Annotated in this window: 48 protein-coding genes and 2 pseudogenes (2 of these 50 cut by a window edge); 35 read left to right on the forward strand and 15 right to left on the reverse strand. The window is 44.4% G+C overall.

What is annotated here, in order from left to right; genetic code table 11:
* Positions 1-341: the beginning of a 4-hydroxyphenylpyruvate dioxygenase gene (hppD, locus tag XZ46_RS01255; protein ID WP_006622014.1), read on the reverse strand. It extends 715 nt beyond the left edge of the window; only the first 341 of its 1,056 coding nucleotides appear in the window; the start codon lies at positions 339-341; its stop codon lies beyond the left edge, outside the window.
* An 86-nt stretch (positions 342-427) separates the two neighbouring features.
* Positions 428-1,828: an NYN domain-containing protein gene (locus XZ46_RS01260; protein ID WP_006622013.1), complete on the reverse strand. Its 1,401-nt coding sequence runs from the start codon at positions 1,826-1,828 to the stop codon at positions 428-430.
* A 415-nt stretch (positions 1,829-2,243) separates the two neighbouring features.
* Here XZ46_RS01260 and XZ46_RS01265 point away from each other — a divergent pair, with 415 nt between their 5' ends.
* A complete protein-coding gene (locus XZ46_RS01265) occupies positions 2,244-3,761 on the forward strand; it encodes a UbiD family decarboxylase (RefSeq protein WP_006670706.1) in 1,518 nt (505 codons plus the stop codon).
* A gap of 94 nt (positions 3,762-3,855) precedes the next feature.
* Here XZ46_RS01265 and XZ46_RS37705 read toward each other — a convergent pair whose 3' ends face one another.
* Both XZ46_RS37705 and XZ46_RS01275 read right to left on the reverse strand, forming a co-directional pair.
* Complete coding sequence (locus XZ46_RS37705; RefSeq protein WP_008051941.1) at positions 3,856-4,653, reverse strand: pentapeptide repeat-containing protein; 798 nt, start codon at positions 4,651-4,653, stop codon at positions 3,856-3,858.
* 131 nt (positions 4,654-4,784) lie between these two features.
* Positions 4,785-7,157: a DNA phosphorothioation-associated putative methyltransferase gene (locus XZ46_RS01275; protein WP_006670708.1), complete on the reverse strand. Its 2,373-nt coding sequence runs from the start codon at positions 7,155-7,157 to the stop codon at positions 4,785-4,787.
* Between the two features lie 140 nt (positions 7,158-7,297).
* Between XZ46_RS01275 and XZ46_RS01280 the strand changes: the two genes are divergently transcribed.
* Entirely contained in the window at positions 7,298-8,527 is a 1,230-nt protein-coding gene (locus XZ46_RS01280; RefSeq protein ID WP_008051942.1) for a potassium/proton antiporter, read from the forward strand.
* Positions 8,528-8,555: 28 nt separating this feature from the next.
* Complete coding sequence (locus tag XZ46_RS01285; RefSeq protein WP_006622007.1) at positions 8,556-9,110, forward strand: DUF3124 domain-containing protein; 555 nt, start codon at positions 8,556-8,558, stop codon at positions 9,108-9,110.
* 60 nt (positions 9,111-9,170) lie between these two features.
* On the opposite strand, the gene XZ46_RS01290 is transcribed toward XZ46_RS01285, so the two are convergent.
* A complete protein-coding gene (locus XZ46_RS01290; protein ID WP_008051944.1) occupies positions 9,171-10,193 on the reverse strand; it encodes a serine hydrolase domain-containing protein in 1,023 nt (340 codons plus the stop codon).
* Between the two features lie 15 nt (positions 10,194-10,208).
* Entirely contained in the window at positions 10,209-13,418 is a 3,210-nt protein-coding gene (locus XZ46_RS01295; RefSeq protein WP_048894883.1) for an SGNH/GDSL hydrolase family protein, read from the reverse strand.
* Positions 13,419-13,780: 362 nt separating this feature from the next.
* Here XZ46_RS01295 and XZ46_RS01300 point away from each other — a divergent pair, with 362 nt between their 5' ends.
* From XZ46_RS01300 to XZ46_RS01315, 4 genes are all read left to right on the forward strand, one after another.
* On the forward strand, positions 13,781-14,005 hold the full coding sequence (locus XZ46_RS01300; RefSeq protein ID WP_006622004.1) for a hypothetical protein: 225 nt from the start codon (positions 13,781-13,783) through the stop codon (positions 14,003-14,005).
* Positions 14,006-14,353: 348 nt separating this feature from the next.
* Positions 14,354-17,461 carry a phosphoenolpyruvate carboxylase gene (gene ppc / locus XZ46_RS01305; RefSeq protein ID WP_006670891.1) on the forward strand — a complete coding sequence of 1,036 codons (3,108 nt, stop codon included), beginning with the start codon at positions 14,354-14,356 and terminating at the stop codon, positions 17,459-17,461.
* A 213-nt stretch (positions 17,462-17,674) separates the two neighbouring features.
* The gene (locus tag XZ46_RS01310; RefSeq protein WP_008051947.1) at positions 17,675-18,277 is read left to right on the forward strand and encodes a hypothetical protein; all 603 of its coding nucleotides are present in this window, start codon (positions 17,675-17,677) and stop codon (positions 18,275-18,277) included.
* Between the two features lie 45 nt (positions 18,278-18,322).
* Positions 18,323-18,826, forward strand: coding sequence for a type III secretion system chaperone family protein (locus XZ46_RS01315; protein WP_008051948.1), 504 nt, complete (start codon positions 18,323-18,325; stop codon positions 18,824-18,826).
* Between the two features lie 104 nt (positions 18,827-18,930).
* Here the strand turns inward: XZ46_RS01315 and XZ46_RS01320 are convergent, their stop codons facing one another.
* A complete protein-coding gene (locus XZ46_RS01320) occupies positions 18,931-20,232 on the reverse strand; it encodes an LCP family protein (protein ID WP_006622000.1) in 1,302 nt (433 codons plus the stop codon).
* 63 nt (positions 20,233-20,295) lie between these two features.
* Here XZ46_RS01320 and XZ46_RS01325 point away from each other — a divergent pair, with 63 nt between their 5' ends.
* Positions 20,296-21,345, forward strand: a complete 1,050-nt coding sequence (locus tag XZ46_RS01325) for a mannose-1-phosphate guanylyltransferase (RefSeq protein WP_006621999.1) — start codon at positions 20,296-20,298, stop codon at positions 21,343-21,345.
* 151 nt (positions 21,346-21,496) lie between these two features.
* Positions 21,497-22,462, forward strand: coding sequence for an aldo/keto reductase (locus tag XZ46_RS01330; protein WP_048894884.1), 966 nt, complete (start codon positions 21,497-21,499; stop codon positions 22,460-22,462).
* 258 nt (positions 22,463-22,720) lie between these two features.
* On the opposite strand, the gene XZ46_RS01335 is transcribed toward XZ46_RS01330, so the two are convergent.
* Complete coding sequence (locus XZ46_RS01335; protein WP_006621997.1) at positions 22,721-22,939, reverse strand: hypothetical protein; 219 nt, start codon at positions 22,937-22,939, stop codon at positions 22,721-22,723.
* A 207-nt stretch (positions 22,940-23,146) separates the two neighbouring features.
* Here XZ46_RS01335 and XZ46_RS01340 point away from each other — a divergent pair, with 207 nt between their 5' ends.
* On the forward strand, positions 23,147-24,463 hold the full coding sequence (locus XZ46_RS01340; protein WP_228116450.1) for a hydrogenase: 1,317 nt from the start codon (positions 23,147-23,149) through the stop codon (positions 24,461-24,463).
* A 10-nt stretch (positions 24,464-24,473) separates the two neighbouring features.
* On the opposite strand, the gene cobS is transcribed toward XZ46_RS01340, so the two are convergent.
* Positions 24,474-25,274, reverse strand: coding sequence for an adenosylcobinamide-GDP ribazoletransferase (gene cobS / locus XZ46_RS01345; protein ID WP_008051957.1), 801 nt, complete (start codon positions 25,272-25,274; stop codon positions 24,474-24,476).
* Positions 25,275-25,785: 511 nt separating this feature from the next.
* Here cobS and XZ46_RS01350 point away from each other — a divergent pair.
* The 6 genes from XZ46_RS01350 to XZ46_RS01370 all read left to right on the forward strand — a co-directional run bounded on the left by XZ46_RS01350 (position 25,786) and on the right by XZ46_RS01370 (position 31,776).
* A complete protein-coding gene (locus XZ46_RS01350) occupies positions 25,786-26,235 on the forward strand; it encodes a hypothetical protein (protein ID WP_006621994.1) in 450 nt (149 codons plus the stop codon).
* A gap of 45 nt (positions 26,236-26,280) precedes the next feature.
* On the forward strand, positions 26,281-27,393 hold the full coding sequence (tgt, locus tag XZ46_RS01355; RefSeq protein WP_008051961.1) for a tRNA guanosine(34) transglycosylase Tgt: 1,113 nt from the start codon (positions 26,281-26,283) through the stop codon (positions 27,391-27,393).
* 101 nt (positions 27,394-27,494) lie between these two features.
* Positions 27,495-27,632, forward strand: a complete 138-nt coding sequence (locus tag XZ46_RS27870; RefSeq protein WP_006617292.1) for a photosystem II reaction center protein K — start codon at positions 27,495-27,497, stop codon at positions 27,630-27,632.
* A 166-nt stretch (positions 27,633-27,798) separates the two neighbouring features.
* On the forward strand, positions 27,799-28,596 hold the full coding sequence (locus tag XZ46_RS01360) for a tetratricopeptide repeat protein (protein ID WP_008051963.1): 798 nt from the start codon (positions 27,799-27,801) through the stop codon (positions 28,594-28,596).
* 576 nt (positions 28,597-29,172) lie between these two features.
* Positions 29,173-30,444, forward strand: a complete 1,272-nt coding sequence (gene iscB / locus XZ46_RS01365; RefSeq protein ID WP_008051965.1) for an RNA-guided endonuclease IscB — start codon at positions 29,173-29,175, stop codon at positions 30,442-30,444.
* Positions 30,445-30,531: 87 nt separating this feature from the next.
* Complete coding sequence (locus XZ46_RS01370) at positions 30,532-31,776, forward strand: Sll1247 family protein (RefSeq protein ID WP_006621990.1); 1,245 nt, start codon at positions 30,532-30,534, stop codon at positions 31,774-31,776.
* Positions 31,777-31,842: 66 nt separating this feature from the next.
* On the opposite strand, the gene cysK is transcribed toward XZ46_RS01370, so the two are convergent.
* The gene (gene cysK, locus XZ46_RS01375) at positions 31,843-32,811 is read right to left on the reverse strand and encodes a cysteine synthase A (protein WP_006621989.1); all 969 of its coding nucleotides are present in this window, start codon (positions 32,809-32,811) and stop codon (positions 31,843-31,845) included.
* Positions 32,812-33,092: 281 nt separating this feature from the next.
* Between cysK and rnc the strand changes: the two genes are divergently transcribed.
* Together rnc and XZ46_RS01385 are read left to right on the forward strand one after the other, a co-directional pair.
* On the forward strand, positions 33,093-33,833 hold the full coding sequence (rnc, locus tag XZ46_RS01380) for a ribonuclease III (protein WP_006621988.1): 741 nt from the start codon (positions 33,093-33,095) through the stop codon (positions 33,831-33,833).
* A complete protein-coding gene (locus tag XZ46_RS01385; RefSeq protein WP_006621987.1) occupies positions 33,826-34,905 on the forward strand; it encodes a Gfo/Idh/MocA family protein in 1,080 nt (359 codons plus the stop codon). Before rnc ends, XZ46_RS01385 begins: the two co-directional genes overlap by 8 nt.
* 55 nt (positions 34,906-34,960) lie before the next feature.
* On the opposite strand, the gene psbA (XZ46_RS01390) is transcribed toward XZ46_RS01385, so the two are convergent.
* Positions 34,961-36,040, reverse strand: coding sequence for a photosystem II q(b) protein (psbA, locus tag XZ46_RS01390; protein ID WP_048894885.1), 1,080 nt, complete (start codon positions 36,038-36,040; stop codon positions 34,961-34,963).
* Between the two features lie 263 nt (positions 36,041-36,303).
* Here psbA (XZ46_RS01390) and XZ46_RS01395 point away from each other — a divergent pair, with 263 nt between their 5' ends.
* The 5 genes and pseudogenes from XZ46_RS01395 (at position 36,304) to XZ46_RS01415 (ending at position 41,174) form a co-directional block, all read left to right on the forward strand.
* Positions 36,304-37,128, forward strand: coding sequence for a Uma2 family endonuclease (locus XZ46_RS01395; protein ID WP_048894886.1), 825 nt, complete (start codon positions 36,304-36,306; stop codon positions 37,126-37,128).
* A gap of 131 nt (positions 37,129-37,259) precedes the next feature.
* Positions 37,260-37,673, forward strand: a complete 414-nt coding sequence (locus XZ46_RS01400) for a HEPN domain-containing protein (protein WP_008056518.1) — start codon at positions 37,260-37,262, stop codon at positions 37,671-37,673.
* Complete coding sequence (locus XZ46_RS01405) at positions 37,670-40,294, forward strand: P-loop ATPase, Sll1717 family (protein WP_008056516.1); 2,625 nt, start codon at positions 37,670-37,672, stop codon at positions 40,292-40,294. The genes XZ46_RS01400 and XZ46_RS01405 overlap by 4 nt, the downstream gene beginning before the upstream one ends.
* Before the next feature lie 81 nt (positions 40,295-40,375).
* Positions 40,376-40,576 carry a hypothetical protein gene (locus tag XZ46_RS38185; RefSeq protein WP_008056515.1) on the forward strand — a complete coding sequence of 67 codons (201 nt, stop codon included), beginning with the start codon at positions 40,376-40,378 and terminating at the stop codon, positions 40,574-40,576.
* A 36-nt stretch (positions 40,577-40,612) separates the two neighbouring features.
* Positions 40,613-41,174, forward strand: a pseudogene (locus XZ46_RS01415) (Uma2 family endonuclease).
* 60 nt (positions 41,175-41,234) lie between these two features.
* Here the strand turns inward: XZ46_RS01415 and psbA (XZ46_RS01420) are convergent.
* A complete protein-coding gene (psbA, locus tag XZ46_RS01420) occupies positions 41,235-42,314 on the reverse strand; it encodes a photosystem II q(b) protein (protein WP_006621986.1) in 1,080 nt (359 codons plus the stop codon).
* Between the two features lie 574 nt (positions 42,315-42,888).
* Between psbA (XZ46_RS01420) and XZ46_RS01425 the strand changes: the two genes are divergently transcribed.
* Entirely contained in the window at positions 42,889-45,063 is a 2,175-nt protein-coding gene (locus tag XZ46_RS01425; RefSeq protein WP_008056644.1) for a transporter substrate-binding domain-containing diguanylate cyclase, read from the forward strand.
* Between the two features lie 142 nt (positions 45,064-45,205).
* Here the strand turns inward: XZ46_RS01425 and XZ46_RS01430 are convergent, their stop codons facing one another.
* Entirely contained in the window at positions 45,206-45,922 is a 717-nt protein-coding gene (locus XZ46_RS01430; protein ID WP_008056642.1) for a Crp/Fnr family transcriptional regulator, read from the reverse strand.
* Positions 45,923-46,358: 436 nt separating this feature from the next.
* On the opposite strand from XZ46_RS01430, the gene XZ46_RS01435 reads away from it, so the two are divergent.
* The 7 genes from XZ46_RS01435 (at position 46,359) to XZ46_RS01455 (ending at position 51,757) form a co-directional block, all read left to right on the forward strand.
* The gene (locus tag XZ46_RS01435) at positions 46,359-48,665 is read left to right on the forward strand and encodes a nitric-oxide reductase large subunit (RefSeq protein WP_048894887.1); all 2,307 of its coding nucleotides are present in this window, start codon (positions 46,359-46,361) and stop codon (positions 48,663-48,665) included.
* 95 nt (positions 48,666-48,760) lie between these two features.
* Positions 48,761-49,135: a group I truncated hemoglobin gene (locus XZ46_RS01440; protein ID WP_008056639.1), complete on the forward strand. Its 375-nt coding sequence runs from the start codon at positions 48,761-48,763 to the stop codon at positions 49,133-49,135.
* Between the two features lie 76 nt (positions 49,136-49,211).
* Positions 49,212-49,778 carry a nitrate reductase subunit beta gene (locus XZ46_RS35970; protein WP_008056638.1) on the forward strand — a complete coding sequence of 189 codons (567 nt, stop codon included), beginning with the start codon at positions 49,212-49,214 and terminating at the stop codon, positions 49,776-49,778.
* Between the two features lie 124 nt (positions 49,779-49,902).
* Positions 49,903-50,160, forward strand: coding sequence for a 4Fe-4S dicluster domain-containing protein (locus XZ46_RS35975; protein WP_081593336.1), 258 nt, complete (start codon positions 49,903-49,905; stop codon positions 50,158-50,160).
* Between the two features lie 171 nt (positions 50,161-50,331).
* Positions 50,332-50,517 (forward strand): nitrate reductase, encoded by a 186-nt coding sequence (locus XZ46_RS35980; protein WP_228116637.1) that lies wholly within the window; start codon positions 50,332-50,334, stop codon positions 50,515-50,517.
* A gap of 295 nt (positions 50,518-50,812) precedes the next feature.
* Positions 50,813-50,986, forward strand: a complete 174-nt coding sequence (locus XZ46_RS31345) for a Nitrate reductase, delta subunit (fragment) (protein WP_008056631.1) — start codon at positions 50,813-50,815, stop codon at positions 50,984-50,986.
* 351 nt (positions 50,987-51,337) lie between these two features.
* Complete coding sequence (locus XZ46_RS01455; RefSeq protein ID WP_006621976.1) at positions 51,338-51,757, forward strand: respiratory nitrate reductase subunit gamma; 420 nt, start codon at positions 51,338-51,340, stop codon at positions 51,755-51,757.
* A 60-nt stretch (positions 51,758-51,817) separates the two neighbouring features.
* Here the strand turns inward: XZ46_RS01455 and XZ46_RS34950 are convergent, their stop codons facing one another.
* On the reverse strand, positions 51,818-52,084 hold the full coding sequence (locus tag XZ46_RS34950) for a hypothetical protein (RefSeq protein WP_008056628.1): 267 nt from the start codon (positions 52,082-52,084) through the stop codon (positions 51,818-51,820).
* A 37-nt stretch (positions 52,085-52,121) separates the two neighbouring features.
* Here XZ46_RS34950 and XZ46_RS37430 point away from each other — a divergent pair.
* Positions 52,122-52,601: pseudogene (locus XZ46_RS37430) on the forward strand (c-type cytochrome); the annotation flags it as partial.
* 470 nt (positions 52,602-53,071) lie between these two features.
* Positions 53,072-53,596, forward strand: a complete 525-nt coding sequence (locus XZ46_RS01475) for a molybdopterin-dependent oxidoreductase (RefSeq protein ID WP_006621971.1) — start codon at positions 53,072-53,074, stop codon at positions 53,594-53,596.
* Here XZ46_RS01475 and gcvT read toward each other — a convergent pair whose 3' ends face one another.
* Complete coding sequence (gene gcvT / locus XZ46_RS01480; RefSeq protein WP_006621970.1) at positions 53,597-54,709, reverse strand: glycine cleavage system aminomethyltransferase GcvT; 1,113 nt, start codon at positions 54,707-54,709, stop codon at positions 53,597-53,599. It lies immediately after the preceding gene.
* Positions 54,710-54,999: 290 nt separating this feature from the next.
* Here gcvT and XZ46_RS01485 point away from each other — a divergent pair, with 290 nt between their 5' ends.
* Together XZ46_RS01485 and XZ46_RS01490 are read left to right on the forward strand one after the other, a co-directional pair.
* Positions 55,000-55,851 carry a PEP-CTERM sorting domain-containing protein gene (locus XZ46_RS01485; protein ID WP_008056622.1) on the forward strand — a complete coding sequence of 284 codons (852 nt, stop codon included), beginning with the start codon at positions 55,000-55,002 and terminating at the stop codon, positions 55,849-55,851.
* A 212-nt stretch (positions 55,852-56,063) separates the two neighbouring features.
* On the forward strand, positions 56,064-57,671 hold the 5' portion of the coding sequence (locus XZ46_RS01490; RefSeq protein ID WP_008056610.1) for a sodium:solute symporter family protein. Its footprint extends 195 nt past the window's final position; only the first 1,608 of its 1,803 coding nucleotides appear in the window; the start codon lies at positions 56,064-56,066; its stop codon lies beyond the right edge, outside the window.

Here is a 57,671-nt window from a genome sequence, read left to right on the forward strand (position 1 = left end):
ATTCCCCATTGACTAGCAGCGATCGCACTATCATGGCTTTGTACGGGTTGCAGAAGTTTTGCGCCGCCAGAAATAGCGCGATCTATTGTTTCGGATAAATTGTCTACCCGAAAGGCTATATCAGCAATTCCGGGGGGGTGTTGGCGGAGAAAGTTCGCCACCGGACTCTGTGGGTGGCGGGGTGAGGACAGGAGGATATAAATCGGACCATTGGCCATGGTGATTGTATGATCGTGATCATTGATGTTTTGTCCCACCTCCTCAAATCCGAATTTGTCGATAAACCAGTTGCGAGATACTATGGCATCCTCAACATAGATATGAATGTGGTCGAACTCCATAAATTAGTGATGACAATTTGGCCATAATTGAGACAATCCACCTTTTAGTATAAGAGATACAGACAGGCGATCGTGGGTAAATTAACTCAGTTCGGATTTAATAAACCAACCTGCCAACCTCTGGAGGTTTGTTTGAGGTGAAAGGAACCGCAAGACTCCAAAAAATTGGGTAATTTTTTGCTATGATTCAATTGGCGAAGTAACTTATTGATAGGTACATGATATTTGGTCATAAAATTACTCGCTAAAATTGAGACATCCACTAAAGAATTAGGGGATTTTTTAGTTATTTCTTTGATAATACTAACTAACGCATTTTCTAAATCATCGGTGGATTTGATTGGTGTCGGTGTAGTGTTTGATTTATTTTTATGGGCAGTCTTGGGTGGTAAGCTATCCGTAGAAATCGTGAAATTTTCATTAAATAAAGTTACATAAATTTGAGATTGATCTGAGATTTTATGTACCGCAAAAATCAGAGGGTTTTTGAGAAAAATATCCTGGACTTTAAAATCAATAAAGTGTTCAGCAATTACCTGGCTCAAAGTCAATTTATGTTGATGATGATAAAGGCTAGATATTTTGGTTAGCTTAATCCAATAGCAATTAGTGCGCTTTTGTTCAGCCACAATTAACTCTTGCAATTGTTGCAGCAATTCTTCCACTTTGGGAATAACTTTTTTGGACGATGATAAGGAATATTTTTGAGTCGTGCCATTTTGACTATTAAATACCACAATTTGGTCTTGATCTTTGCGGACATGATAAACAGTCAAACCGTGAGATTGTAAAGTATTACAGAGATGAATTAAGGCTTGATCTGATGAGCAAACCAGCACTTCTCGCGCCGTAGGATAGTGTACAAAAATTGATGACCCCACCGTTGCCATTTTGAAATCCGCGCTATCCTTTCCTGCGGGTACATGAATCAACTGATAGCCTCGTTGATGAAACTCGGCATCTTTTTTGCCTAAACTGCGCCAGTTCGCAAAAGCCACCCTAATTTGTAAAGGATAATGACAGATTTTTTCTAAAAACTTTTCGGCGTCAGCGTTTAGCTGAATATTTTCCGCATCAAGTAGTAGAATACTCGCTCCTTTATCAATCATTCCATTACCATTTAAGTTAGGAATCGAAGCATTTAGATGTTGGTTTTTATCGTAATTGAGGAGTTGCTGAAGTTTAGGCTTGAGTTGATTAAAGGTATTAGTAGCGATCGCTTCTGAATTTAGCAGAGATCTCAGATAAGATCTCACCCAAGATAGCAATACTTCGGGGTTAGGCGCTTGACCCAACCCGTGATTCAATTTAGCTAACAGTTTAGTTTTATACTCAGGTTGTTCCCAGGAAACACTCTGATAGCGGATATGTAAGCACTCCGGGTGCTGTTGTTGAAACGACACAACGGTCTGATAGATCAGGTTACTGATCTGATTAACCGCCGTAGTTCCATTATTCGTCTGTGGCACGAGCGACTTATGGGGCATACCCCTACACAAACCGTCAAAATTTGTTCTCTATTCTTTAGATTAGCATGGAGGATGGCGATCGGGTGGATCATCGTCAATAACTATGATCCCCCATCCGACTAATGGCTTAACTACTCCTCTTTTGGGGTCTAATCACGCACCCCAACAAGATTATACCCCTGACGTTGATAATGATATCATACTTGGGTATAATCAGGGGATAGGATCATCAGCAAACCTACGGACATCTAAGGGTTATAATCATCTGAGCCAGGGACTCTGGCTGTCCGGGACTCCGTGGATAGTGATTTCCCGTTGAGGGAACAGTGAGGCAATAATGGTTCGATCGCACCATAATTGAGGTTTGATAAGTACCATGATTAACAGGATTATGTCACAATAGAAAACAGTTAATTGAAAAACTGTAAAAATCATGGCACGAGATCTGCGGGGATTTTTGAAAATATTAGAAGAACGGGGACAGTTACGAAGAATTAGCGCCCTGGTAGACCCGGATTTAGAAATTGCCGAAATTTCCAACCGAATGCTACAGTGTGGCGGTCCTGGGCTGTTATTTGAAAATGTCAAAGGTGCCGCTTACCCGGTAGCCGTGAACCTGTTGGGGACCGAACAAAGGGTCTGTTGGGCGATGAATATGGAACAGCCCCAGGAGTTAGAAGAATTAGGTAAAAAACTGGGGATGTTACAGCAACCTAAACCACCTAAAAAAATCTCCCAGGCGATAGATTTTGGTAAGGTTTTATTTGATGTGGTGAAAGCCAAACCTGGGCGGAATTGGTTTCCTCCCTGTCAGGAGGTGGTGATTGAGGGAGAAGAGGTAGATTTAACTAAAATTCCCATGATTCGCCCTTATTCTGGTGATGCGGGAAAAATTATTACTTTAGGATTGGTAATCACTAAAGATTGTGAAACCGGAACTCCTAATGTAGGTGTATATCGCTTACAATTACAGTCTCATAATACCATGACTGTTCACTGGTTATCCGTGCGTGGTGGCGCGAGACATCTGCGGAAGGCGGCGGAAAATGGTAAAAAGTTAGAAATTGCGATCGCCCTAGGTGTTGATCCGCTGATTATCATGGCGGCGGCTACTCCCATTCCCGTAGATTTATCTGAATGGTTATTTGCGGGATTATATGGGGGTTCTGGGGTACAATTGGCTAAGTGTAAAACGGTGGATTTAGAAGTTCCCGCAGATTCAGAATTTGTCCTAGAAGGAACTATCACCCCAGGGGAAGTGCTACCCGATGGACCCTTTGGTGATCACATGGGTTATTATGGGGGTGTCGAAGATTCGCCACTGATTAGGTTTCACTGTGTCACCCACCGCCATGATCCTATTTATTTAACTACTTTTAGCGGACGACCACCCAAAGAAGAGGCGATGATGGCGATCGCCCTTAATCGGATTTATACTCCTATTCTGCGCCAGCAGGTATCAGAAATTTGTGATTTCTTTTTACCAATGGAAGCCCTCAGCTACAAAGCCGCAATTATTTCCATTGATAAGGCTTATCCCGGACAAGCGCGGCGCGCGGCTTTAGCCTTTTGGAGTGCTTTACCGCAGTTTACCTATACCAAATTTGTGATCGTGGTGGATCGAAATATTAATATCCGCGATCCGCGCCAAGTAGTATGGGCGATCGCCTCAAAAGTTGACCCATCAAGGGATGTATTTATTCTCCCCCATACCCCCTTTGATAGTTTAGATTTTGCGAGTGAAAAAATTGGTTTAGGGGGAAGGATGGGTATTGATGCGACCACCAAAATCCCCCCAGAAACCGAACACGAATGGGGGGAAGCCTTAGAATCTGATCCAGATGTCGCTAAAATGGTGGAACGTCGCTGGGCTGAATATGGGTTAGGAGATTTGAATTTAAACGAAGTTGACCCTAACAAATTTGGCTACGAAATGAACTACATTCAGTGACCAAAACCAGACTTTAGGGGCGGGTTTATTGGTGCTATTTACCGCTATTTACAGCCAATAAATAAACCCAAAAACCCGCTTTTTATGAGTTGATTTAATCAACAATTGCCCCCCGAATTTTCAGGTCAAACTTGGCATTTTCCGAAAGTCCGATCGCCCCTTTAAATTGAGCGCCTTCTACTTGAGCATTAGTCAAAAAAGCGCCACTCAAATTAGCCCCTCGCAAATCTGCGCCCTTGAGATTAGCCTCTTTCAAATTCACCCCAATTAAATTAGCTTCCGTCAAATCAGCATTAGTTAAATCATGTTTTTGACCCCCATGATTAGAAATTTTCCAAATCACACGCCACTTAGGGTCTAACTGAGTGTCATCATTAATTAAAGTACTACTCAAATTAGCCCCCCTAAAATCAACATTGAGTAACATAGAACCACGCATATCTGCACCAATCAGATTAGTATTATTTAGTTGTGCATCTTGCAGGGTAGCATTACTCAGATTAGCCCCAATCAGTTTGCTTTGAGTTAAGTTAGCCTGTCTGAGATCCGCGCCAATTAGCTGGGCATAAATTAAATTGACACCACCCATACTGGTACTAAATAGTTTAGCCTTATTCAAAGAAGCCCCCATCAAATTAGCCCCATTCAAATAGGCTTTGGTCAAATCTGCACCCCGGAGATTAGCATGACCCATATCCGCATTAATTAAATTAGCTTTTATCATTTCTGCTAGACTTAAATTCGCTTGAGTAAGAGTAGCATTCATCAAATTAGTTTTATTCAGATTAATGCTATTAAGATCAGCCCCTTGAAGTTGAGCGCCAATTAAAATAGCCTTGTGAAAATCTCGCTCCCCTTGAGCATAAGATGCTAGTAATGTTTCAGCATTCATCTGGCTTTTATCTCCTAGTTAAAATTAAAGGGCAATTGTCCGGGTCGTTAATATCAATATCATCAATGAGTCGTGGCAGGTTAAAAAACACAAAAATATGCTACTATGGAGAGGTTTAAGATGATAATGAATTACTCCTCACTGGGTGTGGTTTCCTGGTTTTCTGTTCCGGTATGGTCGTCCACAGATTGGGATTTTGGGCGACGATTTCGGCGGGCTGATTTCATCAGTTTAACCTGATAAGGATCAGCATCCGATCGCCAATAAACTCTATGTCCTCGAATTTCCGCGCAGTGTTCCTCCAGACATTTTAACCAACCTCCGAGGGTTTGAATAGCTGATTTGTCATCCAGAAGCCCCCAGTCTTGTTCCTGACAGGTAAGTTTAGCAAACTTTTCATACGAGGGATAGTCTGGGGTAACGAAGGCTTCCTTAGCATAAAGAATCGGAGCATTAGCACCCTGATAACTTCGATAACTGACCTGGAGATCTCGCAGGTCGATCGCCATTTTGGTTTGTAGGACCGGATGAGGATTAGTATCAAAATCAGGATAAAATAAATAGGTTATTTTCGGCGTTTTAATATGAAATTTAATCAACGTTGTTCCTTCTAAGCGTCCAATCGTCTGATGGGCGCAACCCTCATACACCCTTAACAGGGGGTCGAGTTTCTCTAGGGCGCTAATATGAACCCAAAGGGAGTTTGGGCGCTTCTGACCTATTTCGCTATGATAACAGCATTCAGCAATTATATCAGGGTTCCCCATACTATAAAGCATGACATCAGCCAAAGCACAAGCCTTCTTATAGCTACCAAATAACCCTTTAATGTCATTTTTGACCTGTGCAGATAAATCCGACAATTTCGGACGTTTTCCAAACTGACTGAGGGCTAGATAAACCAGCAAATCTTGGCGACGACGATCTGCTACTTTTTCCCATTCTTGTGAGTTAGTGGCTTGCATAATTACCTTAAAAGCGCGTTTAATAGTTCCAAATTCTGCCTCAATTTCGGAAGTTTGTGGCAGTTCTGACCCCACCGGAAGCCGACCGCGATCGCACAAAAACTCTATCAAAGGTTGCAGGAGTTCTTGATATTCTTCAAAACGCTTAACCTGGACACAAATGCGGGGAGAAGAAACTCGCGATCGAAATCGGGAGGCGCGAAAATTCTCAGCTTCTGATTCATCTCTAAATACCAAATAAACACCCAAATCAATCGGGATTGAATCCACATTCAAAACCTGATCAATATAGATTTTCAACTCCTCTTGCTGGTAATACTTTTGAAAAGTATTGCGATTAGTAATCACCCCATCTCCATAAGCAATAATACCACGATCGCAATCATCAATCAAAATTTGCGCCGCCACAATTAACACCCTTTCCGTTAACTCCCAGGACCGAATTAATGCTTCCCGTCTTTCCACCTGACATTCAATCACATTAATCACATAACCCAGATTCACAATTTCCGATACAATTTGGGCAGTTTCTGGGGAATAGTAAGGGTCCCAACCTGCTGATAAATAACCGCGATCGCTTATTTGTTTTAAATCACCTCCATAACCACAACCATAATCAAAGAAACTGCTATTTTCCCGAAATAATCCCGCTTCCAGCGCCAGGCGTACAGGGCGAGATAAACTTTTCCGAATTATCGCAGCTTTGTGGCGTTCAATGCGAGGAGTAATCGTAGCTGTTTCCCATTCCTGATCAGACAGATACACCACCTGATGATCCTGAATCGCCACACCACATCTAACCAGATGATTTAACCAACCTTGGCGGGTTCCAATACTGCTATAAAGTCGAGTTTTTTTACTCAACAATCCTAGCTTTTCCTCCATCTGGGTTAATTGGTAAAAACTGTCATAAAGGGGATAGTCCGCCGCCACAAAAGTTTCTTTACGGTGTAGGATAGGCGGGTTATTGCTGTTAGTATAGTTAGAAAAATTTACTCTACCCCTAGGGACTATCACTTGATAACTCGTGGCTAAATCCGGGTGAGCATCTGTATCAAAATCTGGGTAAAATAAATAAGAAATAATCGGTTTATCCGTATGAAATTTAATCAGAGTTGTGGGGGGAACTGGGTTAAGCGCTTGGCGGGCTAGATGTTCATACAGGCGCAGCAGCGGGTCAAGGCGGTTAAGGGCAGAAATATGCACATACAGCGCGGCGGGGAGTTTTTTACCAATGGGGCTTTGGTGACAACAATGGGCGATCGCCCTAAGTTGATGAAGGGCTAGTAAAAGCTGGTTAACCCTCACACAGGCTTGCTGGTAGCTACCAAAAGTGCGATCGATTTCCTCATGCCACTGTGTCGAAAGGTCACTAAATCGGTTAATCTGGGGGGGAAGCTGAAATTCAATCGCTTTCTGGGCTAAGTATAAAATCAAATCATCGGCGGTGGGGTGAACATTTAAACCCGTTGTTGGGCGGTGATTGATGGCAAAATCCCAACTGTCACTGCTACACTGAATGACATCATGGTTGTTCATTGCAACTGATCTCCACAGTCGGACTATCTTAGCAGCTATTATATGACATAAAGACCTCCAGGAAAATTCCTCCCTTGTCTTTTTTCAAAAAGATTGCTATATATTTAGCAGTTTCCGCCAAACCTTAACCGAAATTTTAGATGATTGCGATCGAATATTTATCTATTGCCATTGCTATCCTGCTGTTAGCTAGTGTCATTGCTAGTAAAGCTGCCATTCACTTAGGTGTTCCTAGTTTGCTACTGTTCCTAATGATTGGAATTGTCACGGGTTCCGAAGGTATAGGCGCTATTGAATATAACAATCCCGAATTAACCAGGACTATCGGAGATATGGCGCTGACTATTATTTTATTTTCCGGCGGACTAGATACTAAGTGGGCGAAAATTCGTCCCGTGTTAATTCCCGGACTCACTCTCGCTACAGTAGGAGTCGGGTTAACCACTCTTTTATTAGGGATTTTTGCTTGGTTTATGCTGGGTTCCTTTTCCACCTTTAATATTGGCGTAAGAGGAATTAATTTAACTGAAGGATTATTGTTAGGGGCGATTATTTCTTCTACTGATGCAGCCGCCGTATTTTCAATTTTGCGATCGGGTAATTTAGGTCTGCGGGGAAATCTGCAACCTTTGCTAGAATTTGAATCTGGCAGTAATGACCCCATGGCCGCTTTACTAACTATTGAAATCGTGCAAATCTTGGAACAAGGGCAGTTCTCATTGTGGTCTTTAATCCTATCGGTGATTATGCAAATGTTGATGGGCCTGGCGATGGGATATGGCTTGGGCAAGGGGACAGTTTGGGCCATTCGTAGCATGAATTTAACTGCTGAAGGGCTATATTCTGTAATGACACTCGCTCTAACTTTGCTGACCTATGGTTTAAGTACCGTTGTCGGTGGTAATGGTTTTCTGGCTGCTTATATAGCAGGTTTAGTGGTTGGCAATTCCCACCTTCCTAGTGCAGGAAAAAATATTTTTAGTTTCTATGAAGCCCTAGCTTGGCTGATGCAAATTATCATGTTCTTAAACCTAGGATTGCTAGTGATTCCGTCCCAACTTATTCCTATCGCTGCGGTGGGAATAGCAATGGGTTTATTTTTAATTTTCGTGGCGCGTCCCATTGCTACCCTTTCTTGTCTATCATTAGTAAAGATGCCAATAAAAGAGAAACTATTTGTTTCTTGGGTAGGTTTACGGGGGGCTGTTCCCATTGTTTTAGCAACTTTTCCTTTAACCGCTGGTATTCAAGGTGCTAATCAGATTTTTCATGTCATCTTTTTTATGGTGATTGTATCTTTACTGGTTCAGGGTCTATCCCTATCACCTCTAGCTAATAAACTTGATTTAATGGCGGAGTCAGAAAATTAAAAATCTCAATTTGCGGGGTAAAATTATCATGAAAATCAACATATTTATAGGGGCGATATTGGCGGTGATTTTAGTCGCCTGTACACCCCAACCAAGTACCATAACAGGTCAACAACAATCGGGGTTAGAATCAACTACAACCGAAAAATTTACCGATGCGGCTCAAACCATTGATATTAGTGAAATTCAAGCTATAGCAGGACAAACTGTTTATATTCCGGTTTACTCTCATATCTATTTCCGAAACACCCAACAGGCTTATAATTTAGCCAGTACACTTAGTATTCGCAATACAGACCCAAATTCTCCCATCATTATCACTTCTGTGAGTTACTACAATACTGATGGTAATTTGGTTAAAAATTACCTTGATAGTGCCCTGAAAATGCCACCTCTCGCCAGCATGGAGTTTTTTATTGAACAAAGCAATACTAGCGGGGGTTCTGGTGCTAATTTTCTGGTTGAATGGGTATCAGAAAGCGCCGTTTCTGAACCGATAATGGAATCAGTAATGATTGGTGTATCAGGAACCCAGGGGTTAGCTTTTACCAGTCGAGGACAAGTAATTAATAATCAACCATAGATAATTAGATGGTTTTCAGAACCCCCTCGCTGGGGGAGAGGGTTACTTAACTACAGTCGATTAAAATTCATCCTCAAGAATAACTGCCAGAACCCGCTCAATGATATAATCGGGAGTGGTATTAGTATCTTCATCCAGCAAAACTACAATAGTCATTTCCTCATCAGGAAGATGCCATAAGGCTGATGAATAACCATCTATTCCCCCAGTGTATCCCCAAACATCTCCCCATTCTTTAGCATCCCAACTATTAACTCCTAAGCCATAAAAACCCCCCTCATTATCTGGAAACCAATTAATCATTTGATCAAAGGTATCCTCATTTAAGAGTTCATCAGTCATAAATAGGGTTTCGGCAAATTTTCCCACATCATAAGCACTGGAAATTAAGCCACGATCGCCTAAACCAGTGCCTAATTTTTCCGGACTGATGCAATTTTGACAACTCTTGTGTTTCGGGGGGGGAGTTTCGCGGTATTCGGTAAAGGTATCCTTTAAACCGAGGGGGTCAAAAATCCGCGATCGCATTTCTTGATAGAGAGGATTTCCGGTTACTGCTTCCACAATCAACTCTAGCAAAATATAGTTAGTATTCGAGTAACAATGACCCGCGCCAGGAACCCCCAGAGATTCTAAATTATCTGCCAAACAGATAGCCTCTTTAGCCGTCAAAAACTGATTTTTTTCCCGTTGACTAGCGGCTTGTTGAAACTCATCAGTTTCCAGGTAATCATCTAAACCGCTGCTATGATTAAGCAATTGTCGAATGGTAATTTTATCGCTATTTTCCAGGCGATCGCAGATTTCCTGATCCAGCCATTTCGTCAAATTATCTTCTAAATCAAGGCTACGATTTTGGTATAATTGTAAAACCACCGTAGCCACAAAAACCTGACTAATACCACCAATCCGAAAGCGATCGCGACGCTGGACTTTATGGCGTTTGGTAACATAAGAAAAACCCGATGCTATCTCATATTTGCCTTCAGGGGTTGCCACATAAAGAACTCCCCCCGGCACATTTTGTTCCGCCGTCGCTTCATCTAAAAGAAATTGTAAACTTTCAGTTAAGGCTATCATCATTACAACTAGAGTGTATTATAGTTTAGGATTAGTTATAATATCATTATCCGGCCAAGGAATCACCTTTTGAGTCGCCAAATATTCAGCCACAGCGATCGCGCCATAGCGGTTGAGATGACTAGGGTCAGAGAAATAGTCATAACTATCTGACCAGCGCCACCCCAAATCGAGAAAAACCAAACCCGTTTCAGCAGCCACCCTCTCCATGTGTTCACGGAATTTCTCCTCATAGGCACTGCGAACCGGGTCAAAATAATGATCAGTTAGTGGCATATTGACAAATACCACAGGAATCCGAAATGATTGAGTATAAGCGATTATATTCTTCAAAGATTGGGTCTGAATGCCGTCTAATTGAAAATTTTGATAATCGCTATCATAATAACCCGAAACCTTAGCATGATTTTGATAGTAAATTTCCGGGTCAAAGCGCACCGATAAAGGCAAAAATCCATTGGGCAAAAATCTAGCTTCCTCCTCGGTTTCTGCCTCGGCTAATTCCTGTTGTTCCGAGGGGGTTGGCGGGGTAGCAAAGGCGCGACCATTAGCAATAGATTGTAAAACTGCCTTGAAGCGATCGCGCTGTCTATAGGCTTGGGATACCTGGGAAATTTGTTCTTGAATAGCCTGTTGAAACTGCTGTTGGTCCCACCTTCCGTCTAGGGCATTTTCCGTCAATGCTATCAAAGTTTCCTGAAGATTTGGGGGTGGTTCAAAGGAATCTGGGGGGACAATTTGAAAAGTTCCTTGGCTAATTTGTTGATAGGCTTCTGATGCAGAAATCGCCTGATAAGTCCGGTCTTCTCGACCACTATTTAGCGCCCGCACCCCATCAGCTAAAATAATCAACTGAGGCAATTGTTCAGGGGGCAAAATCCGCCGAATAATTAAATCAACAATTTGCACTGTTGCCCCATTTATGCCAAAATTAAACACCCGTAAAGGCGGATGACCTTCTGCTACCAATCCCCTACTCAAAACCTCTGGATCAATGCCTCGCAAGGCGCGAGAACTGCCGATAATTAGTATATCTGGGGGTCTTTTATGGGTGGCGATATATTGTTGATAGCGGACAATCTGTTCATCTAGTTGTTGGCTGCGGAAAGTCGGGTAAACAAATTGCGACAAACGGCATTGAGTATCATCAACATCACAAGCAGCAGCGATCGCCGATTTTCCTGGTCGGGAAGTAAAACCAGAGTCATTAAAAACCCCATCACCTTCACTCACAGCCAACACCTGTAAACTCGATAGCCAACCCGTGGGGGGGTCTTGTGTCAAGGTAGGGACTTGTTCCCCTTCAGTTTCCGCCTCCGAAATATCAGCAGAGATAGCAGTCATAGCAATAGAATCAAGCAGACTCCCCACCAGGCGATCGCTCTGCCAAACCATCAGCAATCCCAGTAGCCCACAAGCCACAGCCAGAGCGCGTTTCTGATACCTCTGAGAGGTTTTTTCAACGACAATATCTGGGCAGTTTTTACTGGTAAATAACTGAGAAGCCATCAAAACTTGGCTAATGGTTTCGCTCAGGTGATGCAGTGCTGATAAAACCTGAGATGATGGCAAATCACTATCTGCACCATCAACATTAATAGCCGGAGAAAATACCAACTGTCCGACCTGTTCTCCCACCGCCGTGGCGGTTAATTCTGAGTCGATAAAATCTTCCGAAGCAGTTAATGGTTGATCTATCTCCGTCGGTTTTAAGGAAATACCATAGCGCCAGAGGGGGTGTTTTTGACCCGCCCGCCGTCCATAGATGCGGACTCCTTCCACCCCTTCAATTCCTTGGGCTTGTAAAAATCTAGCGATCACGAGGGCGACGCGAGACTGAGAAGGACAAGTAGGCGCTTCTGTCATCACATGGATAAATTTCCCCTTGCGTAACGCCAGAACTTTAATTCCCCCGGTGGCGAGTTTAGTTTCTAGGTCAGGGTTAATCAGACGTTCAATTTGGAATTTAATCGCATCGATATCCCCTTGGGCGGCGAGGGTCTGGGTGGGGGTTTGCAGGTCGGGATGTTCAAAAGCAGGTAAATTTAGCCAATCAATCCAAGTCGGCTTTTGGGCTTCTTTACCTGTGGGGCTGATTTCTACGCCGTAAATAGTGGCGGCGCGAATACCTTGGGGGCCGATCGCATTTAAAATTTCCCGACAAGCGGTGACAACGGTTTCCTTCTGGGGGGAGAGGCGACGACGATGATTTTTCGTATCTCCTAATTGGTGACAAAACAGGTGTAGGGTAGATTCTTTCAGAGTCGCCCTAAGTCCAATATCTAGTGCCGCTAGTTTTTGATTAAGCAGAATGGCGATCGCCTCAGAGTCTCCCCAGCGCGCCCAATCTTTCAGAATGCGATCGGGGGGAGTTAGGTCAATCCGTAGCATCCAATCCGCTTTAGTTTCCCCTTCCACCCTTAGTAAAATGCAGGCATCGCGGAAGTCTTGCAGTTGCAATTCCCGCAGTCTACTAGCTATAGGTTCCGCTAATAGGGAAGGGTCCGGGCTGTAGGCTGACTCACACAGTACCCATAACCGCCGCCGTTTAGATCTCCATAGGGTTGATTTGTCGCTTTTCTGGTTGCGAATGCTGACTTTGACGCTGACCCCCAACCCGCCCATAATTTCGCTCAGAATACTGGCGATCGCATCAGGATTACCCCGGCGGGCTAAATTTTCCGGGGTTGCCACTAGGGCTGGTTCCACCGGACTATCGGGAGGGGTAGCTAGGTCAGTTGGTGGCTGCTGATTTTCCGCCTCCGTGTCATTAACCGGGGTAATGATGACCCGGGGCTGGTCAGAAACAGTAGTCGTTGAGGAAGATGGGCGATCGCCAATGAATGTGCGATCGGCTATATCCCCCAACCATTTACGCAGTCCCACACCCTGACCCTGATCTCCTGTTGACCGAGGGTGCAGTGCGTGTACTGTAGCCGAAGTCGGATAATCCAGTTTAACCGTCCACTCCGGGCGTTTAGCACCTGTCTCGCGACCCGAAACAAATATCTTATAAATTTTCGGCGCATCGCGGGGCAGTAAAGATTCTAGCGGCCTGCGGTCTAAAGCCATCTTGAATTGAGACACCACCACTGTCTCTCGAGGAGAGGGCTGTCCCTCGCACAAAATATGTAAATGATTCCCTCGCAACCTGGTCTGTACCTCAACCCCGGCTGTGGCGATCGCATCAATTGACCATTGCGTTAATCCTGAATAATCCCTAACCACGCGCTACATTACGCCAAAATAAGTTACAATCTACACAATTCCGAATTCCGGGTTCATGGGTACTCTCAGGCTTAAACTCCTGAAAGAACCAACTGACCTCGCTTCCCAACTCTTGGCAGCACCAGACAGGCCACTGCTTGCCACGATCTTACTGTTTTTATGTTCGTTTCGAGAGTCTAACCGGCTAATTAAGCCCCGACAATACCATTATACATATTCCCATAGTCAATTTTCCCAGGGGACGCGGTAGCGACCCGCCCGCACATATTCAGCATAACTCAGCGGCCTCTCTGACGGGAAGGTTGCCCCGGATCACATCTTCTGGCATAGTTAGCTTAACCAACTGTTGAGGCAAGTTACAGATGTCTTCTGCTGATGATACCCCTGTTTCCGACCCTATAGCCCCGAAAACCCCCCTTTTACCTTCCGATTTGCTTTTGGGGTTGGCCACAACCCCTGTGGTTGTGGCTTTTGCTGCCATTCCTATAGTGCAAGAGTTGGTGTTGAGTCTCAGTGAGGGTAGCGAGGAAGTTTTCCGAGGCGCGCGCTTACCCGTCCTCCATTTTCCTAACCAGGGAAGCTACTAGCCTCCCAACCTTCCCTGGATGTTTATTTGCCCCATAATTACTCACCAAATACAGGTAATAAATTCAGCAGCCCGAATTGATGAATAAGGGCTGATGGGAGGGGATATTTACCCTAGGGGGAAAGCCGATTACCTGGGGTAAATATATCTGGCAATATGTCCCCAAAATGCCTCTCACTGATTATAGCACAACCGGGGCTAATTTAATTGATAAATTAGATACAATCATCGAAAATTTGATAGTGTGATGATGGGAGTTTCTTAGAAATTTCTGGGGAGATATTTCACCGAATGTCTACCGGGCAAGTATAATGTTTAAGATATTCTTGCTAACTACGGAACAGGCCCTATGAGTTCACTGGTCCAATCCTCAGAACCAATCCCTAGCGCAGTAGTGTCATCTAACGTCACTGCAGGAGCTTCTGAACTGTTGTTAAGGAATCGCCTAAAAATTGTCGAAGATTTATGGGAAAGTGTCCTACGTCAGGAGTGCGGAGAGCAATTGGTAGATTTACTTCTACAGATGCGATCGATGACCTCACCAGAAGGACAAGCATCGCCGGATTTACAAGCCAATGTCTGGCAAATTATCAAAGAGCTTGATATCAATGCAGCCATTAGAGCAGCGCGAGCATTTGCCTTGTATTTTCAACTGATCAACATAGTCGAGCAACATTATGAGCAGCGCGAGCAAGAGTTAGCCTATGCTCAGATCAAACAACAAGGAGCACCAGAGAGTCCCGCCGACAAGTCGAATCGCTCCATTTTTGAAACTCGTCATCAGCGCTTTTCCACAGCCGAAGAAACACCAGTGGAGCTATTAAATCAAACTAGCCAACGCCAAAATGATCGCGATTTAGCCACATTCCATAACCTATTTCCGATGCTGCAAAGGCTAAACGTCCCCTCCCAGGTGATTCAGCGGCTACTAAATCAACTCGATATTAGGTTAGTATTCACAGCTCACCCCACAGAAATTGTACGCCATACAATCCGCACCAAACAGAGGAGGATCGCCAAAATTCTCCAGCAACTAGATACAGTAGACGAAAGTTATGGCAAAGTAGACAATAAAGATCCCGAAGCCACCGGGTTAGTCAAAACTTGGACAGGTGAACTACAAGAACAACTAACCGAAGAAATAAGGCTGTGGTGGCGTACTGATGAACTGCACCAGTTTAAGCCCACAGTTTTGGATGAAGTCGAATATAGTTTGCACTATTTCCAGGAAATCTTATTTGATGTAATTCCCCAACTGTACCAAAGGATTAAACAAACCCTACACCCGTGTTTTCCGCACCTGAAACCACCCAACTACGATTTTTGTAAATTTGGGTCTTGGGTGGGAGCCGATCGCGATGGTAACCCGTCAGTCACCCCAGAAGTCACCTGGAAAACAGCCTGTTATCAACGGGGTATGATTATAGACAAATACATTCAGGCTGTGGATCATCTAAGTCAACTGTTGAGCCTATCTCTGCATTGGAGTGACATTTTACCAGAATTACTCGAATCTCTAGATCGCGATCAGGTACAACTTCCAGAAGTTTATGATCAGGTAGCCATCCGCTATCGCCAAGAACCCTATCGGCTCAAACTATGCTACATACACAAGCGCCTACAAAATACCCGCGATCGCAATCAGAGACTTTCTACCAGTAACGAAGTAGAAAGGGAACGCGAGCGCATTGTCACCAAAGAAAACGCCGGAAGTCTGTACAATTCAGGCTCGGAATTTCTGAAGGAATTAAAGCTAATCGAGCGGAACCTACTAGCCACAGGTATCCAATGCCGAGATTTAGAGAACCTCATCTGTCAGGTAGAAATTTACGGCTTTTATCTAGCGCGGATGGATATGCGGCAGGAATCCTCCGTACATAGTACAGCCTTAAATGAAATTGTAGACTATCTGCAACTACTAGCCAGGCCCTACGATGACCTCACCGAAGCCGAGCGCACCCTGTGGCTAATCACAGAATTGCAAACCCGCCGCCCCCTAATTCCCGCCGAGTTACCCTTTTCCCAAAAAACCTGTGAAACCATTAACACTTTCCGGGTCATGCGAGAATTACAGCAGGAATTTGGTCAGGAAATTTGCCAAACCTACATTATCAGCATGAGTCATGATGTTAGTGACCTGCTAGAGGTGCTGTTGTTAGCCAAGGAAGCCGGACTGTATGATCCGGCCACAGGAATTGGTAATTTGCAGGTAGTACCCCTGTTTGAAACCGTAGAGGATCTTAAAAAAGCCCCCTCAGTAATGAAAGACCTGTTTGAGTTACCCCTATATCGCGCACTGCTTGCGGGTGGCTACCAAAAATATCAGCAGGTCAGCCAAGATATGAACGCCTCTCTACAGGAGATTATGTTAGGTTACTCCGACAGCAATAAAGATTCGGGGTTCCTCAGTAGCAACTGGGAAATTCACAAAGCCCAGAAAGCCCTACAAACCTTGGCGGAATCTTACTATGTCAGTATTCGCATCTTCCACGGTCGCGGTGGCTCTGTGGGACGCGGCGGCGGACCGGCTTACAAAGCCATTTTGGCTCAACCCGGTAAAAGTATTAATGGCCGCATTAAGATTACCGAACAGGGAGAGGTTCTCGCCTCCAAATATTCTTTGTCTCAACTGGCTCTGTATAATTTGGAGAGTGTAGCCACAGCCGTGATTCAAGCCAGTTTACTCCATACCGGGTTTGATGAAATTGAACCCTGGAATCAAATTATGGAAGAGTTATCTGTGCGATCGCGATCGTGTTATCGAGCTTTGATTTATGAACAGCCGGACCTAGTTGATTTCTTTGAGCAGGTAACACCCATTCAGGAAATTAGCCAATTGCAAATTAGCTCCCGGCCCGCTCGTCGCCAAAGTGACAAGAAAAAAGATATTTCCGGTTTACGAGCCATTCCTTGGGTGTTTAGTTGGACTCAGAGCCGCTTTTTGCTACCCTCTTGGTATGGGGTCGGTACAGCCATAGAGCAGTTTATTCAAGAAGAACCCCAGGAAAATATCAAACTGCTCCGTTACTTTTACATTAAATGGCCATTTTTCCGCACTACCCTCTCCAAGGTAGAAATGACCCTGGCTAAAGTTGACCTAGAAATGGCTCATCACTATGTGCGGGAGTTGAGTCATCCTAAAGATCGCGATCGCTTTGAGGATTTATTTGAGCGCATAGCCAAAGAGTTTAATCTGACCCGTCAAATGGTTCTGGAAATTACCGGACAGCAACAGTTACTAGATAATGATCCCGTACTTCAGCGCTCAGTGCGACTGCGTAATGGCACAATTATTCCTCTCGGTTTATTGCAAGTGTCTTTACTCCAGCGCCTGCGTCATCATGGAACTTCTGCTACTCCCGGCGTAATTCATTCGAGATATAGCAAAGGGGAATTGTTGCGCGGTGCTTTATTAACCATCAACGGTATCGCCGCCGGAATGCGTAACACAGGCTGATCATCTCCAGACCTGGGACATCTTATCAGTCGCCAACTATCACCAGTGGGGAGTTTAGGGGCGCGTGTCCTTAGACTTCCTTGCTACCACAGGAAAAACGTGCTATTGATTAGGGGTATTTTTCAGACGTTCCGGGGGCGGGTTCCGTGAGTTGACTGGTTTTTCCAATGGCATATCTAGCACCCGCCCCTACAGTTCACGCTATCGCAATTTATGTCTGTACAACTTGTACCTTTGCATATCCCTAGTGGTTGGGCAATTCTGCACAATTCTTTTGGTGATGTAGACCCAGTGATCGAACATGGCTACATTATCAATGGTGAGTTTTTTAATGAAAATTTGCTATCCGCTAAACCAATTGAGTTCAACGGAACAGACTGGGTGACAGTGGGTGACAGCTATCTGTTGCAGTTAGGATGGTATCCTGAATATCGTCCAGAAGGCTGTTATCGCTTAACCGTCAGCCAGGGAAGTGGTGATCAAAAAATTGTGGTTAAATACGAGTCTAAAGAACGGGAGGAAATTCGTCAGGTCCTACAGCGTTGTTTGGGTTGGGTTTCCCGTCGTGTGGGTATAGATGAAATTGGTAGCCTACTAGAAATTGAAGGCAAACAAATTGATAAAAATCCGCTAGGTTTCCGGGGAGTCCGCAAAAAAATTGTGGGGATTTCCGGGGATAAACTCAATAGATCAACCTATAGTCAGGTGGGTTGGTGGTCGCCTGTTTACTATGAGGTTTGCAATATGGCTTATCTCGACCAAAAATCAAATCGGATAGACTCTAATGGCTTGACACCAGAGAACAAGATGGCATAATAATGCTCACCAAAAACTTACTTGATTGAGGAGATTTAAACACTAATGGTCGTGTCTGAACAAAATCAACAAGCATCCACATATACAGACGATCGCTTTTTTAGCCTGCCCTTGTTCGATATTTTAATCGAGTTCTTTAATGAGGATGGTTGGGTTTATAAAGAAATCGAACATCGCCGAGTCGTGGCTCTGGGAATTGAGGGAAAAAATGGCCGTTTTGACTGCTATGCGATCGCCCGGGAAGAGGAAAAACAAATCACGGTTTACTCGATTTTTCCGGTGAAAGTACCAGACTATAAACGCCAAAATATCTCGGATTTTGTCACCCGGGCTAATTATGGCATGGTGATTGGTAATTTCGAGATGAATTTCTATGATGGGGAAATTCGCTACAAAACCAGTTTAGATGTAGCAGGCGATCGCTTAACTCCCGCTTTAATTAAGCATTTGATTTATACCAATGTTTCGACAATGGATAAATTTCTCCCTGGTATTATGTCGATTATTTACGGCAATATTTCACCAGAAGAAGCCATATCACGGTATTAATTAAGTGGGTCAGTAGGGGCAACCTTCTCTGGTTGCCTATCCTTTCCCACCCCAATAAACCTGACTAAACACTTGACAAAAAAGCAGATTTATGGTATGTCTGCTTAAAATCTTTGTTGCCAATCGTCACCAACCCGGATGGTCAAATCCGAATTAATTGCACCAGTAGAAGAAGCCCTAACCGTACCAAAACCGATATATTCTTGCAACATTTCAGCACTAGCTAAATCTCCCCCCTGGACAATAATCTGAGTCGATCGCATAGTATAAGGCAACCCCGGCACAACATAAACATTATTAAAGCCCTGCTTAAACAAATAATCCGCGACTCTTTCGGCTGCTTGTGGGTTTCCAGAGGCATTTTGTACGGCAATTTTAGTACGTTTAGACAATTCCTGATAACCCGATCGCTGTAATGGTCCAGGTAAGACAAACCCGGTAGAATCAACCCGAAAATATTGAGCCATAATGCGATCGCGTGCCGCGTCATCAACCACCCAATAACTCGTATATCCGCCCATGTCTCGCCCAGGTAACATCACCATTCGCACCTGTTGCGGTTCCAAATTCAACCCAAACTTAACCAGAGTCAGCATCTCCTCAAAATCCAAATTAGTATCAACATACTTCAACATCACCCGAATAATCTGAGGAATACGTGGCAATACATCAGGACTCTGTAAACGTTCTCGAATAGCCTCCATTAAAGCCTGTTGGCGTTGAATCCTGCCAATATCTCCATAAGCATCACTACGGAAGCGAGCAAAATGATCAGCCTGATCACCATCAATAGTTTGCCATCCCGGAGATAAATCAATCTCCAACTGTTGGGTATTATCCCGATAGGACATCGGATAGGGAACAAACACCTCCACCCCCCCCAACAAATTCACCAACTCCTTAAAAGCGCCAGTGCTAACTCGGACATAGCGGTTAATCTGCACCTGATTAAGGGTATCAGCTACCACCTCCGTAGCCAAGGAAGCGCCGCCCCAATAGTTAGCCTCGTTAATCTTACCCACACCCATACCAGGGATAAAAACCTCGGTATCACGGGGAATTGATAGCAAATTCAGATGGCGATCGCTCGGATTAAAATTCACCAAGATCATGCTATCACTGCGACCCCCAAAAACTTTCCCATCTTGTTCCTCGTGTGGTAGGGGGGGATCTATCCCCATGACCAAAATATTCACAGGTCGGGACAGACGAAACCGAAAGCGATCGCGCCATAATGAATTGAGAACCATCGATGCACTTTGTGGCTGTTCCGGTTTCAATGGAGACAGCAAAGCCGTTAGCGCCCCCAAAGTCGCCGAAGCGCTAGTAATGATCAGTGCAATAAAACTCAAAAATATTACCCGCAGGACTTTAGGTTGTCTTTGGTTGGTGGTGGGATAACTCATAAAATCGCCAATATCCTTTAATCTTGAACATGAAGTCAACTGAAGCTCAAAACTTTAAATCGCATGATACCCGTTATTCTCGCAGGTGGTAAAGGTGAGAGGTTCTGGCCTCTGAGTCGTCGTATCCGACCCAAACAATTTCTCAGTTTAGACGGTACTGGTCAAAGTTTATTACAAAGCACAGCAGAACGCTTGCTACCCTTGAGTAAAGGTGGTCCGGGTTTGTGGGTGATTACCTCCGCACTCCTAGAAAATGGAGTTCAGCAACAGTTACCCGATATCCCACCCGCAAATATTTTAGCCGAACCCCAAGGACGAGATACCGCCCCCGCCGTCGCCTGGACCGTCATTGAAGTTGTCCGTCGCTATGGGGAAGATACCGTGATTGGCTTTTTCCCGGCTGATCATTGGATTGGAAAACCGGATATTTTCCACGAGGCGATTAAATCAGCGGAAAATTTAGCTATCAGTCAGGATCTAATTGTCACCCTGGGGTTACAACCTCAATATCCGGCTACAGGTTACGGTTACATTGAACAGGGCGAAAAAATTGGCACTTTTGGCGATTTCACTGCTTATCAGGTAGCCCAGTTTACGGAAAAACCTGATCAAGAAAGGGCTGATCAATTTTTGGCTACTGGTCGGTTTAGTTGGAATGCGGGAATTTTTATATTTAGGGCTGGGGTGGTTCTTCAGGAATTACGCGCCTATGTCCCCGATTTGATTACCGCCCTGGAAGCTGAAGGAGCCAAGGCTTATGCTAACATTGAAAAAATCAGCATTGACTATGCACTGATGGAAAAAACCCAGAAAGCCTGTGTTTTACCAGTCTCTTTTGGCTGGGATGACCTGGGAGATTGGAATTCCTTAGAACGTCTTTTACCGAAACAAAATGGCAATGTGGCATTAGTCCGTCACTTGGGACTCGATACCCAAGATTCTATTCTGTATGGGAGTGATGAAAATGAGGTGATTATTACTATTGGGGTTCAGGATTTGGTGGTTGTTCGCGATGGTAATGTGACTTTGATTGTTGATAAGAACCGCACCCAGGATATTAAAAAGGTCTTGCCTCAGTTGGAGGATGATCCTGATTTGAGAGAACTTTTATAGGGAGGGCTGGCTACTTATCTGGTAGGGTGCATCTATCTTTGAGATGACAAAGGATCAATCTTGAGTAGCCATTGCTATAAGGCGATCGCTTTCTTTGGTACTATTACGGTTGATTGTTCAAGTAAAACAGCTAAAACAGCCTAGGGGAAAAATGAAAACACGAAAACTTGGTAAATCGGACATTGAAATCACCCCGATTATTTTAGGGACTTGGCAAGCTGATAAACGTTGGTGGAAAGGTATTGAAAAAGCCGACTTAATCCAGGCTATGCAGCAGGCGGTTGACCTGGGAATTACTACCATTGACACTGCGGAAATCTATGGTGATGGTATCTCGGAACAACTGATAGCTGAGGCGTTGTCAGATAGACGCGATCACCTAATTTATGCCAGCAAGGTATTTGCGACCCATTTACAATATGACCAGGTAATTGAAGCGTGCGATCGCTCCTTAACAAATCTGGAGACCGACTATATAGACCTGTATCAAATCCACTGGCCAACGGGTTCGTTTAATACAGAAATTGTGCCGATTTCCGAAACCATGGCCGCCCTAAATTTGCTCAAACAACAGGGGAAAATTAGAGCCATTGGAGTCTCAAACTTCTCCAAAACTCAACTCGAAGAAGCCAGCCAATATGGGGCTATAGATAGTATACAGCCTCCCTATTCTCTATTTTGGCGAGATGTGGAACGGGAAACCATGGCTTATTGTGTAGAACAGAAAATCTCAATTCTCGCTTATTCTTCCCTAGCCCAGGGACTTCTGACCGGAAAATTCGGAGTTAATCATCAGTTTGATCCAGAAGATCATCGACTCAAAAATAAACTCATCCAAAACCCAGAACATTATAGCCGGGTTCAAGAAGCAATTAATCAGTTACGCCCCATAGCAGCAGACAAACGCTGTACGGTAGCACAATTAGCACTTGCATGGCTAATTTGTCAACCCCAAACTAACGCGATTGTCGGGGCTCGTAATAGCAGCCAGGTTGAGCAAAATGTGCAAACTATCGACATTCAACTTTCCCCAGAAGAGGTCAGCCAAATAGACCAAATTGGGCGTATAGTTACGGATCATCTGCAAAACGAATATCCAATTTTATGGAAGTTTTGAAAAATGGCGATCGCTCAAGCAGATAGTGGCAAAGGGTAAATTTTCAGGGTTTCAAGAAAGAAAATGGCAGTTAGTTAACTAACGCAAAACTTACATGGTGACAGCCAAAATAATCCGTTCATTACGGGGCTACATGAACTTGAAAAGGGCAGCATCAATGGAGACTAAGGCAAGTGTTTAACTTAGCTAAATAGTACAGTCACTAAGTTATCGAGTCACTGTTGATTCAATGAATTGGGAAATTGGCTAAGACTGCCTCTAGTTAAGAGAAGCAGCCATAGACTGAGATGAAAAAATTTCGCGAGATTCTTGTCGTACCTGTCCACTCATGGCGGCTACTTGCAAGTTAGCAAAAGCATTGAGTTCAATAGCATCATATTGAGAATTTTGGAGAATGTACCGGAGTTGATTTTCAGCTTCCAAGGTTAAATAACCAGTGGCGATCGCTTGTTGGACTACATCTTGAATACACAGCATAGTGAAATTACGGAGTTGTAATGGGTTTAAACTATATTTAGTATCCCTGTTTGTCAAGATAAAGGCAGTGATTCTGATATAGTGTTACCTGTGATTTGCGGCTGATCAGCATCTGATCTAAATCTCCACTGACTAGGTGAGCCAGATCACGGGTATCCATGATTATAGGTCTAGTTGTATGTACAGGGTTGAGTTTTCCCCAACCTCTTGCCTGCCTGGATCGCCATAATTTATGATGAGCCGAGGGATGATCTGATCAGTAATGGAGGGGAAATGATGGCAACAGACGACCTACAACAACATCTAAACAGTTTAGGCGATCGCTACCCTAAACTAGGACAGGCATTAGAACAAGCAGCAAAAGCCCTGAAAGACTCAGGCACTCCCATCAGTGAGCAGTTGCTGCAAGGGTTGATTAACTATAACCGTGATTTCGCCAATTTCCAACAAAAACTACAAAACCGGGGACAAACCACCGCCGTAGTCGCGAGATCCCTGGTAGATTTACAGCAGTTATACCAAAAAGTAGCCCCAGCCACAGATGAGGGAGCCATTCCTCAGCAGGTTTTATCCTTGCTAGAGCAAATTCTCCGGCTGACCCACAGCGAACAGAAAGACTTTGCACCCCTACAACAAGCCCACAAACAAGCCCAACAACTCAAACAGCACATTTCCCAAGCTGATCTGAAATCAGACCCACAGCTAAAAGCATTGGTGACCGGACAGCACCCCCTCAACATTCTACTAAACTTGGTGAATAGCGGAGAACAACTCAATGATGAACAGTGGGCAAAATCGGCAGAAATTCTCGACAATACTTTTGGTAAATCTTTGGGGGTAGCTATTTCCAGAGGAAAAATTGTCAGTCAGTCGGGGGGGTCAACTACGACTCAACCGCCATTGAATGTGACAGCAGTTGAACGTCCCACGGCTAACCCAGATATTGTCATCCTAGAAGAACCTACCACCACGAAGGCCCCCAGTGATGTGATTATTGTTCCCAGTGTGGAAATTAACCCGAAACCTTTAACTATTGATGGCCACAATATTGTGTTCGGCAATACTGCCATTGTCGGTCAGCCTACGGGGAAACCGGAAGTTAAACCGGGAACTGTGGGGCTGCGTGTGAGAGTGCATTTACAGGGATTAGGCGATCGCGATTTTGGCGGCGGGGAATATGCTGGAACTAAGGGTCAAGGTCGCCGCTTGGAGGCTTTCCAAATGGCGATTAATCCTCCCATTCCGGGTTTGGATATACAATACATGGCTCATATTGCTCAAGTTGGTGATAGTCCCACAGCCTCCAACGGTCAAATGGTGGGAGAACCGGGACAAAATCGCCAAATAGAAGGGTTTGCGATTAAGCTGGCTGGACCAGAAGCCCCGAAATATGATGTTTTCTATAATGCCCATATTCAAAATAAGGGAGATGTTCCGGTTTGTAGTAATGGTCAATATTGTGGTACTCGTGGGCAATCTTTACGAGTTGAGGGGATAAAAGTTTGGGTAGAACCCAAAAAATAATCCCCCTGGGTCATTCTCCCTCTAGGGCTACCAGTAAACATAATAATAGGGCTTCTGTCCACTCAACTACAGCCCCATAGGTGTCTCCGGTATGCCCACCTAAACGGTAGTTTAACCAGGTTCCGGTCAGAATAGCGATCGCACTTCCCCCAAGCAGTAAACCCACAGCCACCAGCCAGCGTCCGGGTTCTAACCAAATCTGTAACCCACTCAACCCGGAAAGTAGCACAACCCCAGGGAGTAAATCTAACGGCGAATAGGTTAAATCTTTGTGAAATGCTCCCTTTCCTTGTGCCTTCAGATAAGGATAACGAGCGATCGCTACTAACTGTCCCCAGCGTCCCCAAGCAGCCACCCCCATCAAAATTAACCAGCGTGTGCGGTCTAAATCAGCGAGGGCGGCGGTTTTCAGCAGTAAAATAGCTACGGCGGCGATCGCCCCAAAAGCTCCCGTCAAACTATCAGCCATCACCTCTAAGCGTCGCTGGGGGTCAGTCACAGCCAACCCATCAGCAGTATCCATCGCCCCATCTAAATGCAGTCCCCCAGTAATCCCAATCCAACCTACCACCACCAAAGCCGAGCGCGTTAAGACCGGACAGCCTAGCAACTGCAAACCCATGTCAGCCAGCCCTAACAATCCCCCAATCATTAACCCCATTACCGGGGCGAGTCTAGCAATTCCCCGAAACTCTAACGTCCAAGACGGAGGAATAGGTAAGCAGGTATAGAAAGCCACAGCAGCAGCTAAAGCCGCTCGTAGCTGTACCATATACCTAATCAGCGATCGCCAGACTGTCTCAAAACTCATAAAACTTAAACTTCAATTTTGCCATAGCTCTATAATATTTCTTAGGTTGTGCCACAATTGAGATCAAACCTGTTGGGGTCTAAACATATACTCTAATACCGCCAAGATAGTTCATCCTGGCTATGGAAAGTCAAAAGTCAAGAAACATCAAGAAAATCTGATCAGATCGACTTTCACAGTCCTACCTTTGCTACAATTGTGTATAAAGTTAGATATCCAACACCGACAGGCTGAAATATAATCTCAGCTACCGGGTTATGGGTAGATTTTTGAGAAGAATGCAAGTGGCGAGACAATAGAAGTAGTAAAATTACTCTGTTTTTCTCAAAACTTGCTTCGTTAAGCCTTATACGGTCAAAGGTTCAGGCAAAAAATCTGTCATACCTAGGGTGCTAAATTGTCCTAAACTCTCTGCGTGAAACTGACCTTATAACTATCGGCTTAACTAGGTAAAGGTGCCAGGTGGCGATTTTGGTTTAGGAGAAACTATAAAACTAGAGGCTTTTGCTCTATGAGTTACGATCAATTAAATTGCAGGGTGTCTGCTCCATGTATTATCGATACCGGAATCGTTGTTAACAAGCGCGATATGCAGAAGTTGCTGGTTGACCTCGGTCGGGTTCGTTATATACATATCCAAGACAACCAGGTAAAAAGCCAAGGCGAAGGTCAGATCCTGGAAGTGTTTGCGGATCAACAGCAGGCTACTCTCATTGCTAACCATGCTTTGTATTTGAATGTTTACAGTTTTGATTATCTGGAACTGAAACAATCCTCCGATAATGAAACCTATTTCGACTTAGTGCAAGATGGGCGACTACTGCGATTAGTTCCTATGTCTAATCCTTTAGAAGACCAGGCGACCAGGAACTTACAAGCCGCCGCCTTTGATGCAGTCATGGATCAAGTCCTATCAAATAACTGGGATACCCCCATTGATGATGATGATTGCCCCTTTTAATTGTCATCAATTGATCTGATTTTCTCAGTTTTGTAGTTAGACTTCATGCCCCAATCATTTTCGTTTCAAATACAGACTCGCTGCACTCACACTCACGCGAGGGCAGGAGTTTTTGTCACTCCCCATGGTATCGTGGAAACCCCCCGATTTATGCCAGTGGGAACCTTGGCTAATGTCAAAACTTTGACCCCGGCTCAACTCCTGGATACGGGCGCTCAAATGGTGCTATCCAATACCTATCATTTGCACCTACAACCAGGGGAGAAAATTGTGGCGGCGGCGGGGGGAATACATAAGTTTATGGGCTGGAATGGTCCGATATTGACCGATTCAGGCGGTTTTCAGGTTTTTAGTCTCAGTGAAATGCGGACGGTGACAGAAGCAGGAGTACGGTTTCGATCGCCTCACGATGGGGCAATTATTGAATTGTCCCCAGAACGCTCCATTGAGATACAAAATCAATTAGGGGCTGATGTGATTATGGCCTTTGATGAGTGTCCCCCTTATCCAGCTTCTAGGGAAGATGTGGTCGCAGCCACCAATCGCACTGTTAGATGGCTAGAACGCTGCATAGCTGCTCATGACCGACCAGAGGCAGCCCTGTTTGGTATCGTACAAGGAGGAGTTTACCCAGATTTACGGGTGGCAGCAGCTAAAAAATTAGTAGAATTTGATTTGCCAGGTTATGCCATTGGAGGGGTGAGTGTCGGTGAACCTACCGATTTAATGGAAATGGTGGTTCGCGTCACTACCCCCATTTTGCCAGACCATAAGCCTAGATATTTGATGGGGATAGGAACTTACCGGGAAATGGCACAGGCGATCGCATCTGGTATAGATTTATTTGATTGTGTCATTCCTACCCGTTTGGCTCGCCATGGGGCGGCTTTGGTGGCCGGAGAACGCTGGAATTTGAAAAATGCCCAATTTAGAGAGGACTTTCGCCCCCTCGACCCATCTTGTCCTTGTTACACTTGCCAAAATTTTAGCCGCGCCTATATTAGTCATCTGGTACGCGCTAAGGAACTTTTAGCCTATACTCTCCTGAGTATTCATAATGTTACTGAACTGATTAGGTTTACTACCCGTATCCGAGACGCGATTTTGGGCGATCGCTTTACTGACGAGTTCGCACAATATTTGCAAGTTCAATCCTAACCCTAGCCCGATAAACTGACAAATCATCGCTAAAATGAGAATTGTCGCAAAGATTTGTTAAAATTCTGTAAGCCATATTTTAGTAAGAGGTTAATTGATTCATGGAAGCAGCACTGCTATTGGCAAAATTGCCAGAAGCCTACTCGATTTTTAGCCCGGTTGTTGATATTTTGCCCGTTATTCCCGTCTTTTTCCTGCTGTTGGCTTTTGTGTGGCAAGCTGCTGTCGGTTTCCGATAAGCCCAAACCAGCTCAGGCTATCGGTTCTATAGTGAGGCGTGAAATCCCACAGCCTAGCGTGCCGATAGCCCCTAGTAACAATATTAAGCGCCAACTTCACTGGACTTATGCCATCATGTTGCTAGGTTGAGGTGGTCTTAATCAGGATTTCAGAAATAAAGTTCTTATGTCTACTAATGCGATCGCCCTGTGCAAGTCTGTTGTTGTATTGACAACTATAGTTTTAACTCAGGCAGTTCCCCCCTCTGTGGTAGCCCGGTCTTCTCAAGAGGTTGTTAGTCAAATCACTGCTACAGAGTTTTTTGAGCGCGGTGTAGCACGCTACCAACGGGGAGATAAACAAGGGGCGATCGCTGATTTTACCCAAGCTATTCGCCTCAACCGTAACCATGCCCTCGCTTACTATAACCGGGGAGTGGTAAGGTTTAGGATCGGCAATAACTTGACTGAGGCGATCGCTGATTTTACCCAAGCTATCCGCATTAATCCTGAATATGTTGATGCCTACTATAATCGTGCCATTGCCCGTGTCAAAGTTCAACAATACTGGCCGGCTATTGATGATGTTACCCAGGTGATCAGCCTCGACCCCTCTCATGATCGGGCTTTCTACCTGCGGGGATTAATTTATTCCGAAAATCTTAAAGATTATCAAACCGGGATTAATGATTTTACTGAGGCGATCCGCCTTAACCCCAGAAACCCAGCACCCTATTTTAAGCGCGGGAATGCTCGCTATCGCATTGGCGATCGTGAAAGGGCTATTGATGACTATAACAAAGCTATTGATATCAACCCATCAGACCCGGAACCTTATTATAACCGAGCCATCAGTCGCTACCAAATTGGCGATCGCCAAGGCGCTATCTTTGACCTACAGAAGTCCGCAGACCTATATCTGGATTTGGGTAATTTCGAGAAATACCAAAAGGCGATCGATACCTTAGAAAAATTTGAGAATTAATTCCCGTTAGCACACACCTTTACCGAATCTTTACAAACTTCCGGCAAATTTTACCAAAGTTTTATAGACTTGGTGTTATGTTTTGCCTAGAATGTGGGTAGACGGGTGTTAGATACTTAACCTTAGTGTCCGTCTGACTCCTGTACCACAGGACAGACATAGAGACTAAACAAAGTATCGCATCTATAATATAGCATTTTTCCCGGTTTCCTCTCGTCATGGGCTGGGTTTAGGGACATATTTTAAGGATTTGATCAGACCTATCAGTTTTGATCAGTTTTGATCGCGGCAGTCTCAAGGGTCAGTCAGCACCCCCGGCTGAAGCACGGGGGCTTCGTGCCCCCCGCTTTCAGGTAGCTGACCAGCTTAAGCCTTAACTGGCTACGTTCAGAGCAAGAGTTAAAGTTCCTACCCTGGAATGCGTGCTAGTTCCAGGCACTAGAACCAAATCGTTAAACAGTTCTAAGGGGTTAAGACAGTGCGATTTGGAAAGTACCGACTCTGAACATTAGCGTTCGCGCAGCGTGCGCGTTAGCGCAAGCGCAAACGTTACGAGCAATCAGAACAGACGCAACAATGTCTAACCATATTTTCGTTTTAGATACCAACCGCAAGCCCCTGACACCGTGCAAGCCAGGGGTAGCACGATCACTGCTCAAAGCCGGGAAAGCATCGGTATTTCGACGCTACCCATTCACCATTATTCTAAACAAGGAGGTTGACGCTAATCCTGAACCGCTCGAACTCAAATTAGACCCAGGCTCTAAAGTCACTGGAATTGCCTTGAAGCAAGGGAATCATATTATCTTTGCTGCCGAGTTGCAGCACCGAGGACAGCAGATTAAAGAAGCATTGCTCTCTCGTCGTCAACTCCGACGTTCTCGACGAAACCGCAAGACCCGATATCGACCAGCTCGGTTCTTGAATCGGACTCGTCCCGAAGGTTGGTTAGCTCCCAGCTGGCAGCATCGAGTAGATACTCTAATGACCTGGGTTCACCGATTTCGTAGACTTGCCCCAGTTGGCCGCATTACCCAAGAGCTAGTACGGTTCGACCTGCAATTGATGGAAAACCCTGAGATATCAGGTGTTGAGTATCAGCAGGGAGAATTACAAGGCTATGAAGTCAGAGAATACCTGTTGGAGAAGTGGGGCAGAACCTGTGCTTACTGTGGGGCTCAAAATGTACCACTTGAAGTTGAGCATATCCAGCCTCGGTCTAAGGGTGGCTCTGACCGGGTTTCTAACCTGACGATGGCTTGCCACTCATGCAATCAAGCCAAAGGCAATGGGGACATTCGGGATTTTTTATCGAGCCAGCCTGATGTACTGAGTCGTCTTCTCAGGCAGGTAAAATCGCCGCTTAAAGATGCAGCAGCCGTTAACTCGACCCGATGGGCTTTGTTCAATGCTTTGAAAGCAACAGGACTCCCAGTTACCACAGGAACGGGCGGACAAACGAAGTTCAATCGACTGAGGCTCAACCTACCTAAAGCTCACTGGCTTGATACTGCCTGTGTTGGACCAGTCGAATCACTCGAAGTTCTGACTTCAAAACCGTTGCTGATTTTAGCAAAGGGGCATGGAACCCGTCAGATGTGCGGGACGAATAAGTACGGATTCCCGAATCGTCACCGCTCCAGGAGGCAAATTCATAAAGGCTTTCAGACTGGCGACATGGTGACGGCACTGGTCACAGCGGGGAAGAAAATTGGCTCATATCTAGGACGGGTTCTCTGCCGTGCGTCTGGTAGTTTTGATATTACCACCGCTTCGGTACGGGTGGCAGGCATCAGCCACAAATACTGCCAACCGATTCACAGGAAGGATGGTTACGCCTATGCTTGAAAGATTGACGGGGACTAAAGTCCCCCTGTCGCGTTTCCTCCCCGGTCTAAAGACACGGGGCTTCCACGCTCCCAAGAGGTTTACGTGATGAATTATGGGTTCACCCACTATCATCAGACGACCTTGGACGAGCAACTCCTGTACAACCACTTGCAAAAGTTGGTTGGGGTGTCATCCCCACAGGATATGCTTGCTTGTTTTCGTTGTCTGTTTTTGGGTGACCAGGAATATCAAGTCACGGAAGTTTGGGAAGCCTTGGAAAGAATTGTTGATTCCGAATCAGTCCGCGATCGCTTTCCGTTTATAATTAACCGCTGCTGCTATATTTTGGTTAACCAATGGCAGAAGCAGTCCCGTCTACAGTGGGCTATTCCAGAACTGATTGATCTACTTCTCATAGAACCGACTACTTTACCCTCTTCCTGGACCGCTCATCGTTTGCGTAGATTACTCTACAAATTTGTGCAAACTGACGAATATCGCGCACTACGTCGGCTCGCTAATGCTTTTAAAGATAGCACCAAACCCGAACCAGATTGTCAACCCAAGCTAGAAAATTTGATTGTTCGTTATCCCTATCTGTACGAACATTGTTTTTTGACCGATCATAGTGAAATTGATCAACGTCAGCAAATTCGGAAAATGCAGGAGGCGGCGGGACGTAAATTCGATCGCGACTTGTATCAATACATTACTTATCAACAAAAAACTACCATCCAGGAATTGGGCGTAAATCCTCCCCATAATCCTACCCTATTGAGCGATCGTAAACTTAGCCAAGCTATTGACCACTTTACCGGACAAGTAGATGGGGGATACACCTATAATGAGTCCTCTCAACTATTTCTGAAACAGAGTAGTAAGGCTAGTTCATATCATGCTTTTAAAGGGGAGCTATATGAGTATTTGACAAACTCTATGGATGGTAAATATGCTAACCGTTACTTTAAAAGGCGGCTGGAGCAAACCCTAAAAGACACCCTATCCCACAATGATTCTGTTATGGTCAACAGTAGTCTAGTTGCCGGAACCTGTAAAAGACTATTCGATTTTTTGGTAGTTGAAAGCGCCCAAAAACCTCAGCATTTTGTCTTAGTTGACCTCACCAATAACCTAGGCGTTACTAACGTCATGGGTTTAATGCTAAAAATTGTTTTGGTATGTCGGCAAACCAAACGAGAACTAGAAAAACGATTCGCTGTGTTATTTACGCATTATGGCAATTTTGAACGACCCCAAGTTGTTTGGCTGGTTGAGTCCCTGGAAAATCTAAATATTGCTTTTAGCACTCATTTCGGATCATCCGCTATGCGATCGCTCAAGATTTCCTAGACCAGAATGGGGAGGGAGAATCAATCATAATCAACCCTCCCCCCAACCAACAATATAGCCCTTTGATTAATTATTAATTAGCAGGGTTTGTTGTTCCTCATGTAAATCTTGGAATAGCGGGGTACTGAGGTAACGTTCGCCGTAACTCGGTTGAATCATCACAATTAACTTATCTCGATTTTCTGGTCTTTGAGCCACTTTAATCGCCGCACACAAAGCCGCACCCGAGGAAATCCCAGATAGTAACCCCTCTTCCCTCGCTAGACGGCGACTATAGCTAAAGGCTTCGTCATCACTAACTGTAATTACCTCATCAATTAGGGCTACTTTCAGCACCTCTGGGACAAATCCTGCACCAATACCCTGAATTTTGTGGGGTCCAGGTTCACCACCAGAAAGAACCGGACTGTTAGTGGGTTCAACTGCGATCGCTTTTAATTGTGGTTTCCGTTGTTTAAGCACATCCGCCGCCCCCGTGATTGTACCACCGGTTCCCACTCCCGCGATTAAAATATCAACCCGTCCATCCGTATCATGCCAAATTTCTTCAGCCGTAGTGCGGCGGTGAACCTCTGGATTAGCCAAATTGTTAAACTGCTGTAACATATAGGTATTGGGAACCGTATCGACCAGTTCATAGGCGCGCTGAATCGCTCCTTTCATCCCTTTGGAACCGGGGGTTAATTCTAATTTAGCTCCATAGGCGCGGAGCATAGAACGCCGTTCTAAACTCATGCTATCAGGCATCGTTAAAATTAACTCATAGCCTTTCGCCGCCGCTGTCATAGCCAACGCAATGCCAGTATTTCCTGATGTCGGTTCCACTAGGGTAGTCTTACCTGGAGCGATCAAGCCTTCGAGTTCCGCAACTTCGATCATATATGCTCCAATGCGATCTTTAACTGAGGCTGTCGGGTTCATCCCTTCGAGTTTAACCACAATTTGAGCTAAACAGCCTTCAGCTTGAGGAATTCGATTCAGTTGTACCAAAGGGGTACGACCAATCAATTCTGTGATGTTGTGAGCAATACGCATGGTGATCTCAATAACTACAGTTAACCTCAATTCTATAGTGATTTGGGCAGAGAAAAGTCAACCGTGAACCTGACCAGTGTGGACAGCAGAAATTGTCAAACTCTCAATATATATGCTAAAATAAGGGGCTTTTTGCTGATACTTCCCCATAATTGAATGCCCACATATCTGCGGCAATTTAATCATAATTAACCTAGTATATCCTCGATATATTATGTTATAATTATGGTTAAATCCACAGATGGTAGATACCATAAAAGTTAAATTTGAGGTCATTAAAGTTGCAAAAGTTTAACCGAGTTAGTCATCCACAAAGACAAAATCAGTTAGAAAAGTTAATTGAACGCTTGGGATTATCTACTCAACAGAAGATTGCATGGCAATTACTTGATTTGGCACTAACTCATCCCAGTGTTTCCACTCAGGATAATTATGAACAACTGGAATTTGTTGGTGATTCCGTGGTGCGTCTGGTGGCTTCAGAACTTTTGTTAGAAACCTATCCTAATGCACCCGTGGGAGAGTTTGCGGCGGTGCGATCTATTTTGGTGAGCGATCGCATTCTGGCGGAAATTTCTAATAGCTATGGTTTGGGAAGATATTTGCTCGTGGGAGGAAGTGCTACCCGCGATCGCCTGGGAGAAGAATCTCGTTTAGCAGATTGTTTTGAGGCTGTTTTGGCTGCACTTTATCTCAGTACCAATACCCTAGAGTTAATTCGTCCTTGGTTAGATCAGCACCTGCTAGAGCGAGCTACTGATATTTTTAATGATCCGGCTCGCCAAAATTATAAGGCTGCTCTCCAAGAATGGACTCAAAGTTGCTATAAAATTTTGCCCCAATATAAAGTTAATGAAACAGGTTATGCTGGTGATGAAGCGCGGTTTACCGCTTCCGTGTGGCTGAGGGGAGAACAATTAGGTACAGGAACAGGTAGAACTATTAAGGCTGCTGAACAGGCGGCGGCTCGTGTGGCTTTTTTATCAGTAGCCAAAAATGGAGGACAAACAGATAATGAATGACCCGATTAAAATAGCAGTTCTCGGTACAGGACGCTGGGGTGTCCACTTGCTCCGAAACTTTCAAAATCATTCTGGGTTTGAGTTAATAGCAGTAGCTGATAGTAATTCCGAACAGTTAAAAGCTGTGGGAGAACGATTTACACTCAACCCTGAACAAATGTTTGAGCATGGGTTGGCGGCTCTGGAAGTTCCGGGACTACAAGCTGTGGCGATCGCTACTCCCGCCTGCACTCATTATGACTTAATTTCAGTCGCGCTACAACGTGGCTATCATGTCTTAGCCGAAAAACCTTTAACCATAAACCCCGCTAAATCTTGGGAACTTTGGGAACTGGCTCAACAGCAAAATCGACAATTATTTGTCGATCATACCTATCTATTCCATCCAGTAGTTAACCAGGGTAAACAAGTCCTTGCTCAAGGTGTCTTAGGTCAACTACGCTACGGCTATGCTACCCGCACTCACCTAGAACCTGTCCGACAAGATGTTGATGCTCTTTGGGATTTAGCGATTCATGATATTGCTATCTTTAATACCTGGTTGGGTCAAAAACCTGTAGCCGTACAAGCCACCGGAACTGTCTGGCTACAAGGCGATCGTCTTTTGCAAACCGAGGATAATTCCCCAGCCTTTCCCGATAGTAAACCAGGTTTATCTGATTTAGTAGTAGCTACCCTCACTTACCCCGATAACTTTCGAGTTTTCCTACATCTATGCTGGTTAAATCCTGACAAACAGCGCCGTTTAGCAGTCGTCGGAAGCCAAGGAACATTGATTTTTGATGAATTATCCTCCGAGTCTCCTTTAACTCTACAACGCGGCTATTTAGAGCCTGTCAATGGTGGCTGGAAAGGAGCAGGTCAAAGTCGGGAAGTTTTACAGGTCGAACCTGGGGAACCTTTAAAACAAGTATGCGATCGCTTTTTTCAATGTGTTAAAGCCAATCAACCCTGTCCAATTTCTTCCGGTAAAATCGGAGCCGAATTAGTCGATATTCTGTGGGGTTTAAGTCAATCTCTACAAACAGGAGGACTCCCTCACCCCGTCCGTGATAATTCCTCAGAGACTTAAACAAACAAAAAGCGCCCCCCGACCGGGAGGCGCTCTATTTAATCCAAGCTATAAATTAGCCGATTTGAGGTGCAACCAAAGCTACAGGCTCAGACTCAGCAGAAGCCAAATCTAAGGGGAAGTTGTGAGCGTTGCGCTCGTGCATTACTTCCATACCCAGGTTAGCGCGGTTGATGACATCAGCCCAGGTGTTAACTACCCGACCGCTGGAGTCCATTACGGATTGGTTGAAGTTGAAACCGTTGAGGTTAAAGGCCATGGTGGATACACCTAAAGCGGTGAACCAGATGCCGATTACCGGCCAAGCACCCAAGAAGAAGTGCAGGGAACGGCTGTTGTTGAAAGAAGCATATTGGAAGATCAGGCGACCGAAGTAACCGTGAGCTGCCACAATGTTGTAAGTTTCTTCTTCTTGACCGAATTTGTAACCGTAGTTTTGAGATTCGATTTCGGTGGTTTCACGCACCAAGGAAGAAGTTACCAAAGAACCGTGCATCGCGGAGAACAGAGCACCACCGAATACACCAGCAACTCCCAACATATGGAAGGGGTGCATCAGGATGTTGTGTTCTGCTTGGAACACCAACATGAAGTTGAAGGTTCCAGAGATACCCAGAGGCATACCGTCGGAGAAAGAACCTTGTCCGATGGGGTAGATCAAGAATACTGCACTAGCAGCGGCAACAGGTGCGCTGTAAGCTACGCAGATCCAAGGACGCATTCCCAAGCGGTAGGACAGTTCCCACTCACGACCCATGTAGCAGAATACACCGACCAGGAAGTGGAAAATTACCAACTGGTAAGGGCCACCGTTGTAGAGCCACTCATCCAAGCTGGCTGCTTCCCAAATGGGATAGAAGTGCAGACCGATCGCATTGGAGGAAGGAACAACCGCACCAGAGATGATGTTGTTGCCGTACAACAGAGAACCAGCTACGGGTTCGCGGATACCGTCAATGTCCACGGGAGGAGCAGCGATAAAAGCGATGATGTAGCAGATGGTAGCAGTTAGTAGGGTAGGGATCATCAGAACACCGAACCAGCCTACATAAAGGCGGTTGTTGGTGGATGTTACCCAGCTACAGAACCGTTCCCAAGCGTTGGCGCTCTCGCGCTGCTGAATGGTAGTAGTCATGTTGGATATGATTGCTATATTGAGTTTTCGAGGTACTTATCCGGCAGTTGTTTTTCTACCGTGTCTATAATATGACACACTCTGTTAAGGTTTGTAAAGGGGTTGAGCCACATTTATTTTAATGGCTGTCATAAGTAGAGCTTATCATCAATTCAACCATAATCGAGTCGAACCCTGAGAGAGCCTGTGGTTCCAGGCGACTATCGGCGGCTTGGGATATAATCATCAGCAACTGAGAAACACGAGAGACGGGGGAACCGCAAATGTCAGTTGAACTCACTGCCAATACTAGCCCCGAAACTGCTACCGAAACGGACTGGGAACCCCCCATGCCGCCCACAGACTTGATTTTTGATGATGGAGAGCCTTTGGAAAGTAACCGTCACCGCATTGCTATGAACGTCCTGATTAGGTCATTGCAACAGGCTTGGAGCGAGCGCCATGATTTCTATACAGGCGGGAATATGTTTATTTACTATAGCAGCGAACAAGCTAGGAACCGAGATTTTCGCGGGCCAGATTTCTTTGCGGTGTTAGATGTAGATGGCACCAAAGAACGACAGGGTTGGGTAGTATGGCAGGAAGGGGGTCGCTACCCAGATGTCATTGTGGAGCTAATGTCTCCCAGTACCGCCAGAGTAGATAAAGGAAAGAAAAAGGAGCTCTATCAGCAGATATTCCGAACCCCAGATTACTTTGTATTTGACCCGTTTGAAGCCAACGCCTTTCAAGGATGGCATTTGCATAGTTCGGGAGGTTATCAGCTTTTAGAGGCGAATGAGCGAGGTTGGCTGTGGTGTGAGACCTTGGGCTTTTGGCTGGGAACCTGGTCAGGAACTATAGACCGTGAGGAGGCAATTTGGCTGCGGTTTTATGATACGGAAGGTAATTTGGTGTTGTTACCGGAAGAGGCCGAACGCCAAAAAGCCGAACAAGCTCAACAGCTTGCTGAGGCCGAACGCCAAAAAGCCGAACAAGCTCAACAGCTTGCTGAGGCAGAACGCCAAAAGGCTGAGGCCGAACGCCAGAGGGCAGAACGTCTGGCGGAAAGGTTGCGCGCGCTGGGTTTAGATCCAGAGGAACTATAAAAGAAGCGATCGCACAACATCTACTTTAAATATTTATAGACATAGTTCCCCCTTGAGCAGCAACCATGCCAGGAATTACTGAGGTCAGGAAATGTTATAACAAGTAGAGCGTTAGCATTAATGGCTCAACTATGCCCCCAAGTAAACCACAGGATTGGATTAACCTCGCTAATGAACGCGCTGCCGATGCGGACGAGATTAGCAAGACTCGAAAGACTTCAGTCGCTTCTGTTTATTTAGCGGGATACGCCATTGAATGCAGTTTAAAAGCACTTTTACAGGAGCGAGGGACAGGTTTTCCAAAACATGGTCAACAGGGGCATAATTTGCGAGAATTATGGGAATCTGCCAACTTTCGCCTCTCTGATCTTTCTGATCCTACCGGAGCAAAAACGTTTTATCTGGAAAAATGGAACACCTCACTACGATATGAAGTCACTTGTGATAGTCTTCTGAGCCATCAAGAATTAGTAGAGAAAGCTAAACAGTTAACAGGTTGGATACAAACTCAAATGCGTCGTACTCGACCTAGGAGGCCTAGATGAATTATTCAGAAATTAAAGATAAAATTGAACAAAATATGTCGGCGGCTCATGTAAAGATTGAGGATTTACGCATTCAACAGGATCAATATATGGGGTGGCGTATTGTAGTTATTTCTTCAGATTTTGCCGGAAAAGCTCAATCAGAACGACAAAAAATAGTCCTAGATGGACTAGAATCCCTCACCATTCAATGGTTAGATTTACTCACCCCTCAAGAACAAAAATGGGCAGGTTCTCTTCCCCTCGATGCCCCCCTAGACTTGCCTCTATGGCCAGAAGCATTAGCACGCCGCAGTCATCCTGAAACTGTCATGTTTGCCTCAGATTTAGAAGACGATTTAGAACGTCCCATTATTGCCACATTTTACTCTCTCAGAGGGGGAGTCGGTCGTTCCACCGCCCTAGCTTATACAGCACGAATTCTAGCTAATCATGGACGAACCGTCTTGTGTGTTGATATGGATTTAGAAGCCCCTGGATTAGCAGCTTTGTTCGGCAAGGAAAATGAAATTCAGCCAGAACAAGGTTTAATTTTCTCACTGCTTAGTTTAGACCAAGGCGAACATCCTGATCTACAGAATCAGATTATTCGTATTTCGGAAACAGAGGAACTTTATTGCCTGCCCGCAGGTTTACCCAATGCCAATTATGCCAGATTATTAAATTTTATTGATCCAGAGGCTTGGTATCGAGAAGACCGGAATCCTCTGCGGGACTTAATTAAGATTTTAAGCACAGAACTTTCTTTTAAACCCGATGTTATTTTATTAGATGCCAGAACCGGAATAACTCCCCTCAATGGTCCGTTGCTCTTTGACTTAGCCGATTTAGCAATTATTGTTTTCTTTCCTCACCCTCAAACTCAAATCGGAACGGGGGCGCTAGTTCAAGCTTTACTCGCTTCCCGTAACCGTAGAACTGACCCTAAACTCACGCCTGACCCTAGATTTATTGTTTCTCCGGTCCCTGCCAGTCAAGCTCCAGAAGTGATTGAACGGTATCATCATCGTTCCCTTGATTGGATTAACAATTGGTTAAAAAGCCTCAGTGATCAAAGATTAGGTCTTGAGCCAATTATGGAATCAGAAATAACTCATTTTATTCCCTATCGAGAAACCATTGCTACATCGGATAAAATTTTAGAAACTCCAGAATATTGGCGTGATTTTGAGCCAGTGGCAGAGTGGATAGAGGGCTTGCTTCCCATGGCTAGTGAGCAGCCGTTACCTGTAAATTTATCCCAATATAAAGCCAAAATTTTGCAAGATTTAGAATTCTCAGCCAGTAGTGCAGAATATCAAAGCAATTTGCTAGAAACCTTTGTGGAGACGGATTTAGTTGAACGTGCGATGCAGCCTAATATTCCGCTTGTTTTAGGGCGAAAAGGCACAGGGAAGACTGCAATTTTTCGTCGTCTGTTAGAAGATGATCAACAGCATTCAATTGTGATTCTTGCGCCAAATCCTCTCAAAAATAATCGTCTTTGGGTTTTTACGGCTGAATCTTCTAAAGTGATTGATCAGCAGTTGAAAAAGTATCAAAAAAGTTGGCGTGAATTTTGGCTTATTCAAATGTGCCTTGCCTGTTATTTGTCTTGGGAAGGGGAAAAACCTCAACCGAATGAAGATTTAGGTGATCTTCTATCCACTCCATTAAATACTGAACTTGACTTAAGTAACTGGATTGAAAGTTTCTTACAAAAACCAAAATGTGGTATCTTGATGAAAGATTGGCTGATGCGGTTTGATCGGGCTGCTTCAGACAGAACTTTTTTATTAATTGATGGGTTAGATACAGGTTTTGGCAGTGGGAAACCAGAGCAAGCACTCAGAACAAAATCTATTGCTGATTTGCTTTCCTTAATCAATGATTTAGAACATGATTTGACTCACTTTAAGTTTAAAGTCATGTTACGGGAAGATATTTGGCGCAGATTGCAGTTTGAGAATAAAAGCCATTTTTTCGGTCGTTCAGTCACGCTCCAATGGTCAGAATCTGTAGACTTCTTTAAGGTAATTGTCAAAACAGCTTTACAGGCAAATACGTTTAAAACTTTAGTACAATCCATTCAAGGACAACAGGGCCAAGGGCGTTTTTTATTCCACGGTGATGATTCAAATTTAACGGAGCAACAAGTCAGGAATATTTGGAATGTGCTAGTGGGTGAACGAATGCGGGGAGGAAAATCAGCCTTTACTCGGAATTGGGTTTGGAAACGGATTGCCGATGGCAGTAATAATCATAGTCCCCGTGCGCTGTTACAACTGTTTAAGCAAGGGCAAGAGTGGGAAATGCGAGAAAATGAAAAGAAATTCTATGGGAAAACTGTGATTCGACCTAAAGCTTTAATTGCTTCCCTAGAAGAGGTGTCAAAACAGACGTTAGATGCTTTAATTAACGAAGAGTTTCCTGATTTAACCAACTTAGTTGACCAGTTAAGAAAAATCGGACGATCTCCTTTTAAAGCCAGTGAAGTCGAGAATCTTAAAGATGAATTAAATTTGGCAATGGAAGTTGGTTTACTGTCAATTTATGAGGGGACAAATGATGAAGTTGAACGCTACAAAGTACCGGATTTATATTTATCAGGCATTGGGATGACGAGGAAAGGTCAAGCGTAATAAATGACCTATTTAATACCAGTTCTGGATTAACCAATTTTAGAATCTCAGTTAGAACGATTATCCCAATTAGAACAACAGGTGATTTCTGGTTTCCGAGAAAATCAAGCGATCGCCCTTTCTGAACAACCCACTAATCCTGAATTATCCCCATCTGAATTATGGTCAGCCATCCAATCTTTAGTTAGACGGGGGTTGCTAGAAAAAATATCAGAGGGAGAGCGAGGAATGTTTCAACTGCATCCGATTTGGCAACAGTATCTTAAATTTAAGCTAAGTTAGAATAGTTGAAAGAGAAAAACTAGGAGAATCCCTAAAATGCGTTCACCTTTACCCCTCTTTACCGTTGAAGACTATATCATCGCTGAAGCCGAAAGCACCATTCGCCATGAGTATATGGGCGGTTATGTGTTTGCTATGGCGGGTGCTAGTGAAGAACACAATCTCATTGCCGTTAATCTTTGTACCTTATTACGTTCTCATCTGCGGGGGAGTTCCTGTCGGGTATTCATGTCTGATATGAAAGTCAAAGTTCAAGACGATATTTTTTATTACCCTGACTTACTCGTGACTTGTAACCCCGAAGATAATCACCGATACTTCAAAACACAACCTAACTTAATTATTGAAGTGCTGTCAGAAAGTACCGAAAGCACTGACCGACGAGAAAAATTAATGAACTACCAAACCTTAGAAACTTTGAAGGAATATGTTTTAGTCTCTCAAGATGTTATGCAAGTGGAAGTCTATCGTCAAGAAACTCCGGGGGAGTTGGACAGTTGAAATCTTAGGAGAAGATAATCAGTTAACCTGGGAATCTGTGGGGCTAACTATGACCGTGGCGCAAATTTATGAAGATGTATTGAATGTGGGTCAGTGAATTTAAGCACGAAAAAGCGCCCCCCGACTGGGAGGCGCTCTATTTCATCTAAGCTATAAATTAGCCGATTTGAGGTGCAACCAAAGCTACAGGCTCAGACTCAGCAGAAGCTAAATCTAAGGGGAAGTTGTGAGCGTTGCGCTCGTGCATTACTTCCATACCCAGGTTAGCGCGGTTGATGACATCAGCCCAGGTGTTAACTACCCGACCGCTGGAGTCCATTACGGATTGGTTGAAGTTGAAACCGTTGAGGTTAAAGGCCATGGTGGATACACCTAAAGCGGTGAACCAGATGCCGATTACCGGCCAAGCACCCAAGAAGAAGTGCAGGGAACGGCTGTTGTTGAAAGAAGCATATTGGAAGATCAGGCGACCGAAGTAACCGTGAGCTGCCACAATGTTGTAAGTTTCTTCTTCTTGACCGAATTTGTAACCGTAGTTTTGAGATTCGATTTCGGTGGTTTCACGCACCAAGGAAGAAGTTACCAAAGAACCGTGCATCGCGGAGAACAGAGCACCACCGAATACACCAGCAACTCCCAACATATGGAAGGGGTGCATCAGGATGTTGTGTTCTGCTTGGAATACCAACATGAAGTTGAAGGTTCCAGAGATACCCAGAGGCATACCGTCGGAGAAAGAACCTTGTCCGATGGGGTAGATCAAGAATACTGCACTAGCAGCGGCAACGGGTGCGCTGTAAGCTACGCAGATCCAAGGACGCATTCCCAAGCGGTAGGATAGTTCCCACTCACGACCCATGTAGCAAAATACACCGATCAAGAAGTGGAAAATTACCAACTGGTAAGGGCCACCGTTGTAGAGCCACTCATCCAAGCTGGCTGCTTCCCAAATGGGATAGAAGTGCAGACCGATCGCATTGGAAGAAGGAACAACCGCACCAGAGATGATGTTGTTGCCGTACAACAGAGAACCAGCTACGGGTTCGCGGATACCGTCAATGTCCACGGGAGGAGCAGCGATAAAAGCGATGATGTAGCAGATGGTAGCAGTTAGTAGGGTAGGGATCATCAGAACACCGAACCAGCCTACATAAAGGCGGTTGTTGGTGGATGTTACCCAGCTACAGAACCGTTCCCAAGCGTTGGCGCTCTCGCGCTGCTGAATGGTAGTAGTCATGTTGGATACGATTGCTATATTGAATTTTCGAGGTACTTATCCGGCAGTTGTTTTTCTACCGTGTCTATAATATGACACACTCTATGAGGGTTTGTAAAGGGGTTGAGCCACATTTATTTTAATGGCTGTCATAACTAGGACTTATCATTAATTTAACCATAAGGAGTCAAACCCTGAGAATGCCTGTGGTATCAGGCGGCTATGGGCGGCTTGGGATATAATCATCATCAGCAACTGAGAAACACGAGAGACGGGGGAAGCGCAAATGTCAGTAACTCACTGCCAATACTTGCTCGAAAACGGGGAAGGAGACGGACTGGGAACCCCCCATGCCACCCACTGATTTCCAGTTACAGCCGAGAAGTCGCACTAAACATTACCCTCACTCTCAATCCCTCTCCCACCTGCGGAGAGGGACTTTCAAGGGGTATTGCATGATTACTGAAAGGGCTGTAAAAGACGATCGCACTAGAGAAAATTGATGGCATTGGTAATTTTACAAGCCACCAATCGTCTCAACTTCAGTAATCAAAAATGGCGGCTTATTATGGTAATGTAGCATTTATTTGGCAAAATGAAAGTGCCTTACCAATTCGATGGTCATCAATTCCTCTTATGCTTGTTAAGCCTAATCTTAACGTTACTGGTGTCTAGTAATCCGGGAGTTGCCCAACAAACGGGTGAGCGGTTAGTAGTTGAATTAACCCCAGCCGAACAAGCGTATATTCAGGCTAATCCAGTTATCCGAGTTCATGGGGAGTCGGATTGGCCGCCTTATAACTTTGTTAAGAATGGTAATCCTACAGGATTTAGCAATGAGTATATTAAGATGATCGCGGAAAAAGTGGGGCTGGAAGTTGAGTTGGTGGTGGGTCCAACTTGGTCGGAATGTATGACGATGTTGGCTCAGAAAGAAATTGATGTGGTCACTAATATGGTGATCACTCCAGATCGTCACAAATTCGCGCTCTATTCTGAGCAATATGTATTTGACTTGGTGAATTCTTTGTTAACGCGCAAAGATGGGGAAGATTATACTGAGATTAAACAGCTTAAAGGTAAAAATTTAGCGATTGTCAGAGGTTTCTTTTTCGAGGAAATATTAACCAAATACTATCCTGAGATTAACCTACTGTTGACTAACAACACATTGGATGCCATGAAGCAGGTGGAAGCGGGGAGAGCCGATGCGGCTTTAGAAAGCCATGCCACTTTTAACTATTATATTGAACGCTATTTTTTGACAGAGTTAATCAGTCGTCCTCTGATTAATCACCCTCATTTATCGAATGTACCTCAATATTTAGGCATCCGCAACGATCGCCCAATTTTGAAATCAATTTTAGACAAAGCTATGGCAGCGGTTTCGGAAGAAGACTATGCCAATCTCCTTCGCCGCTGGTATTTGGCTGCGGATACCGCCAGCTTTAATTTTACCAGAACAGAATTGGAATATTTACAAGATAAAGGTGAGATAAAAATGTGTGTTGACCCTAATTGGATGCCCCTAGATGCAATCATTGATGGGCAACATACGGGGATGAGTGCAGACTTCATGCAATTGTTGATAGACCGGATTGGCATCCCAATTACGCTGCTTAAAACTCAGACTTGGGTAGAAAGTATTGAGCAATTTAAACAGCGACAATGTGACATTCTCTCCCTAGCTGTGGCTACGCCAGATCGCCTAGAATATGCCAACTTTACGAGACCCCATCTTGAGTTACCTTTAGTGATTGCGACGCGAGAAAGGGAACCGTTTATTCCCGATATCAGGGATGTTCTTAATCACAAAATTGGCATGGTTAAAAGCTACGCTTTTGTAGAAATATTGCGGAACCAATACCCGGATATGCAAATTGTGGAGGTGGCTTCGATTGAGGATGGTTTACAGCAAGTAGAACATGGGCATTTGTTTGGCTATGTGGATGTTTTACCGACGACTTCATATACTATTCAGAAACGATTTCCTTCCCTGAAAATCGCGGGTCGATTTGATAAAATTTTGCCTTTGAGTATTGCGGTTCGTAATGATGAGCCGGAACTTCTGGCCATTTTTGAAAAAGCGATCGCTTCTATCGATGAAAAAGCCAGACAAGGCATCATCAACAATTGGATTTCTGTTCGATATGAACAAGGTGTCGATTATCGGGCTATTGGGCGATTTGTATTCATCGGGCTAGGGGTTTTAGCGATTGTTCTGTATCGCCAATATTTACTACAAACTTATAACCGCAAGCTGGAAAAAATCTCGGTTACGGATCCTTTGACAGGCTGCTTCAATCGCCTAAAAATTGAAAAATGCTTGCAGGAACAGGAGTCTCTTTTCCATCGAAACGGACAGAAATTTAGCGTGATTCTCTGTGATATCGATTACTTCAAAAAGATTAACGACACCTTTGGGCATCTCCCGGGAGATGCTGTATTAATCGAAATGGTGGCACTGTTCCATCAAAGACTGAGGAAAACAGATATTTTAGGGCGATGGGGTGGTGAAGAGTTTATCATCATCAGTCCCCAGACTGATTTATGGGGAGCGAAGGCTCTAGCTGAGGCACTACGTCAAGATTTAGCCAGTCACAAGTTTCCCACGGTTGGTTATCAAACGGCTAGTTTTGGGGTGGCTGAATTTCACAGCGGTAATTACTCCATCAGCCATCTAATCAGCCAGGTGGATGAAGCGTTGTACAAAGCCAAAGAAAGAGGTCGTAACTGTGCGATCGCCTATCAACAAAGGCAGGTCATGTAGTCAATGATCATCATCCTGGTGGGGGATGGATAAGTGGCTTTCTTTAGCAGTCGGTACAATATAGCACAGAACAGGCCATCAATAGCCAGAACCCAAATTAGTGGTTGAGCTATAAATGTATGTCACTGGTATTTAAAGGACTTTAATCAATCAATGACTGGCTGAATTCTTGTAAACCTTGATGGTTTAAAATCTGAATTTGCGAACCATTAACTGCAATTAAACCTTTTTGGCTCAATTTAGCAAATGCCCTTGATAGTGTGGCCGGAATAGTTCCTAATAAGGAGGCGAGTTCACCTTTATTTATATCGAGAGTAACCAGACGATCAGTCTCCCTACCAGAATTGATTTGTTGAAAATCGCGATTACTTAAATTTAACAAATAGTCTGCCAATCGCTGTGGGACATCTTGAAATGAGAGAGAATCAATTAAAGAGGTTAATTCTCGCAGATGTTGACAAAGACTGGTCAGTAGATTAACTGAGACAGTAGGAGATTGATGTAGTACCTTTAAAAAAAGTTCACGGGGAAAGAATACTAACTCTGTCGGTTCTAAAGCTGCCGCCGAATTCGGGAAAGGTTGACCATCTAAAGCAGGAACTTCGGCAAAGTAATCTCCGAGTTGGAAGATATGAACAATTTGCTCTTTACCATTGGCCGAAACTTTAAATACTTTAACCTTACCCATTTTCACAATAAAAAAACCTATGGCAGGGTTACCTTGATTAAAAACCATCTCAGATTTGGCAAAGTTTTGAATTTTAGCAATTTGTGTAAAAGGCATTACTTCTGATTCACTTAATCCAGAAAATAGCAATGTTTGAGACAACCAATTATTTAACAACAAGGGATCTATCATGAATAATTAATGATAATTTTAATCTTGAACAAAGTTGATGATATTTGCAATTATCAACATAGTTAATTTGTGAATTTAGACTAGGGAATAAGTGTGAGCATTATTTGATGAGATTATCTCAAGTATAATTGCCGAACTTTGAAGATGTTATGAATTATACCACATCTGTAGCAGAATTATACTATTTTGTGGAAATAAGTTACATGGTGTTAATTGATATATTTTATAATTATATAATTAATTAGGCATTAAAATATACTAGGACATCAACAGGAACATATAAGCCATAATACTTATTATTATCAAAAAATGGTTGAGTAATTGAGGATCACCAGCCACAATTTAAGAATTTCTACAGATGATTTTTGACTTAAGTCAAAGAAATTGATCCGGTTACCATCCTAAATTTAGCTTGACCGGAAGAAAACTTGACATCATGGCAAACCTAACATTAGATAGAGTGACGACTACAGGTGGTTCTTCCAGGCAATTTAGTCTTCCCACCTGGTTGGTGCTAATTTGCATTGTGACGTTCACTGTCCTCATCTCAGCGGGTGCAGCAATTTATAAAAATGCGCCTCCTATACCTGCAACAATTGTTTCTCCACAACAGGAGATGATTCTCAGCCAAGCTGAGATTCAACAGGGTCAAGAAACTTATTTAGCCCGTGGCGGACAGCACATTGGGAGTGTTTGGGGTCATGGGAGTTATCTGGCCCCTGACTGGACAGCAGATGTATTGCACCGTTGGGGATTAGCGACAGCGGGGGTTATTTATAACAGCAATCCTGTTTTTACCCAAGAGGATTTAGAATCGCTACCAGATATCGATCGCGCTACTTTACAAATTCAGGTAGAGAAACAATTTAAAACCAATCGATATGACCCAGAAACCAAGGCTTTAACCTTAACTGAAGCTCAAACCATTGGTTTACAAAAAGTCTTTGAAGACTATCAAACCTGGCTTTCTCAAGGGTCGGTTGTGCATTCTATTCCTAGTGGTTGGTTTACGGATAATACCCAAATCCACAACGTTACCGCATTCTTTGCTTGGACGGCTTGGGCAGCTTCAGCAAATCGTCCCAATGCGCCCTTTTCCTATACGGCGAATTTCCCCCATGATGATCTGATTGGCAACCAAGCCCCGCCTCAGTTTCTGATTTGGTCAATTGTATCAGTGATTGTGTTAATTGCAGCGATCGCCGTATTTCTGTTTATTTATCTCACCCAAGAAGACCCAGAAGAAGTCCAGGTAGTCACAGAACGTCCCAGTATTCGCCTTGCCACCCCTAGCCAAAAAGTGACCACCCTATTTTTTGGGGTCGCCATGGCTCTGTTTTTAGTGCAAATTCTCATGGGGATGGTGACAGCACACTATGCCGTAGAAGGGGATGGTTTTTATGGTGTACCGTTGCAACAGTATTTACCCTATGCAGCCTCTCGGACTTGGCACTTACAACTGGCTGTCTTTTGGATTGCCACTTGCTGGTTAGCAGCGGGACTCTATTTTGCACCCCGATTTGGCAAAAATGAACCACCAGGACAATCCTGGGGCAATGGAGCCTTACTAGGGGCTTTAACCGTGGTCGTTGTCGGTTCTCTGATTGGTGCTTGGGCGGGAGTACAAGGATTTTTAGGAGATAAAAGTTTTTGGTTTGGACACCAAGGCTACGAATATGTCGAACTCGGTCGCCTTTGGCAACTGCTACTAATTGGCGGTATGGTATTTTGGCTGTGGTTAATGTACCGAGCCTTGAAACCAGCCTTAAAAGCCGAGGGCAGTAAAACCGGACTAAATCACTTTTTCCTATATAGTGCGATTACAATTCCCCTGTTTTATGCGTCGGGGTTAATGTACACCAACCATACCCCTTTGAGCATTGCAGAATATTGGCGTTGGTGGGTAGTTCACCTGTGGGTAGAGGGTTTTTTTGAAGTCTTTGCAACGGTTACAATCGCCTATTTATGCAGTGAACTTGGATTTCTTAAACGTTCTTCAGCCCTGCGAGCAACCTATCTGACTACCATTCTCTATCTCGGTAGTGGGGTAATTGGCACTCTACACCATCTGTATTTTTCGGGAACTCCAGTATTTATTACTGCAATGGGTGCTGTAGCTTCTGCTTTAGAGGTTGTTCCTTTAACCCTGATTGGTTTTGAAGTCGTTAAATCCATTCGACTCTCTCAAGAAGCCCAAGGATTTTATCGAGTTCCCCTCAAATTCTTGATCGGGACTTGCTTCTGGAATTTAGTAGGGGCTGGAGTATTTGGATTTTTGATTAATCCTCCCATTGTCCTCTACTACTCTCAGGGAATTAACACCACTCCCATTCATGCTCACTCGGCGTTATTTGGGGTCTATGGCTCTTTAGCCTTAGCCCTGATGCTATTTGCCTTACGGGAAATTACCCCAGATCATGCTGGGAATGAAAAACTATTTAATTTGTCATTCTGGGGCATTAATATCGGTCTGGTGATGATGATGGTATTTGGCTTAATTCCCAGTGGTTTTTATCAACTGGTGCAATCAGTCAATTATGGCACTTGGTACGCCCGCAGTGCTGAGGTGATTAATTCGTCTTGGATGCACTGGACTGTATGGCTAAGGATTCCTGGGGACATTGTTTTTAGCCTAGGTGCTTTACTAATGGTTCTGTGTGTGTTGCGTTCAATTATCGCAATTTTTCAACAACCCACCCAACCTCAACCTGATGCACCCTTAACTGCTGACTATCCTATGTAACCATGATGTATAAAAGATTGAGATTTTCCCTCAAACTTATTTTCTGATGAAGCAACGAAAAACCGATGCTAATGTACACATTCACCAGGTAAAAGATGGCGACTTTATTTGAAAAACTGGGCGGTAAGGATGCGGTTGACCTGGCTGTTGATAAGTTTTATGAACGGGTTTTAAACGACGATCGCATCAAGCATTTCTTTGTTAATACGGATATGAAAAAACAGCGATCGCACCAGAAAGCCTTTCTCACCTATGCCTTTGGTGGCAGCGATAAATATGATGGGCGCTATATGCGGGAAGCCCATAAAGCCTTAGTCGAAGAACAAGGTCTAAGCAGCGAACATTTTGATGCAGTAGCAGAAGACCTAATGGAAACCCTAAAAGAAATGGGAGTTCCTGATGACTTATTAGCAGAAGTTGCCGCTGTAGCCGCGGCCCCGCAACACAAAAAAGATGTCTTAAACCAGTAAGTCAAAAAAACTTAGCCTTTTCCTTTATCCGGGAAAGGCTGGCTTCCCTCTAATCGTCAAAAAAGGAACAAAAGCCATGAATATTCGCGCTCAAATTTCCATGATGTTTCATCTGGACAAGTGCATTGGTTGCCATACCTGTAGCGTTTCCTGTAAAAATATTTGGACCGATCGCCAAGGCCCCGAATATATGTGGTGGAATAACGTAGAAACCAAACCAGGAACAGGTTATCCTACCCAATGGGAAAATCAAGAACAGTATCAAGGAGGCTGGAAAAAACCAGAAGGTAAGGAAAAAATCGAGTTACCTTCCACCAACAAAGTTAAAGGTTTAGCTAATATTTTTCATCAACCCTACTTACCTACTATTGATGATGATTATGAACCTTGGACTTACAAATATGAAGACTTATTTAACGCCCCAGCTAGTGACGATCAACCCACCGCTAAACCCATTTCGCTAATCACTGGAGACGAAATCGATATCAAGGCAGGTCCCAACTGGGATGATGACCTCGGTGGTTCCCCAATTTACGCCAGCAACGCCCCCAACCTAGAGGCAATTAGCGAACAAGATCGGCAAACCTTATTTGAAATCGATCGCCTTTTTTTCTTCTATCTTCCTATCTGGTGCATTATATAAACGGGGAGAAGATGGCATGGTTTTAGTCAATCAAAATGTCTGTCGGGGTTGGCGTTTTGGAGTCACCGCCTGTCCCTAAAAAAAAGTTTATTATAACTGGAAATCAGGCAAATCAGAGAAATATATCCTCTGTTTCCCCCGCTTAGAAACGGGTCAACCCCCCGCTTGTTTCCATTCCTGTGTCGGACGCATTCGCTATCTGGGAGTTCTGCTTTATGATGGCGATCGCATTCAAGAAATCGCCTCCTGTGATGAATCAGAATTAGTCACAAAACAACGGGAATTAATCCTCAATCCATTCGCTCCCGAAGTCATTGCCCAAGCCGAAAAAGATGGGGTTAATACTTCAGTCATTGAAGCCGCCCAAAAATCCCCAGTTTAGAAATTCGTCAAAGAATGGAAACTGGCTTTACCTCTGCATCCAGAATTTCGCACCTTACCCATGTTATTCTACGTTCCGCCTTTGCTTCCGGTATTAGGACGGGTAGACAACGGCACCTATAACACCAATAGCGACAACTTTTTTGGCAACTTATAACAGGCTAGAATCCCCATTGAATACTTAGCCAAAATGTTGACAGCCGGAAATAAAGACTTAATTAAAGAAACCTACCGCAAGTTGATTTCTGTACGATTATCTAAACGGTTGCAAGAAGTTGGAGATTTAGATGCTGACAAAGTGCAAGAAGCAATTTCCCAAGCCGGTTTAACCCCTGAAGCGAAGAAATCTATCGCTTGACTTCTCTGGCAACCTGGGACGAACGATTTGTCATTCCTCCCATGCACAGGGAATATGCCATTTCAATGATTGAAGATACTCAACTGCATAAGGGAGAAGTTGGAGTGGGTTTCAGCACCAGACCAGCGAGAGGACTGTCAACCAATTATTAACACTATAACATCAGTATTTCCTGAGAAATTTTCTCCCAGACTCTCTCAGCAAATACATCACTAAATAAGCCAAATCATCAGCATGAATTCATGGGCGAAAGGAAGGAAACCAGAAAACACACCTCACTGCCCAGCTTGATTGTGTGACACAGACTTATCCGAATATTGAGCCATTTTTAGCAGATTTTGTTCAGTTTTTGCAAAATACCCCCACCCCCAACCTAGAAGAAATTTACACCAGCACCTTTGATCTGAATCCAACTTGTTACCCATATCTGGGATATCAACTGTTTGGAGATGGCTATCAACGGGGATAATTCTTGGTTAAATTAAAAGAAAAATACCAGGAACATAACTTTATTGATAACAGTCCAGAATTGCCGAATCATTTAACCATTTTCCGGGAATTCTTGGGTTAGTTAAAACCAGATATCAACTAACTCAACAATTAATTAATGATGGGTTAGTCCCCGCGTTGAAAAAATTAAAGCAGGGTTTAAAGAGCAGAAGCCCTACGGTCAGCTTTCAGAGAGTTTACTGATGATTGTTCAGCCAACTTTAAACCCCGTCACTGAGGTCACTTATTGGGATTACTCATTCCCCAGTCGGTCTGAGCTTGGAATGGCGTACCTTGGCGGTTATATGTCCTATAAGGAACGGGTTTATCCTTGGCATTTTTAACCTTTTTTGGTTTAATCATGTTAATGATTCGCCGAGCATTTCCACCGAGAATTAGGGCGATTACTTCGGTGATGGATGTTGTCCTATTAGTCGGGTTATTTGTGCAAGTTGTTGCCGGAATTTGGACAGCAATATTCTATGGTTGGGGGTCATCCTGGTATGCAGGGGCAGCAGTTCCTTATCTGTGGTCAGTTTTGCAATTTAACCCCAATATTTCCCTAGTCGAAAATTTACCTTTGATGGTCAAAGTTCATATAGTGGGAGCTTTCTCATTGGTAGGATTATTCCCCTTTACTCGGTTAGTTCACTTCCTGTCTTTACCGATTCAATATATCTGGCGATCGCCCCAAGTAGTAGTTGGGAATCAGTCCGTCGGTGCCGTGACTCACTCCGAAAGCAAACTTTAACCAAAAATCCCCTAAAAACAGGAGACTTAAAACTATGTCTCAAGCTAATTCCCATCAAATTCAAGCCCAACAAAACCTCTGGTTAGCCACTCTTGGCTTTGCCGTTTCCTTTGCTTGTTGGGGAATTGAGCCTGTGCCTTGTTGCTCAATATGACCTTTTTGCGTAGTGGCACCATAAACACGCTCACGAATAATTTGCTGATGTATTCTGAAAAAATCAGGGAAATTACAAGGAGTAGCATTCATGTTAAATAAATTTATTAAAGTTTTCCTCATCTCTGCTGTTATCTTTGGGCTGGCAATATTGAACCATACACCCGCAGCCATAGCCGCCGAAAATGGTCAAGTTTGATTTGAACAATCCTGTGGGGGATGTCATACTTTAGATGGCACGGGGAAAGGATTTGCTCCCGACTTACAAGGAGTCACAGAAAACCGCGATCGCCAATGGTTAATTAATTGGATTGCTGAACCGGATAAACTGATCCAAAATGGCGATCCTCTCGCCCAAGAAATTCTCGCCAAATATAATGGCGTTCCCATGCCCAATATAGGATTAACTCTCGAACAAAGCGAAGCAATTGTTGACTATCTGGCTGGAGGAAATCAACACTTTACGGAAGCAAAAAAAGCCGCCCTATTAGCATTTTTTGAACAGCAAAATGCGGTGGTCAATGAACCCGCAGCTACGGAGATTTTTTGCACTTCTTTAACCCCTAGTTGGCAATTAGTATTAATGGCTTTAGGAGGTTGCTTAATCTTACTGATTCTGAGTAATTTAACTTGGCGCGATCGCTTTACCGGAGTTCGCAACAAATTAGTCGAAAAATCAATGCAGCATTAAACCCAACCCACTAACTCTGAGTGAGATTTGGGCATAAATTTGGGAAAAAAACGAACCCTGGACTTCTATTATGAATAACCCCTAAAAACGCCGGGAATATCAACAAGCGAGAGGGAAAGGTGGTTTTCGTCGCAGTAGTTGGGATTAAGTGTTAGAAATTATTAGCGCATCCATCACTCATACTGTTAAAAAAGAAGGAGCCGATCGCATCATTGGATTTTCTCCAATTCCCGCCCTGTCTATGTTGAGTTATGCAGCGGGTTCGCGATTTTTGCAACTTTTAGGACTGGTACAATTATCATGGAGAAATTGACCCCTTATTAACCATACTGGAGAATGGCGATCGCCATTTATCGGTCACCTTTACCGACTTCTCCGATAACGAATCAACTTGCCAACGGGAAGTCCCCGTCAAATATCTAGAAACCGCCAATGGCAGCCTAAAAGTCACCACCATTTATGACCTATTAATGGCGCAATTTGGAGTTACTCGAGGCTTAGGGGGAGACTATCCCGAAAACTATGACGATGAAACCAAACCTTATACCCCCGCATGGCAAGAAAAATTCACAGGAATTGACCGACAAACCGTGATTCAACTAGCCCGTGAATGGGCAGCAAATGCCGAAATTACCGAAGGCAAATCCAGCATTATTATTGGTGCCGGGATTAACCATTGGTATCACAATAATCTCATGTATTGTGCCGCTATTGTCGGCTTAATTCTCTGTGGCTGTGTCGGTCGTAATGGGGGAGGATTAAATCACTATGTGGGACCAGAAAAATTAGCCCCTAATTCTTCTGGGAGTACCCTAGCCTTTGCCTTAGACTGGCAAAAACCACCGCGATTACAAAATACGCCCAATTTCCACTATGTTCATTCCGGTCAATGGCGCTATGAACGGACTCTATTTGAAAGTGTGAATCGGGAGGATCTGCGATCGCTTATGATGAAGAAACCCCCAGGATTTAATCTTCTGGTTAGGGGTCAATAACTACCGATGTGGGGAACGATAGAAGGGACGTTTAACAACCGTTGCGGGGTAGATTTGATTACGGATTTCTACTTCTACTTGGCTGCCGATTTTGGCTAATTCTACGGGAACATAGGCTAAGGCGATCGCCTTTCCCAGGGTAGGCGACATCGTGCCGCTGGTAATTTCTCCCACCACTTCGCCGCCAGCCTTCACAGAATAACCGTGGCGGGCAATATATCGGCCCTGCATTTCTAGCCCCACTAACCGCCTCGATAAACCCCCGGATTTTTGCGCTTCTAGGGACTCACGACCGATAAAGTCCCCCTTCTCATCCCAATGGATTAACCAGCCTAAACCAGCCTCTAAAGGGGTGCTATGGGTATCAATATCTTGCCCATACAAAGCCATTGCCGCTTCTAAACGCAGGGTATCTCTAGCCCCCAAACCACAGGGCGTGGCTCCCACTTCTATTAACTCCCGAAATAGATTTACTCCGGTGTCGGGATTTACCATGACTTCAAACCCATCCTCTCCCGTGTATCCAGTCCGGGCGATAAATGCAGGTTTTCCGAAAAGGGTAGTTTCTATATGTCCAAAATTGGCAACTGCTGATAAGTCCGCTTCTACTAGGGATCCAAGGACAGCTTCCGCTTGGGGTCCCTGGACTGCAATTAATACCTGGCTGCGAGATAGGTCTTCTAGGGCGACTCCGGTTCCTTCCAAATGGGCGACCACCCAAGCCTTATCTCTGGACTTGGTGGCTGCATTAACAATCATCATTCCCCGCTGGTTTCCCGTGGCTGGGTCTAAGCCTTGGTAGTAAAAAATCACATCATCCAATATGCCGCCACTGCCATTTAATAGGACTGTATATTGGGCTTGACCGGGTTGCAGACGACTGAGACTAGAGGGAAATAGGGGTTCGAGGGCATTGATTAGCTGTTCACCTTCGAGGTAAAATTTGCCCATGTGGGAGATGTCAAATAGTCCCACTTGCGATCGCACTGCTTGATGTTCTTGGGTAATACCGGAATACTGAACCGCCATTTCCCAGCCCGAAAAGGGAACCATCCTGCCTTTTAGTTCAACGGATAGGTCATACAGAGGGGTGCGAGTCAGGGTTGGTTTCATTGCCGGAGTCCACGGTAATGGGATAAGTATCTATTTTAAAGCAAACTTTCACAACTGCGATCGCCTCCCTGGAAACTCTCCGTGGTGGACCTGGGCCGTAGGGATGCCACAATTTCCATGAAATCATCCGTATTTTCACGTAATTAAATCGGCAAGTAATTTCCCTAATTAAAATGTTCCCTATTTACAGAAACTTTACAGTAATTCCCCTCACTGCGGTAGCAATCTTTATATAAAACCAGTTATGTTGAAAATGCAAAGGATAAAGAGAAGTTAGCGGAGCTTGAGTTATGAAATCTAATTATGCTAAAACATTAATCGGAAGTGCGATCGCAGCCACCTGCATGATTGCGGCTACTGCTACCACCGCCACTGCTGGACAGTTTCACAATGGCTGGAACTATGCAATTGATGCCATTGGCGACGGTTCCGGTGGTGCCCAATATGATATCTACGGTATGGCAACCATGCAAACCTCCGATACTATATGGGTTGCCTTAACAGGCGGTACACCATTGGCGGGAGTTAACACTAGAGATGCCAGAAGTGGTGTAATTGGTTGGGGTGACTTGTTCTTCAATTTCACCGGAGATGATTTCCTAACCGCCAGCCAAAATAACGCTCTCTTTGGTGTGCGTTTTGCCGAAACTAATGATTCTGGTGCATCCGAGTTAGGTGTTTATAGCAATGTTCGCGCCAAAAGTGTGACTAGCATTAACAACGGATACAACAGCCTGCAACACTACTACAACTCTGGATTTTATCGCCAGAACACCATGGGTACTGACATCGCTACCAGACAGGAGGCTTACGACTATTTCGGTCAAAGAACTTCTATCGATAACGTGATCGCCTCTGGTAACTTGGTTGGTGGCATTAATATGCACTCCCAACAGGAATTGTTAAATGCTGGCTTAGATTTTGGTAACTTTAACCGAGCGGGAACCCATACCTTTGGTTTCAGCTTCAGTAAGTCTTTGATTGGCAGTGGTGACTATTTAGCCAGCCTATTCCTAGAATGTGGTAATGATGGTGTAGCCTTGGCGGGTGTCTCTGTCCCGGAACCCGGTACTCTTGCTGGTTTAGCTTTGCTGGGTGTGACTTTCATGGGTAGCAAAGTCCGCAAGGGTCAAAAAGCCTAATCAACGTCAAAATTAAATGGAGTGCGATCGCCATTGCAGCCCCTCGCCCTTTTTGGGAGAGGGGTTTGACGTGAGAAGTCTCAGATCAGATTTAGTCGATCGCATCGGGTTCATTTTCAGGTAAGGTTTGTAGAACAGCGATCGCTTTCTCCAGTAACTCCGCGATGGCTAACCGATATTTTGCCTTGTTCACTGAGATTCACTGAAAATTCATGCACCCGATTGATTGGCTGATTGTCCTAGTTTACCTAATCTTGACCATGGCGATGGGACTCTACCTGTCGCGGAAAGGGTCGAAAAGTTTGGCGGATTTCTTTGTTTCTGGTCGATCGCTTCCCTGGTGGTTAGCTGGTATCAGTATGGCTGCTACTACCTTTTCCATCGATACCCCCCTCTATATTACCGGGGTTGTGGCTAACCGGGGAATTGCCGGAAACTGGGAATGGTGGACCTTTGGCATCTCCCACGTGATTATGATCTACATTTTTGCCAAAATGTGGCGGCGATCGGAAGTTCTCACGGATGCGGAATTGACAGAATTACGCTATGGCGGTGATATGGGCGCAATTTTGCGGGGGGTGAAGGCCTTTATTTTTGCCGTCCCCATGAATTGTATTGCGATCGGTTATGCCATGTTAGCCATGGTTAAGGTGGTTGATGCTTTGGAAATTTGGCAAAGTTTGGGTATTGAGGCGGGAGACAATAACCTTAAACTTTTTAGTGTGGTTGGGGTCAGTATTTTTGTCTTGATTTATGCCGGTTTGGCGGGACTTTGGGGAGTCGTAGCCACCGACTTTTTCCAGTTTTTTCTGGCATTATTTGGGGCGATAGTTGTGGCATATTTTGCCCTGGGAAGTGTCGGGGGGATTCACTCCCTGGTTGAACAGGTGCCGATCGCTTATCCTGACCAAGATATTTTGTCTCTACTTCCCGTTAATTTTGGCGGCGGCGAGGGTTGGATTAGTTTTAGTAAAACGGCGGGAATTACCGCTAGTACATTTTTCGCTTATATCTTTCTTCAGTGGTGGTCTTGGCGACGCAGTGACGGCGGCGGGGAATTTGTCCAACGATTTGCAGCCGCCAAAAATGAAGCCGACGCAGAAAAGGCGGCTTGGACTTTTAATATTATGCACTATGTGATCAGAACCTGGCCTTGGATTTTGGTGGCTTTGGCTTCTGTGGTGCTGTATCCTGATTTAGCCGATAAGGAATTAGGCTATCCTAAGTTAATGTTAGATTTCCTCCCCGTGGGAATTTTGGGGATGGTGGTTGCGTCCTTATTAGCCGCGTTTATGAGTACGGTTTCCACCTCCATTAATTGGGGTGCATCGTTTATTACCAATGACCTCTATTTGCGGTTTGTCAAGCCGACAGCCACTCAAACTGAGTTGGTATTGGTGGGTAGGTTATCGTCGGTTTTAGTCACGGTTTTAGGGGCGATCGCTGCCTTTTTAGCCACGGATGTAGCCACAGTTTTTCGCCTGGTAATTGCCATTGGTACGGGGTCGGGTTTAGTATTAATATTGCGGTGGTTTTGGTGGCGGGTAAATGCGGCGGCGGAATTAAGTGCGATCGTCGGTAGTTTCTTGGTGGGAATGGTCACGAGTCTTTCCCCTTGGTTCAAAATTGAAGACTTTGGTTGGCGGATAATTTTTATCACCATTAGCGTGACTTGTTTATGGGTGATTGTCTTAGTATTAACTCCCCCAGAGTCCGAAACCACCCTAGAAACATTTTATCAAAAAGTGCGACCAGGAGGACCCGGTTGGAGTCGGGAAAGGATGAAAACTGGTTTATTTCCCGCCCAGGATTTAGGCTTA

This window comes from Limnospira indica PCC 8005 (assembly GCF_000973065.1).
Lineage (GTDB): Bacteria > Cyanobacteriota > Cyanobacteriia > Cyanobacteriales > Microcoleaceae > Limnospira > Limnospira fusiformis.

Bases quoted from the DNA above. Each gene is read 5' to 3' on its own strand.
- XZ46_RS01290 (WP_008051944.1), bottom strand. From the start codon at position 10,193: ATGATGATAGCCTTAACTGAAAGTTTACAATTTCTTTTAGATGAAGCG.
- cysK (WP_006621989.1), bottom strand. From the start codon at position 32,811: ATGCGTATTGCTCACAACATCACAGAATTGATTGGTCGTACCCCTTTG.
- XZ46_RS01260 (WP_006622013.1), bottom strand. From the start codon at position 1,828: ATGCCCCATAAGTCGCTCGTGCCACAGACGAATAATGGAACTACGGCG.
- XZ46_RS01275 (WP_006670708.1), bottom strand. From the start codon at position 7,157: ATGAACAACCATGATGTCATTCAGTGTAGCAGTGACAGTTGGGATTTT.
- XZ46_RS01320 (WP_006622000.1), bottom strand. From the start codon at position 20,232: ATGAGTTATCCCACCACCAACCAAAGACAACCTAAAGTCCTGCGGGTA.
- XZ46_RS01350 (WP_006621994.1), top strand. From the start codon at position 25,786: ATGAGTTACGATCAATTAAATTGCAGGGTGTCTGCTCCATGTATTATC.
- XZ46_RS01335 (WP_006621997.1), bottom strand. From the start codon at position 22,939: ATGCTGTGTATTCAAGATGTAGTCCAACAAGCGATCGCCACTGGTTAT.
- XZ46_RS01385 (WP_006621987.1), top strand. From the start codon at position 33,826: ATGAATGACCCGATTAAAATAGCAGTTCTCGGTACAGGACGCTGGGGT.
- XZ46_RS01430 (WP_008056642.1), bottom strand. From the start codon at position 45,922: ATGATAGATCCCTTGTTGTTAAATAATTGGTTGTCTCAAACATTGCTA.
- XZ46_RS01425 (WP_008056644.1), top strand. From the start codon at position 42,889: ATGAAAGTGCCTTACCAATTCGATGGTCATCAATTCCTCTTATGCTTG.
- XZ46_RS01310 (WP_008051947.1), top strand. From the start codon at position 17,675: ATGTCTGTACAACTTGTACCTTTGCATATCCCTAGTGGTTGGGCAATT.
- ppc (WP_006670891.1), top strand. From the start codon at position 14,354: ATGAGTTCACTGGTCCAATCCTCAGAACCAATCCCTAGCGCAGTAGTG.
- XZ46_RS01300 (WP_006622004.1), top strand. From the start codon at position 13,781: ATGTCTTCTGCTGATGATACCCCTGTTTCCGACCCTATAGCCCCGAAA.
- XZ46_RS34950 (WP_008056628.1), bottom strand. From the start codon at position 52,084: ATGGCTGCGGGTGTATGGTTCAATATTGCCAGCCCAAAGATAACAGCA.
- psbA (WP_048894885.1), bottom strand. From the start codon at position 36,040: ATGACTACTACCATTCAGCAGCGCGAGAGCGCCAACGCTTGGGAACGG.
- XZ46_RS01405 (WP_008056516.1), top strand. From the start codon at position 37,670: ATGAATTATTCAGAAATTAAAGATAAAATTGAACAAAATATGTCGGCG.
- XZ46_RS01435 (WP_048894887.1), top strand. From the start codon at position 46,359: ATGGCAAACCTAACATTAGATAGAGTGACGACTACAGGTGGTTCTTCC.
- tgt (WP_008051961.1), top strand. From the start codon at position 26,281: ATGCCCCAATCATTTTCGTTTCAAATACAGACTCGCTGCACTCACACT.
- XZ46_RS01325 (WP_006621999.1), top strand. From the start codon at position 20,296: ATGATACCCGTTATTCTCGCAGGTGGTAAAGGTGAGAGGTTCTGGCCT.
- XZ46_RS01400 (WP_008056518.1), top strand. From the start codon at position 37,260: ATGCCCCCAAGTAAACCACAGGATTGGATTAACCTCGCTAATGAACGC.
- XZ46_RS01475 (WP_006621971.1), top strand. From the start codon at position 53,072: ATGGCGCAATTTGGAGTTACTCGAGGCTTAGGGGGAGACTATCCCGAA.
- XZ46_RS01360 (WP_008051963.1), top strand. From the start codon at position 27,799: ATGTCTACTAATGCGATCGCCCTGTGCAAGTCTGTTGTTGTATTGACA.
- XZ46_RS01265 (WP_006670706.1), top strand. From the start codon at position 2,244: ATGGCACGAGATCTGCGGGGATTTTTGAAAATATTAGAAGAACGGGGA.
- XZ46_RS01440 (WP_008056639.1), top strand. From the start codon at position 48,761: ATGGCGACTTTATTTGAAAAACTGGGCGGTAAGGATGCGGTTGACCTG.
- psbA (WP_006621986.1), bottom strand. From the start codon at position 42,314: ATGACTACTACCATTCAGCAGCGCGAGAGCGCCAACGCTTGGGAACGG.
- XZ46_RS37705 (WP_008051941.1), bottom strand. From the start codon at position 4,653: ATGAATGCTGAAACATTACTAGCATCTTATGCTCAAGGGGAGCGAGAT.
- XZ46_RS35970 (WP_008056638.1), top strand. From the start codon at position 49,212: ATGAATATTCGCGCTCAAATTTCCATGATGTTTCATCTGGACAAGTGC.
- XZ46_RS01285 (WP_006622007.1), top strand. From the start codon at position 8,556: ATGAAAATCAACATATTTATAGGGGCGATATTGGCGGTGATTTTAGTC.
- gcvT (WP_006621970.1), bottom strand. From the start codon at position 54,709: ATGAAACCAACCCTGACTCGCACCCCTCTGTATGACCTATCCGTTGAA.
- XZ46_RS01370 (WP_006621990.1), top strand. From the start codon at position 30,532: ATGAATTATGGGTTCACCCACTATCATCAGACGACCTTGGACGAGCAA.
- XZ46_RS01330 (WP_048894884.1), top strand. From the start codon at position 21,497: ATGAAAACACGAAAACTTGGTAAATCGGACATTGAAATCACCCCGATT.
- iscB (WP_008051965.1), top strand. From the start codon at position 29,173: ATGTCTAACCATATTTTCGTTTTAGATACCAACCGCAAGCCCCTGACA.
- XZ46_RS01280 (WP_008051942.1), top strand. From the start codon at position 7,298: ATGATTGCGATCGAATATTTATCTATTGCCATTGCTATCCTGCTGTTA.
- XZ46_RS01485 (WP_008056622.1), top strand. From the start codon at position 55,000: ATGAAATCTAATTATGCTAAAACATTAATCGGAAGTGCGATCGCAGCC.
- XZ46_RS01395 (WP_048894886.1), top strand. From the start codon at position 36,304: ATGTCAGTTGAACTCACTGCCAATACTAGCCCCGAAACTGCTACCGAA.
- XZ46_RS27870 (WP_006617292.1), top strand. From the start codon at position 27,495: ATGGAAGCAGCACTGCTATTGGCAAAATTGCCAGAAGCCTACTCGATT.
- XZ46_RS01315 (WP_008051948.1), top strand. From the start codon at position 18,323: ATGGTCGTGTCTGAACAAAATCAACAAGCATCCACATATACAGACGAT.
- cobS (WP_008051957.1), bottom strand. From the start codon at position 25,274: ATGAGTTTTGAGACAGTCTGGCGATCGCTGATTAGGTATATGGTACAG.